Genomic DNA, 57,671 nt, shown 5'->3' on the forward strand with positions numbered 1-57,671 from the left:
CCGACCCCAGACGCCCACCAGTCCTCGGCAACACACAACACCCCAAAACCCCCACACCTCACCCACCCGGGAACACTCCCTCACAAACGAAAGCCGGTTTTCTCGTAGCCAATCCGGTGGCTACAGCGTGTTTGTGAGCGCGGGCGTCGCCAGCCTGAACACCCTAAGAATGGGTGCCCGAGTGTGGGGTGGGGGCTTTAAGGTGCGCCGAGCGGGGGTGGGGCGGGTGGGGTCGATTCGCCAGGGATGGCGAATCGAGCGCCGACGGGCCAGGATGGCCCGCCGGCGCGACCCCTCACGCCCCGCCCACGCGAGGGCAGCCAAAGGCCGCCCCGCCAGCCCCCTGCCACCAACACCCCACCCCACACCCGCGACATGCCTTCAGTCCGTGTAGTCGAACACCGTGACCACCTTGTCGACGCCGCCGATGTTGCGGACGATCTCGGTGACGGCCTTTGCCTCGTCACGGCTGATGTCGCCCATCAGGTAGACCGTGCCGGCGGAGGTAATGACCTTGACCCGGTCCATGTCGAAGCCAGGCAGGCTGTCGTCGGTCATCAGGCGGGTGCTGACCTTGGCGGTCAGCCAGCTGTTGTTGGTGCGGGTGCCGATGTCAGCGCGCTCGGCAACGACAATCTCGTTGACCACGCGTTCGACGTTGAACACGCCGGCGGCCAGCGTTTCCGCTTTCGTGCGTTTGGCAGCCGTGTCAGTTTCGCCCATCAGCAGCACGGTGCGGTTGTGCGACTCGACCTTGATATGGCTCTCCTGGCCGATATCCGGGGCGGCGTAGATGGCGTCGATGACCCGCATCTCGATGGTGTGGTCATCGACCACGGTGCCCATGCTGCGGTTGTGGGTGCACCCACCCAGCGCGATGACCAGGCCAATGGCGACCAGCGCGGCACGCAGGGTGGTGGAGTGTGGTTTCATTCGGATGGCTTGCAAGGGGATTCTCCCGAAACAGTTCAGTAGGCGTCGAAAGCGGCGCGGACCCAGTCAAAGCGCGGTGCGCGTGGCTCGCCGGTGATGGCGACCACGTCGAACCGGCAAGGCCCCGTCGCCAGTCGCGGTCGACGGCTGAGGAATATGCCCGCCGCGCGGACGATCTTCAAGCGCTTGGCGCGGGTGACGGACCCCAGTCCGCCGCCATGGCCATCACCGTGGCGGTAGCGGACCTCGACAAACACCGTGGCCTCGCCATCGCGCATCACCAGGTCGAGTTCGCCCAGCCGGCAGTGGAAGTTGCGCTCCAGGGTCTGCAGACCGCGATCGCGCAGGTATTGTTCCGCCCGCTGCTCCCACTCGGCGCCGCGGGGGTGGGGTTTCACCGCGCCTGGGTCAGCGCGGGCGTGGCCGCGGCCGGCCAGGCGGTCGGGCGACCGCGCTGGAAGTGTGCCCACACCGGCTCGCGGCCGATACGGCCATCCGGCCGCACCGTCAGCTGGCCGACGGTGCCCGGGTAACGAAACGCCGGGTCGCGCGCCATCAGGCCCAGCCAGGGCAGGACGTTCCAGGCATCGCGGCCCAGCGCGTACAGCGAGCCGTAGGTGCCGCCGCGCAGGCTTTGCAGGCTGGCCAGCTCACCGTCCTGCCATTGACCCAGCGACCACGCGGTGGTCGGGAAGGCAATACCGTCCAGGTCCTGGTCCTGGCCGGGGTCGATGCGACCGCTGAACACGCGGCTCATGGCGAACACCGGCACGCTGCCGGCATCAAAAAACTTGAGCTGCGGCTTCAGCTGCCGGCCCATGCGCGGCTCCACCGCCATGAAGAAGGCGTCGAAGTCATCACGACGGGTGGGCTCAAACTCCAGCGGCAGGTTCAGCTCGCCCTGCAGCTTCTGGCGCCGTTGTCGGCTGGCCTCGATGCGCAGCATGCGGGTCAGCTGGGCCGAGTGGTCGGCCTCGGTGCTGCTGAAGCGCTCGGTCTCGACCACCTGTCCGCCACCGGCCAGGAAGGCCTGGGTGAAGGCGGCCTCGGCGCGGTCCGACCAGCTGCCGTCCGACAGCATGACGATGACGCGGCGATACCCCAGGTCGAGCATGCGCCCGGCCACGGCGCGGGCCTCCTCGGACTGCGACAGGGTCAGGCCATAGAGGTTGTCACGGGCCACCGGCACTTCGACGCCGTCCTCGGCTTCCGGCCAGTTCAGCGCCAGGGTCGGCACGCTGCCCTGCGGCATCAGCAGGCTGACGGATTCGCGCCGCAGCGGCCCGATCACCCACTGGTACCCGCCGCTGACGGCGGCCTGGTAAGCGCCGGTTACGGATGCGGCAGTCTCGTCCACGGCCATGAAGGTCACCTCGGAGCGCCCGGGGCGTTCCATCCATGCCGACATGATGCCGTCACGAATGGCCGCGCCGGCGGCGCCCAGGCCGCCTTCTTCCGGCAGCAGCACGGCCACCCGCGAGGGCGGTGCGTAGGACTGCCCGAGCTGCCAGCAAAGATCCATGTAACCGGCCGCGTCCACGGGATGGCCGGGCTGACGTGCCTGCCAGGCCGCGGCCGCACCGGTGAGTTCCTGGCCGCTGACCAGGGTCTCGCGGATCGAAAGCGTCAATGCCGCCCAGGGTGCCAGGGCCGAACCCAGCCGGACCTCGTTCTGCAGCCGGTGCGTGGGCACCTGGTCCAGCGCGCGCAGCAGGGCCAGCTGGTCGGACGTGCGGTCCAGGCGCAGGCTGCCGATCTCCTGGCGGGCGTCGGCCAGCGCGCGGCTGGCCGGGTCGGTTTTCAGCGTGGCCAGCCGGGCGAGATCAGCCTCGTAGCGTGCGCGCAGCGAGGACGGCAACCCATCGGCGGCGGCGTCGAGGAAAAACTCGGCGGTCTGCACGTCACTGTCCAGCAGCGCCAGCTCGGCCCGGGTAAGCGCCGCGCGGGTGGCGTCGAAGCCGCTGTCCGGCAATGGCGAGGCGCGGTCGATGGCCGATCGCGCGTTGGCGCTGTCGCCATCCTTCAGCCAGGCCTCGGCGGCGTTCAGCCAGAACTCCGGCGCCTGGCCGGGGTGGGCAAGGGCAGCTTCTTCCCAGAGTCCTGCAGCCGTTCGCCAGTCACCCGCAGACTGTGCGGACCGGGCGGCCGACACGTCCGCCGCCGCCGGTGCCGTGGGCCGCTCGGGTGCGGCGCAGGCCGCCAGCAGCGCGGCCAGTACCAGGCCGGCCAGCGCCGGCGCGCGGCGTGCCGCGAAGGGTCGATGCGGGAGTTCAGTGTTCATCGGGCAGAATGATAACCTATGGCCCCCACCGGAAAAGTGTCCGTTCGGAGGCAATGTTCCGGCCCCCAGCATAGCACCGGGAGCAACCCTGTCATGGGACAAAACGGCCTTTATATCGTGGCAACACCGATCGGAAACCTGGAGGATATTTCCTACAGGGCCGCACGCCTGCTGGCCGAGGTGGACCTGGTCGCGGCCGAGGACACGCGCCGAACCGCGCAGCTGCTGCGGCACCTGGGTGTCGACACGCCAATGCGCGCCGTGCACGACCACAACGAGGCCCAGGTGGCCGATGGCCTGCTGGACCGCGTGGCCGCGGGCGACGCCATCGCCCTGGTCTCCGACGCTGGCACGCCGCTGATCAGCGACCCCGGCTTCCGCCTGGTGCGCGCGGCCCGCGAGCGCGGCCTGCCCGTGCACGTGGTTCCTGGCGCCAGCGCCGTCACCGCCGCGCTGTCAGTCTGCGGCCTGCCCACCGACCGCTTCACCTTCGAGGGCTTCCTGCCCGCAAAAGCCGGCGCCCGCGACAAGCACCTGGCCACGTTGGTGAACGAGCCGCGCACGATGGTGTTCTTCGAGTCCAGCCACCGCGTGCGGGACGGCCTGGCCGCGCTAACGGCTGCCTTCGGCCCCGACCGCCCCGCCGCGCTGTGCCGCGAACTCACCAAGACCTTCGAAACCGTCCTCGACGGCACCCTGGCCGACATCGCCGCCCAGGTTGAAGCCGACCCCGACCAGCGCAAGGGCGAATTCGTGCTGGTGGTCGCCGGTGCCCCCGAGACCCCCGACGCCGACCTGGCCCGTGGAATGGAACTCGCACGGGCCCTGGCCGAGCACCTCCCCGCCAGCCAGGCCGCCAAGGTCGCCGCCAACCTCACCGGCGCGCCTCGGAAGGCCCTCTTCAACGCCCTCGCTGATTAGCCGCCTGAAGACACGTCGCGGGCCCTTTGGGCCAACTCCAGGTCCGGGCTGATAGCGACCTGGCCTTCGGCTTCCCTCGCGTTGATGACCTTAGTGCGGTCGGGCTGGCGGGACTTCCTGTCCCGTCAGCCCTCAGTGCGCCATCCATGGCGCACTGACCGCAGTCGGCCAGCAACACTCGGCAGGTCTTAAATCATCCCGAACCCGAAGTTGGCCCAAAGGGCGTCGCAAACGTATCAATCAGGCGATTAATCAGCGAAAATAGTGGGTGGAGTCGGCCAGGCAACCGCGCCCGCGTGAGCGGGGGAGGAAAGTCCGGGCTCCACAGGGCAGGGTGCCAGGTAACGCCTGGGGGGCGCGAGCCTACGGAAAGTGCAACAGAAAGGATACCGCCCGGCGCTTCGGCGCCAGGTAAGGGTGAAATGGTGCGGTAAGAGCGCACCGCGCAGGTGGCAACACGCTGCGGCAAGGTAAACCCCACCCGGAGCAAGACCAAATAGGAAGGCAATGCCGCGGCCCGCGGTGCCTTCGGGTAGGTCGCTTCAGGCTGCCGGTGACGGCAGTCGCAGATGAATGGTTGCCCACGACAGAACCCGGCTTATCGGCCGACTCCAACTCATTCGCTCGCCGGGCGGGGTGTCTGCGCCCCGGCATTCCGGTCACTGGCCCTTCGGGCTTCCCTCGCGTTGACGGCCTTTGTGTGGTCGGGTTGACGGGGCTTCCTGCCCCGGCAACCCTCGCCGCGCCATCCCTGGCGCGGCGACCACAGTCGGCCGCCAACACTCGGCAGTGCCCAAGGAAAGCCGGGGCGCAGACACCCCGCCCGGCCCGCAAACGCGTTGCAGGCCGATCACCGGGCCCCCGAAGGAAGTTGTCAGCCTGTGGCCTGGCAGCCGGGTGGCGGGAAGGTGGCGAACCGGTGGCAACGATGCCGCAGGTGGATTTTGGGGGGAAAAGGGGCTGTTTCGGTTGTGTCAGAGCCTGCCGAGTGCTGGTGGTTTCTTCGGGGTTGGTCCGCCAGGGATGGCGGGCCAAGGGCTGACGGGGCAGGAAGCCCCGCCAGCCCGACCCCGATGAAACCACCAGCGCGAGGGAAGCCCAAAGGGCCAGGCGACCACAACCGAAACAGCCCCTTCTCCCCCCAAAACCCACCCCGCGACACGCCCCCACCCCCGGTTCGCCACCTTTCCGCCACCGAAAACACGCTTTGCCCCGTTAAGTTGCTGTCCTCCTTGACATTGATTGCTGACTTCCCTATCGTGCATTTATGTGGGAATATGTGGCAAGAAGTGACAAATAAGTGGGAATGAAGTGTACTTCGGTGAAACAGCCATCAACCTGGACGCCAAGGGTCGCATCGCGATTCCAACGCGATACCGGGACGACATTGCCGCCCAGGATGGCGGCCAGATGGTGCTCACCTATAGCGCATTCGATTCCGGCGTTTTGTGGCTTTCGCCCAGGGAACACTGGGAGTCCATGCGCGACCAGGTGATGAGCCTGAGTACTTTCGACGCCGCGCACCGCGGTCTGCAGCGTCGCCTGGTGGGTAGCGCCACACCGGTAGAGCCGGATGGCAGCTTCCGCATCCAGTTGCCGCAGACGCTGCGGCAGGTCGCGGGGCTCGAGAAAAAGGCGGTGCTGATGGGTATCGGCAAGCGCTTCGAGATCTGGAACGAGAACGTGCTCAACCAGCAACGCGCCGACGAAGAGCGCAGCCTGGCCGACACGGTCTCCGAGGAAATGAGGGGCCTGGTGCTTTAAGCGCCGGCCGGAAAGATAACGCCATAGGAGTGTCGACAACAGCCGATGAACGCTGACCAGCACAAACCCGTGCTGTTGGAGGAAGCGGTATCGGCCCTGGTAGTCCGGGACAACGGGACTTACGTCGATGGCACTTTTGGCAGAGGTGGACACAGTCGCCACGTATTAATGCGGCTGAATGAGCAGGGACGCTTACTTGCTTTGGATAAGGACCCACGGGCCATTGCCGTGGGAAACGAGTTGGCCGCCACGGATGGCCGGCTCAGCCTGATCCAGGGCAGTTTTGCGGAACTGGAACAATGGATCCAAGACTGGGGGGTCGACGACGGCCTGGACGGGATACTTCTCGACCTGGGTGTTTCTTCCCCGCAGTTGGATGACCCGGAGCGCGGTTTTTCCTTTATGGAGGACGGCCCTCTGGATATGCGGATGGACCCAACGCAGGGTGTATCGGCTGCCGAATGGCTTGCGGATGCACCGGAGCGGGACATTTCCCGCGTGATTTGGGAGTTCGGAGAGGAGCGCCATGCGCGCAGGATTGCCAGGAGTATCGTGATGGCACGGGAGCAGCAGCCGCTGACCCGAACATCACAGCTGGCACGGCTGGTCGAAGACACGATCGGTCGAAGAGAAAGAAAGCACCCGGCCACGCGATGCTTTCAGGCAATCCGGATTTATATCAATAACGAACTGGCAGACCTGGCCGAAGGCCTGGATGCCGCGATAAGGCAGTTGCGCCCGGGGGGGCGGCTGGTTGTCATCAGCTTCCACTCCCTTGAGGACCGCCTGGTCAAGCGGACAATGAAAGAAGCCGCACGACCAGGCCGAGTCCGCCGTGGGTTACCGGAACATCCGGACCTGGCGCCAACATTACGCCTTGTCGGTAAAGCTGTTCGTGCCTCCGAGAACGAAATCTCCGCTAATCCCAGGGCGCGCTCAGCGGTCATGCGGGTAGCGGAGAAGCTCGGGTGAATCGACTCGTCACGATACTGATCATTGTCCTCTTGGCTAACGTCGGCAGCGCGCTGGCGGTGGTCTACGCACGTCATGACAGCCGTGCCCTGGCCGTGCGCCTGGGCGACCTGGAAAAATCCCGCGACGAGGCGATGAAAGAGTGGAGCCGCCTGCAGCTCGAGCAGTCCTACCTGGCCGACGCCGGCAATGTTGAGGCCAAGGCCCGGCGCGAGCTGGGCATGATTGACCCCGAAGACCCGCAGATCCTGGTGATCCGCCAATGAGCCGGCCCGCCGACAAGGGCTTTGCCCCGGGTCGGGTGCTGGCGCTGCTGATTATCTTCGGTTGCATCTCAAGCGCGCTGGCCTTCCGTTCGGTCAACCTGCAGGTCATGGAATCCGACTTCCTGCAGGACCAGGGCGAGGCGCGCTACCTGCGCGATATCGAGCTGCCCACCACCCGTGGCGTGATCAGCGACCGCAACGGCGAGCCGCTGGCGGTGAGCACGCCGGTGGAATCCGTGTGGGTGAACCCGAAAGAACTGCTGCAGGCGGCCGACCGGCTGCCCGACCTGGCGCGTGTGCTGGGCGCCGACGCCGACGACCTGGAGCGCCGCCTGGGCCAGCGCGCCACCCGCGAATTCGTCTGGCTGCGCCGGCGCCTGAACCCGGAAGTGGCCAGGCAGGTGGAGGAGCTGTCCATTCCCGGCGTGGGACTGCAACGCGAATACCGGCGCTTCTACCCCACCGGCGAGGTGGCCGCGCACATGATCGGCTTCACCAATATCGACGATGTCGGCCAGGAAGGCCTGGAACTGGCGTACAACGACTGGCTGTCCGGCGAGCCGGGCTTAAAGCGGGTGATCCGCGACCGCAAGGGCCGCACCATCGAGGAAGTCGAGCTGCTGCGCGAGTCCGAGCCCGGCCAGGACCTGCGCCTGACCATCGACCGCCGGCTGCAATACCTGGCTTACCGCGAGCTCAAGCGCAGCGTGCTCGAGCATGCCGCGCGCTCGGGCAGCGTGGTCGTGCTGGACGTGCAGACCGGTGAAGTGCTGGCCATGGTCAACCTGCCGTCGTACAACCCCAACCAGCCGGGTTCCGGTGCCGAGGGGCTGCGCAACCGCGCCATCACCGACGTGTTCGAGCCGGGTTCGGTGATGAAGCCGTTCGCCATCATGTCGATGCTGGAAAATGGCCTGGTGCGCCCGGACACCCCGGTGGACACCAACCCGGGCTATGTCTACATGTCCGGCTACACCATCCGCGACCACCACAACTATGGCGTGCTGGATGTGACCGGCCTGCTGACCAAGTCCAGCAACGTGGGCGTCAGCAAGCTGGCGCTGCAGCTGGAGCCGGAGCGCATGTGGGATACCTACACCCGGGTTGGATTCGGCGAGGCCACCGGCACCGGCTTCCCCGGTGAGTCCGCCGGCGTGCTGCGCAACCACCGCCGCTGGCGGCCAGTGGAGCAGGCCACCATTTCCTACGGTTACGGCGTGTCCGTGACCTCGCTGCAGCTGGCCCAGGCTTTCGCCGTGATCGCCGACGAGGGCCGCCTGCGCCAGCCCACGCTGATTGCCGGTTCGGTGAACCCGCCGATGACGGTGACCGACCCGGAAATCGCCCGCCAGGTGGCGGCGATGCTGGAGACCGTGCCGGGCCCCGAGGGCACCGGCAAGCAGGCGCGGGTGCGCAACTACCGCGTCGCCGGCAAGACCGGCACCTCGCGCAAGGCCAGTGGCTCGGGCTACGCGGCCCGCTACGTGGCCAGCTTCGCCGGCTTCGCGCCGGCCAGTAATCCGCGCCTGGTCACCGTGGCCGTGATCAACGACCCGGGCGGCGATGCCTACTACGGCGGCGCCGTGGCCGCACCGCTGTTTTCCAATGTCATGGGCGGCGCGCTGCGCCTGCTGAACATCGCCCCCGATGACTACCAGACCACGCTGGTGAGCAATGCCGCGGGAGGTGCCCAGTGACCTACGGCATGAGCCTGCGTGTACTACTGGAAGGCTGGGTCGAGGACGTGCCCAACGTGGCCGTGGGCGGCATCTGCCTGGATTCACGCCGGGCGGAACCTGGCCAGGTGTTCGTGGCCGTCAAGGGCCTGACCGGCCATGGCCTGCAGCACGCCGGCGAGGCGGTGGCCAACGGTTGCGTGGCGGTCATCCACGACGGCCGCTACGACAACGGCGACATCGACGTGCCGATGGTCTGCTTCCCGGACATCGCCGTGAAGATGGGTGAGCTGGCCTCGCGATTCTGGGCCGCGCCGTCTGAGGAAATGACCGTGGCGGCCGTGACCGGCACCAACGGTAAGACCTCGGTCGCGCACTTCATCGCCCAGGCCTGGCAGCGCGTGCATGGCGAGGCCGGCCTGGTCGGCACGCTGGGCTACGGCCCGCTGGATAAGCTGGAGCCGGCCACGCGGACCACGCCGGACCCGTTCACCATCAACCGTGTGCTGGCGGGCTGCATCGACGCCGGCATCAACCATGTCGCCATGGAGGCGTCCTCGCATGCCCTGGAGCAGGGCCGCCTGGACACCATCCAGGTGGACGCCGCGGTGTTCACGAACCTCTCCCGTGACCACCTCGACTACCACGCCGACATGGAGGCCTACGCGGCCGCCAAGCAGCGCCTGTTCACCGATTTCGCGCCGCGCTTTTCCGTCATCAACCATGACGACATGACCGGCCGCGGCTGGATTCGAGAGCTGGCGCCCCGGCAGCAGGTGCTGTCCTACGGCCTGGCGCCCGGCGCCGAATTGCGTGGCACCATCCTGGGCCAGGACGCCGACGGCATGACCCTGGCGCTGGATGGCCCCTGGGGCCGCGGCGAGATCCGCACACCGCTGATGGGCGCCTTCAATGTCTCCAACCTGCTGGCCTCGGCCGGCGCGCTGGCGCTGCTGGACATGGGCTGGGGCGAGACCCTGCGCGAGCTCGAGCACATCCGCCCGGTACCGGGCCGGATGACCCGCTACGGCGGCCAGCCCGGCCAGCCGGTGGTGGTCATCGACTACGCGCACACGCCGGACGCCCTGGCCGCGGCGCTGGCCGCGGTGCGTGACCATCTCTCCGGTCGCCTGACCTGCGTGTTCGGCTGCGGTGGCAACCGCGACCGCGGCAAGCGCGCGCAGATGGGCCAGGTGGCCGAGGAACTGGCCGACCGGCTGGTGATCACCAGCGACAACCCGCGGTTCGAGTCGGTCAACTCCATCATCAACGACGTGCTGGGCGGCATGGAGCGGCCCGGTGACGTCACCGTCGAGCCGGACCGCATGCTGGCCATCCGCGACGCCATCGCCGCCGCCGGGCCCGGTGACATCGTGCTGGTGGCGGGCAAGGGCCACGAGAACTACCAGGAAGTGGCCGGCCAGCGCCTGCCGCACAGTGACATGGCCACCGTCAGCGCGCTGCTGGGGGTGGCGGCATGATCACGATGACCCTCCACGATGCCGCCCGCGCGCTGGGCATCGAGCCCACCGGCGCGATGGCCGAAACGACCTTTGAGGGCGTGGTCATCGACAGTCGCCAGGTGGCGCCTGGCATGCTGTTCGCGGCCATCCCGGGCGAGCGCGTGGATGGCCATGATTTCGTCGCCGCTGCGAAGGTCGCCGGCGCTTGCGCCGCCCTGGTCGAGCGTGACCCGGGCGAGCAAGCCGCCGGCTTGCCGCTGCTGCGTGTCGACAGCGTGCAGACCGCACTGGGCCAGTTGGCCTCGGCCTGGCGCGACACCGTTACCCCGAAAGTGGCCGCCATCACCGGCAGCAACGGCAAGACCACGACCAAGGAGATGCTGACCAGCATCCTGTCGCGGCAATCGCACGTGCTCGCCACCCGGGGCAATTTCAACAATGAACTGGGCCTGCCACTGACATTGTTCAGGCTGGCCCGTTCGCACCAGTTTGCCGTGCTGGAAATGGGCGCCGGCAAAGCCGGGGACATCCGCTACCTGGCCGGCATTGCGAAACCTGATGTGGGCGTTATCACCAACGTGGGCCCCGCGCATTTGCGGGGGTTTGGTGATGAAGAAGGCGTCGCCCGCGCCAAGGGCGAGATGTATGGCGCCCTGCCAGCGTCCGGTTTCGCTGTTCTAAACATCGATGAGCCTTGGGCGCCACTGTGGCGTGAGCTGAACACGGCCGGTCACACGCTCTGTTTTGGCCGCGACGCGGACGCGGCCGACATCACCGTCACCGGCGAGCCCGGTGGCCGGCGCATGGTGCGCACGCCGGCCGGCGAATTCCGGCTGAGCCTGCACCTGCCCGGCGAGCACAACGTCATGAACGCGCTGGCCGCCACCGCAATGGCGCTGGCGCTGGACATTCCGCTGGACACCATCCGCGAGGGCCTGGCGGCCACGCTGCCGGTGCCCGGGCGCCTGAACATGGTGGAGACCGAGTCCGGCTGGACCGTGCTGGACGATACCTACAACGCCAACCCGGCCTCGCTGTACGCAGCATTGCAGGTGCTGGCGGGGCAGGCCGGCGAGCCGTGGCTGGTGCTGGGCGACATGAAGGAGCTGGGCCGCAACAGCGACGCGCTGCATGCCGAAATGGGCGAAGCCGCGGCATCGCTGGGCGTGCGCCGGCTGTACGCGCTGGGCGGCCACGCGGCCCACGCCGCGCGCGGTTTTGGCGACGGCGGGCAGGCCTTCGACAGCCTGGAGGCGTTGCTGGAGGCCCTGCTGGCCGATCTGCACGCCGGCGTATCCGTACTGGTCAAGGGTTCGCGCGGCATGGCCATGGAGCGCGTGGTCGAGGCGGTGACGAGGAGAGCGGAATGCTGCTGAAATTTTTCGAATGGCTGGCGGGCTTCAACCCGGACTTCAGCGTCTTCGGCTACCTGACCCTGCGCGCCATCCTGGGGGCGCTGACGGCCCTGGCGCTGTCCCTGCTGCTGGGGCCGTCATTCATTCGCCGCCTGGTGAAAGGCCAGGTGGGCCAACCCATCCGCGAGCTGGGCCCGGAGTCACATTTCTCCAAGGCCGGCACCCCCACCATGGGCGGCGCGCTGATCCTGTTCGTGCTGGCGTTGTCCACGCTGTTGTGGTCGGACCTGTCGAACCGCTATGTCTGGCTGGTGCTGGGCGTGACCCTGGCCTTTGGCGTGATCGGCTGGATCGATGACTACCGCAAGCTGGTGCTGAAGGACTCGGCCGGCCTGGCGGCACGCTGGAAGTACCTGGGCCAGTCGATCATCGGCCTGACCGCCGCCATCTACCTGTACCAGACCGCCACCACGCCGGAAGAAACCGCGCTGATCCTGCCGTTCTTCAAGGACTTCGCGCTGCCGCTGGGCGTGGGCTACGTGGCGCTGACCTATTTCTACATCGTCGGGTTCTCCAATGCGGTGAACCTGACTGACGGCCTGGACGGGCTGGCGATCATGCCGTCGGTGCTGCTGGCGGTCGCGCTGGGCGTGCTGGCCTATGCCACCGGCAACACGGTGATCGCCGAGTACCTGGCCATTCCCTACGTGCAGGGCATGGGCGAGCTGGTGGTGTTCTGTGCCGCGCTGGCCGGTGCCGGGCTGGGTTTTCTGTGGTTCAACACCTACCCCGCGCAGGTGTTCATGGGCGATATCGGCGCACTGGCCGTGGGCGCCGCGCTGGGCCTGATCGCGGTGCTGGTGCGCCACGAGATCGTGTTCGCCTTCATGGCCGGCGTATTCGTCATCGAGACACTGTCGGTGATCATGCAGGTGGCCTCGTTCAAGCTCACCGGCAAGCGGATTTTCCGCATGGCGCCCATTCACCATCATTTTGAGCTGAAAGGCTGGCCGGAGCCGCGCGTGATTGTGCGCTTCTGGATCATCTCGGTGATCCTGGTGCTGGTCGGCCTGGCGACGCTGAAGATCCGCTGATGACGACGACCGCCTACAAGACCACCAGGAATGCGGGCCAGGCCCGTGGCCGCGGTGCGCCGGACATGCCGGTGGACCCGTGGCTGCTGGTGCCGGTGCTGCTGCTGGCGGCCATCGGCGTGGTCATGGTGGGCTCGGCCTCGGTGGCCATCGGCGAGACGCTGGGCGCGGGGCCGCATCACTACATGATGCGCCACGTCATCTACCTGCTGCTGGGGCTGGGCCTGGCGTCCAGTTTCCGCATCATTCCCATCGCCTTCCTCGAGCGCATCTGCGGACCGATGTTCCTGCTGGCCATGCTGGCACTGGCGCTGGTGTTCGTGCCCGGGCTGGGCCACAGCGTCAACGGCAGCTACCGCTGGGTGAAGCTGGGCTTCATGCAGTTCCAGGTGGTCGAGGCCGTCAAGCTGATGTTCATCATCTGGGTGGCCGGTTACCTGGTGCGCAAACAGGGCCAGGTGCGGGTGAGTTTTGTCGATACCCTGAAACCGCTGGTGCTGGCTGGTGTGCTCACCGGCATCCTGCTCTTGCAGCCCGACATGGGCAGCGCCGCGGTGATCACGGCCGTGGCGGGCGGCATGGTCTGGCTGGCGGGCGCCGCGTGGCGGTACATTGCCGCGCTGGGCGCGATGGCGCTGCCGGTGTTCGGCTTCGCCGCCATCGAGCCGTACCGCCTGCGCCGCATCGTCAGTTTCATGGACCCGTGGGCGGATCCGTACAACAGTGGCTTCCAGCTGACCCAGGCGCTGATCGCCGTGGGCCGCGGCGAGGTCTTCGGCGTTGGCCTGGGCGCCAGCGTGCAGAAGCTGTTCTACCTGCCCGAAGCGCATACCGACTTCATCTTCGCCGTGCTGGCCGAGGAATTCGGCTTCATGGGCGTGCTGCTGGTGCTGGCGTTGTTCATGCTGCTGATTACCCGCATCTTCATCATCGGCGTGATGGCACACCGTGCCGAAAAGCCGTTCGCCGGCTACCTGGCCTTCGGCATCGGCCTGTGGCTGGGCCTGCAGGCCATGGTCAGCATGGGTGTGAACCTGGGCGTGCTGCCCACCAAGGGCCTGACCCTGCCGCTGATCTCCTCGGGCGGTAGCTCGGTGCTGATGACCTGCCTGGCGCTGGGCGTGGTGTTCCGCATCCGCTACGAGCTCGACCGCGACAAGGTGGGCACCATCCCGTCACGGGTGGGGCCGAAGAGGATGGCGCTGTGAGCGGCGCCACCGTCCTGGTCATGGCCGGCGGCACCGGCGGCCACATCTTTCCCGGCCTGGCCGTGGCCGACGCGCTGACGCGCGCCGGCGCGAAAGTGCACTGGCTGGGCGCCGCCGGCGGCATGGAGTGTGAGCGCGTGCCGCAGCGCGGCTACGCCATCGATGGCATCCACGTGACCGGCCTGCGCGGCAAGGGCCTGGCCGGCTGGCTGAAACTGCCGTTCCGGCTGACCCGGGCGGTACGCGAGGCGCGCGCCGTGCTGCGCCGCGAACAGCCCGGCTGCGCGGTCAGCTTTGGCGGCTACGCGGCCGGCCCCGGCGGCCTGGCGGCAAGGCTGGGCGGTGTGCCGCTGGTGGTACACGAACAGAACCGTATTCCCGGCATGACCAACCGCACGCTGGCGAAGATGGCCAGCGTGGTGATGGAGGCCTTCCCGGGCACCTTCCCCGAATCCACCGGCGCCGTGGCCTGCGGCAACCCGGTGCGCGACGAACTGCTGGCGCTGCCGGCGCCGGCCGAACGCTGGGCCGGCCGCCAGGGCCCGGCGCGGCTGCTGGTTACCGGTGGCAGCCAGGGCGCGCGGGCACTGAACCGCGCGGTGCCCCAGGCACTGGCGTTGTGGCCGGCAGAGTCCCGCCCGCAGGTGCGCCACCAGGCCGGCCACCATGATGTCGAAGACACCCGCGCGCGCTATGCCGAGGCCGGCATCGACGCCCAGGTGACCCCGTTTATCGAGGACATGGCCGAGGCCTATGGCTGGGCCGACGCCGTGGCCTGCCGCTCCGGCGCGCTGACCGTGTCCGAACTGGCCGCCGTGGGCCTGGGCGCCGTGCTGGTGCCGTTTCCGCACGCCGTCGACGACCACCAGACCGCCAACGCCGCGGTGCTGGTGGATGCCGGCGCGGCCGTGCTCTGCCCCGAATCCTCGCTCGAGCCGCGGGTGTTGGCCGATGCGCTGCAAAACGTGCTGGCCGACCGCCAGGCCGCGCTGGCCATGGCCGAGAAGGCCCGCGCCGTGGCCGTCACCGACGCCGCCGAGCGCGTGGCCCGCGCCTGCCTGGAACAATGCCAGCCCCGGAGGGCCGCGTGAGCGTGCGCGCCGATATCACCCGCGGCACGCACCTGCAGCCGATGCGCCGCGTGCGCCGGGTGCACATGGTCGGCATCGGCGGCACCGGCATGTGCGGCATCGCCGAGGTGCTGGTGAACCTGGGCTTCGAGGTCAGCGGTTCCGACCTGGCCGACTCCGCCGCCACCCGCCACCTGCAAAAACTGGGCGTGACCCTGCACCGCGGCCATGACGCCGCCCACCTGGGCGATGCCGACGTGCTGGTGACCTCCAGTGCCGTGCCTGAAGACAACCCGGAAGTGGCGGCTGCCCGCACCGCGCGCGTGCCCGTGGTGCCGCGCGCGCAGATGCTGTCCGAGCTGATGCGCTTCCGCCGTGGCATTGCCATTGCCGGCACCCACGGCAAGACCACCACCACCAGCCTGACCGCCAGCCTGCTGGCCGAGGCCGGCGAGGACCCGACCTTCGTCATCGGTGGCGTGCTCAACGCCTGGGGCAGCAACGCGCGCCTGGGGCAGGGCGAGTACCTGGTGGCCGAGGCCGACGAGAGCGATGGCTCCTTCCTGCTGCTGCAGCCGGTGGTGGCGCTGGTGACCAACATCGACCGCGACCACCTGGAAACCTACGGCGGCCGTTTCGACCGCCTGCGCGAGGCCTTCGACGACTTCCTCCAGCGCCTGCCGTTCTACGGCGCCGCGGTGCTGTGCGCGGACGACCCCGAGGCCGCCGCGCTGGCCGCCCGCGCGCCGCGCGCCGTGGTCACCTACGGCCTGTCCGAGGGTGCCGACGTGCGCGCCGACAATGTCCGCCAGGACGGCCGGAAAATGATTTTCGACGCCTGGCTGCCGGGTGCCGGGGCGCCGTTCGAGGTGACCCTGAACCTGCCTGGCGTGCACAACGTGCGCAACGCGCTGGGTGCGCTGGCGATTGCCTGGGAGCTGGGCCTGGACGCGCGCGCCGCGGCCCGCTGTTTCGCCACTTTCGAGGGCGTCGGCCGGCGCTTCTCCGCGCTGGGCGATGTGCGCCTGGGCGGCCACCGCGTGCCGGTGGTCGAAGACTACGGCCATCACCCCACCGAGCTGGCGGCGACGCTGGCCGCGGCCCGCGGCGGCTGGCCCGACGCGCGCCTGGTGGTGGTGTTCCAGCCGCACCGTTACACCCGCACCCGCGACCTGTTCGACGACTTCAGCCGCGTGCTGGCCGAAGCCGATGTGCTGGTGCTGACCGAGATCTATGCCGCCGGCGAGCCGCCCATCGAGGGCGTCGACGCCGCCGCGCTGTGCCAGTCCATCCGCGCCCGTGGCAAGGTCGACCCGATCCTGGTGCCGGCGCTGGACCAGCTGGCCGCCACGCTGGACGACCTGGCCCGGCCGGGCGACCTGGTGCTGCTGCTGGGTGCCGGCTCCATGGACCAGGTGGCCAGCGACCTGCGCCGCCGCGCCGCCAACGACGCCAACGCCGGGGAGGACGCCGCGTGAGCGCGCTGGCCCCGCACAGAATCGACAGCGCCGCCGATTTCGGCCGCGTGGCCCTGCTGGTGGGCGGCGACAGCGCCGAGCGCGAGGTCTCGCTCAACGGCGGCAGGGCCGTGGCCGCCGGCCTGGCGCGCCAGGGCATCGACGTGACCACCTTCGACGGCGCCCCGGCGCTGTTCGCGGCCATTGCCGCGGGCACGGTCGACCGCGTCTTCAACCTGATGCACGGCCCGGGCGGCGAAGACGGCGCCATCCAGGGCGCACTGCAGCTGATGGGCGTGCCGGTCACCGGCACCGGCGTGCTGGGCTCGGCGCTGACCATGGACAAGCTGCGCTCCAAGTGGGTGTGGCAGCGCCTGGGCATCGACACCGCGCCGTTCCACGTACAGGGCCCGGGCGACATCGACGCCGACGCCATCGCCGCCTTCGACGGCGTGCTGTTCGTCAAGCCGGCCGGGCTGGGCTCCAGCATCGGCGTCTCGCGCGTGACCAACACGCAAGAACTGGCGCCGGCGGTGGAACTGGCGCGCCGCTACAGCGACACCGTCATCATCGAGCAGGGCATTACCGGTGGCGAGTACTTCGCCGGCGTGCTGGACGGCGTGGCGCTGCCGCTGATCCGCATCGAGACCCCGAACGCCTTCTACGATTACGACGCAAAGTACGAGTCCGACCAGACCCGCTACTTCTGCCCCTGTGGCCTGGCACCGGACGACGAGGCGCGGCTGCAGCAGGCCTCGCTGGCCGCCTACCGCGCCCTGGGTGGCGAGGGCTGGGGCCGCGTGGACTTCATCCTTGACGATGACGGCCGGCCCTGGTTCCTGGAGGCCAACACCGTGCCCGGCATGACCGACCACAGCCTGGTGCCGCAGGCCGCCGCGGTGCTGGGCATCGATTTCGACGACCTGGTGTGGCGGATACTGGAGACCAGCCTGTGAACGCCCAGGCCGAGCGCTACGACGACGACGGCCACGGCATCGGCATGCTGATGCTGGGCCTGCTGCTGCTGGGTGCCGCGGCAGGCATTTTCTGGGTCTATATCGGCATGACCACGCAGGACCGCTGGCCGATCCGCTGGCTGGACGTGACCGGCGGCTTCGAGCGCGTCAGTGCCGAGCAGGTGCGCACCCGCGTGGCGCCGATGATCGAAGGCAGCTACTTCACCGTCGACATGGCCCGGGCCGAGGCCTCGGTGGAGGCGCTGCCATGGGTGGCCGACGCCCTGGTCCGCAAGCGCTGGCCCGACGGCGTGGAAGTGCAGGTGACCGAGTTCGTGCCGGTGGCCCACTGGACCGGCGGCCAGCTGCTGGCCACCGATGGCCGGCCCTTCAGCGTACCCGGCGCCGACGGCATCCAGGGCCTGCCCTGGCTGGAAGGCCCGGAAGGCAGCCTGGAAGAGGTCATCGCCGCCTGGCAGGGCATGAACGAGCGGCTGCAGGCCGTGGGACTGGAGGCCACCCGGGTGAGCCTGGACCCGCGCGGGGCCTGGCGCCTGGAACTGAACAACGGCACCCACGTGGCGCTCGGGCGGGACGACCCGATGCCACGGCTGGATCGCCTGGTGGACGGCTGGGACGCGCTCGCGCGCGCCGGCCAGGGGACGCCGCGGGATATCGACCTGCGGTACGCCAACGGCTTCGCGGTCCGTTGGCCCGACATCGAGACCGGCGCCACGCAGGCGCTGGCGCATAACCGGTAGACAGGGAGACTCATGGCTAAGAAGCCGGACAAATCACTGGTGGTAGGGCTGGACATCGGTACCTCCAAGATCGTCGCCATCGTCGGCGAGATCCAGCCCGACGGCGTTGTCGAGGTGGTCGGCCTGGGCTCCTACCCCTCGCGCGGCCTGCGCCGCGGCGTGGTGGTGGACATGGCCAGCACGGAGCACGCCATCCAGCGCGCCGTGGAAGAGGCCGAGCTGATGGCGGGCTGCGAGATCCACTCGGTGTTCGGCGGCATCAGCGGCAACCACATCCGCAGCCAGAACTCCGACGGCACCGTGGCCATCAAGGACAAGGAGGTCAGCGAGAGCGACGTCGACCGCGTGCTGGAAGCCGCCCGCGCCATCCCGCTGTCCGCCGACCAGAAGATCCTGCACGTGCTGCCGCAGGAATACGTGCTCGACAACCAGGACGGCATCCGCCAGCCCATCGGCATGGCCGGCGTGCGCCTGGAAGCGCACGTGCACGTGGTCACCGCCGCGCTGGCGGCCACGCAGAACGTCGGCAAGTGCGTGTCGCGCTGCGGCCTGACCGTGGACGAGCTGATCATCACCCCGCTGGCTTCAAGCTACTCGGCGCTGTCCGAGGACGAGAAGGAACTGGGCGTGTGCATGATCGACATCGGCGCCGGCACCACTGACATGGCGGTGTTTATCGACGGCGCCATCCGCCATACGGCCTGCATCCCGATTGCCGGCGACCAGGTCACCAACGACATCGCGGTGGGCCTGCGCACGCCCACGCAGCATGCCGAAGACATCAAGATCAAGTACGCCTGCGCGCTGGAGCAGCTGGCCGGCCACGACGAGACGATCCAGGTGCCCAGCGTGGGTGACCGCTCGTCCAAGCGGCTGGCGCGGCAGACCCTGGCGCAGTGGGTGGAACCGCGCTACCGCGAGCTCTACAGCCTGGTCATGGCCGAGCTGCGGCGCAGCGGTTACGAAAACATGGTCCGTTCCGGTCTCGCCCTGACCGGCGGCGGCGCCATGATGGAAGGGGCGGTGGAACTGGCCGAAGAGGTCTTCCACATGCCCGTACGCCTGGCCACGCCGCAGTACGTGACCGGGCTTTCCAACGTGGTCAGCAACCCCGTACACGCCACCGGCGTGGGGCTGCTGATCTACGGCAGCCAGGCCGACGGCGCGCGCAGCCTGTCCGGCTCGGCACAGGGCGAATCGTGGCTGGGCCGGGTACAAAGCTGGTTCCGCGGCGAGTTCTAGGCAAGACCAAACCCAACACAACTATCAACGGCGAGCGAGAGAGGAAAAGACAATGTTTGAACTGGTGGAAAACTACATGCCAAACGCCAAGATCAAGGTGATCGGCGTAGGCGGGGGCGGCGGCAACGCCGTGCAACAGATGATCGACGCCAACATCGAGGGCGTGGACTTCATCGCGGCCAACACCGACGCCCAGGCGCTGAAGGCCTTCAAGGGCAACTCGGCGCTGCAGCTGGGCTCCACGGTCACCAAGGGCCTGGGCGCCGGCGCCAACCCGGAAGTCGGCCGCCAGGCGGCCCTGGAAGACCGTGACCGCATCATGGAGATCCTGGATGGCGCCGACATGGTGTTCATCACCGCCGGCATGGGCGGCGGCACCGGCACCGGCGCGGCCCCGGTGATTGCCGAGTGCTCCAAGGAGCTGGGCATCCTGACCGTGGCCGTGGTCACCAAGCCCTTTGGCTTTGAGCAGAAGCGCCGCATGTCGATTGCCGAGCAGGGCATCGAGGAACTGCAGCGCCAGGTGGACTCGTTGATCACCATCCCGAACTCCAAGCTGCTGCAGGTGATGGGCGACGACGCCCTGCTGCTGAACTGCTTCAAGGTGGCCAACGACGTGCTCCACGGCGCCGTGCAGGGCATCGCCGAGCTGATCACCCGCCAGGGCCTGATCAACGTCGACTTTGCCGACGTGCGCACCGTCATGTCCGAAATGGGCACCGCGGTCATGGGCGCCGGCCGCGCCAGCGGTGAAGACCGCGCCCTGCAGGCCGTGCATGAGGCCGTCGGCAACCCGCTGTTGGAAGACATCGATCTGTCCGGCGCCCGCGGCGTGCTGGTCAACATCACCGCCGGCATGAACCTGCACATGAAGGAGTTCGACGAGGTCAACACGCAGATCACGGATCTCGCCTCCGACGACGCCACCGTGGTGGTGGGCGCCGTCATCGACCCGGACATTGGCGACGAACTGCGTGTGACCGTGGTCGCCACCGGCCTGGGCGAGGAAGTACAGCGCGACCGCGGCAAGAGCCGGGGCCAGCGCCCTTTCGAGGTGGTTCGTAACGGCACCACCGGCCAGGCCGAGCCCATCGCCGACTGGAATGACAGCCCGGCCGACAACGGCCACGCCGAAACCAACCGCGCCGACAGCGGTCACAGCGACCACGGCCGCACCGACCACCGCGCCGCTCACGGCAACCGCGACCACGCGGTGCCTGAATCAGGCGCGCTGTTCGAGTCGCCGAAGGACCTGGAGTACCTGAATATCCCGGCCTTCCTCCGCAAGCAGGCGGACTAGGTGGGTGACGCGTAACGCGTCACGGTGACGGGTAACGCGTGACGCGTAACGCGACGGTCGCTGGGAGGTCGCGCGTTGCTGTGGCGTTTACGTCGCATTGGTGTGACGTTGGATGTGTTGTTGGGAGGGCTCGTGGGGCGATTCTCGCCGTGTCGCCCCACGGGCTTGGTGACGGGTAACGCGTTACCGTGACGCGTGACGCGTGACGCGTAACGCGGAGTGGACTGGGAGGAAGCACGATGATCGAAACGAAGAACGTGTTGGGAGGCCGTAATGGCCGCGATCGTCCTGGCGCCGCCACAATCCGCGATGTTTTAAGTCACGCGTCACGCGTCACGCGTAACGCGTCACCCAAGCCGCGTAACGCGTCACCGTTAACATGTTGTTAAACAACAACAAACGTGTTGTAAATGTGTCAGAAACCGCTTTGGAGGGCGCTCTCGCTGTGTTAGAATCCGCGCCATCCTCGCACTTGAGGCGTTCAAAATGATAAAACAGCGCACCCTCAAGAACGTTATCCGCGCCACCGGCGTGGGTATCCATACCGGTGAAAAAGTGTTCATGACGCTGCGTCCAGCGGCGGTGAACACCGGCATCGTGTTCCGCCGGGTCGATCTCGACCCCGTGGCGGAGCTGCATGGCAACGCCCACAACGTGGGTGATACCAGCATGTCGACGGCACTGGTGGTGGATGGCGTTCGGGTTGGTACGGTCGAGCACCTGCTGTCGGCACTGGCTGGCATGGGTATCGACAACTGCTACGTGGATGTCAGCGCGTCCGAGATTCCGATCATGGACGGCTCCGCGGGCCCGTTCGTGTTCCTGATCCAGTCCGCTGGTATCGAGGAGCAGTCCGCGCCCAAGCGTTTCATCCGCGTGCTCGAGCCCGTGGAGATCCGCAAGGACGACAAGTGGGCGCGCTTCGAGCCGTACGAGGGCTTCAAGGTCTCGTTCAAGATCGAATTCAACCACCCGGCCTTTGCGTCGCACCATTCCTTCGCCTCGATCGACTTTTCCACCCAGTCGTTCCTGAAGGAAATTGCCCGCGCGCGCACCTTCGGCTTCGTCAAGGACCTGGAAATGCTGCGCGAGCGCAACCTGGTGCTGGGCGGCAGCCTGGATAACGCCGTGGTGCTGGACGACTACCGCGTGCTGAACCAGGACGGGCTTCGTTACGAGGACGAGTTCGTCAAGCACAAGATGCTGGACGCCATTGGTGACCTGTACCTGCTGGGCCACAGCCTGATCGGCGCGTATTCCGGCTACAAGTCCGGCCACGAGCTGAACAATCTGCTGCTGCGCAAGATGCTGGAAAACCCGGAGACCTTCGAGGAAGTCACTTTCGAGGAACCCGAAGGCGCGCCCATTTCCTACGCCAACCCGGCGGCGCTGGCGATCTGAGCCCGGCGTATCCGAAACGCAAAAAGCCCGGGCCTGGCCCGGGCTTTTTTGTGTCCGCCGGCTGCTTTACAGCGGCACTACCGCGGATCAGTCGCAGTCGACCTCGATGGACGAGGCAGAATCATTGCCGATACGCGAGTTGCGCATGTTCGACTGGTCACTGCTGAGGTCCTCGGAGCGGCCCCGGAAGCGCGAGTCGGTGTACAGCGTCACCCGGCAGTTGTACGGCACACGGATGGACGACAGTTCGTCGTCGCCCAGGCGGGTGTCACCCAGGTGGGACTCGTCGCGGTAAAGGGTCAGGGATTCGCCGTGGTAGTCCTTGTCGCGGTACAGGGTCACGCCATCACCACGTCCGCCATGGCTGCTGCCGTGGCTGCCGTGAGACGAGCTGTCGCGTTCGCAGTCATAGGGCAGGGTGTCGGTCACCGAGTCGTAGCGGCCGTTGAGCGTAACGATCGTCACGCATTCGCGCTCGCGATCGTTCCACCAGTTGGACCAGATGCGGCTGCCGTCGCGGGAAGAATTGACAAACTCCCAGCCATTGTCTTCGAGTTCACGTTCGCCGCTGGAAGCACGCATGCCTTCCACCGAATCGACGTTAAAGTACCGGCTGGAGCCGTGAGAGCTGCTGGAGTGGTGGCTGGACGATGACGATGAGCCGCCACACATCGATTCGGGCTGGTCAAAGATGGATTTGACCCGGCCGTCCTCTACTGACACGACCACGCATTGCTCATCCCGGTCATTCCACCAGTAGCCCATGGCGGTGTCCTTGATCTTGATCGTCTTGTGGTGCTCAAAACCCCGGTCTTCCAGTTCCTGCTCGGCACCGCTGGCACGGTCGCCTACCAGGTCATTCAGGTAACTGTTGGCCATCGTAGTGGCGGAAAACGTGGCCGCCAGGACCACGGCAAAAGGTAAAGTGCATTTCGGAGCCATGAGTTCTCCTCGTTGTGTGGTCAGGTTGAGTGAATGGGGTGAGCTCGTATTTCTACCATATACCCGTTAAAACGGCATGACTACCAGATACTAACCCGCTCGGCCGGCGCGGGTGCCTGGCTTTCCGGGCCGCAGGCGGTGAGCAGTAGCAGGAGAGTCGGGAGCGCGTATCGTGCATTCATTTGGAATCTCCAATATTGAAAGTTGTGTGGGTGACGGGAGTATTCAGCCGCCACCGGCGGCGGCCATGCCGCCCATCACCATGGCAAAGGTGAACATGGTCCAGTCGTTCAGAATGTGGGCGATGGTCGATGCCCAGATGCTCTTGGTGACCATGTAAGCCAGGGTCAGCACCAGCCGCACCGGGCCGATCAGCAGCAGCGCCTGGACAACATTCCAGTCGTAGGTGGGCAGGTGGATAGCGCCGAACAGTACGGCCGAGCCCACCCAGGCGATGATCACCGCGGCGGTGCGCGACAGGCTAAGGTGCTGGACGCCCAGCCACAGCAGGAACAGGAACGGCAGCAGGGTGATGACTTCCTCGCCGAACAGCTGCAGGCCGGTGGTCAGGTAGAACATCGCCGGGCCGCCCGGAATCTCGCCCCCAGCGAGATCGCCGACGACGGGGTTGGCGGCCAGGTCCAGCACCCTGATGGCGACGGAGCCGATCACCGCCGTGAACGCCAGGTTGATGACGCCGAACAGCAGGCCCCACCACAGGTAGCTGGCTTTCCAGCCGTTGAACAGCGCGCGCCAGCACGTGCCGGCGCGCCAGGCGAGGGCAGCCAGGGGAATGACGCTGAAGAGAATGGCCCGCAGCAGGCCGTACAGGCTTGGCGGCACGCCGGCCAGCGTGGGCGGTGCCAGCGCCAGTACTGCGAACCCGGCGGCCAGCGCCACCAGGATGATCAGCCAGTCCAGCCCGCCCAGAGGCGAGGACTGTTTGTCGTACCAGGGGTAATCGCGTTTCGACATGACGAGCGCTACCGATTCATTGATACCTGAACGTGGCTCCCAGTCTAGTCCATTACCCGGCCGCCATAGTGGGAAAAGGCCGCGAAGACCCGGGTGATTACCTGCCGCCCGGCAGGTCCGGAGTGATCAGCACTTCAAGCGCGGCAACACCGGTAACACCGTGATCGCGCAGCTGTTCGAGCAGGCCGGGACCCTCCATGCGCAACCGCGTGGCGATGGCCGCCACCGGCGTGCACAGGATCAGCTTGCCGTCACGCACATTGGCCACGCGCACATGCGGCGCCAGGCTGGGTGGCAGTAAATCACGCACGACGGCGTCCACGCGCGCCAGCGCTTCGGCGCGCTGCAGCAGGCCGGCCAGGCCGGAGCCGGGTTTGGCCATCAGTTCGGCCACCGGGCGGGCCAGGCGTTTTTCTTTCCAGGCGGGAGGGGGCATGGTCAGCGACGTGAGTGACTACCGTGCCGGGTTCTCAAAGGCTTCATCCAGCTGGCGCAAGGCATCCAGGCCCTGCTCTACAGAGCCACGCGAGGCCAGCGCGCGGAACCGGGTTTCGACATCGAACTCGACGATGGCGCGTGTTGACAGCTCCTCCATCAATTTATTGACACTGATACGCCTGCGTTTGGCCAGTGCTTTGAGCCTGCGGTGCTGTTCGTCCGGTAACCTGACAGTCAAGGTACCCATGTCATGTTTCCTCCAGTAACTGGGCCGGTGTTACGACCCTGATCGATGGAAAGTTTAATTGCGAAGACTGAAAGTCCTTCAGGTTATGGGTGACGATGTAATCGGCATTCCCCGCGGCGGCGAGTTCCAGTACATGGTTATCGGACTCATCGCGAAGGTTCGGCCTCCATAGGAAATAAACTGACACCCACTCGCTGACAGACATCATGGTAGCGATCAGTTGTTCAATCACGGCTCGGTCAACAGGGCACTGCCTGGTGATCCCGGGGCGGGATATGACATCCTCATATTCAAGGAACAGTGTATTGCCCATGAGCAGCTTTATCGCACCCTGTATGCAGCGTCGTAACACCTCACGACTCGCGCCATCGGGACTGATGAGTGCGGCAACAAGTACATTGGTGTCGATGACGACTCGCTTCATCATGCCCTCGATGATTGCATATATGCTGTCATGTGGCAATCGTGATGGTCGTGGACACTGGGTCATGCTCCAGGCGCTATGCTAGCCTTGCATCCGCGCCGCCCAGCCCCCACTTCGTACCCGGGACTCATCTTATAAAGACGCACAGAACATGCTGAATGCCCTGACAACCAAGATTTTCGGTAGCCGCAACGACCGCGTGGTCAAGAAGCTCGGCAAGGCCGTCGATGCCATCAACGAACTCGAGCCCGCCATGCAGGCGCTCAGCGACGACGAGCTGCTGGCCAAAACCGCCGAATTCCGTGAACGCGCGGACAAGGGCGAGTCCCTGGACCAGCTGCTGCCTGAAGCCTTCGCCGCCGTTCGCGAGGCCAGCGTGCGCACGCTGGGCCTGCGTCATTACGACGTGCAGATGATCGGCGGCATGGTGCTGCACGACGGCAAGATCGCCGAGATGAAGACCGGCGAGGGTAAGACCCTGATGGCCACGCTGGCGGCCTACCTGAACACCCTGGCGGGCGGCAGCGTGCATGTCGTCACCGTGAACGACTACCTGGCGCGCCGCGATGCCGAGTGGATGCGCCCGGTGTACGGCGCCCTGGGCATTACCGTGGGCGTGGCCGTGCCCGGCATGCAGCCGGCGGAGAAGAAAGAGTCCTACGCCTGCGACATCGTCTACGCCACCAACAACGAGCTGGGCTTTGACTACCTGCGCGACAACATGGCGTTTTCGGGCGAGCAGCGCGCCCAGCGCGACCGCAGTTTCGCCATTGTCGACGAGGTCGACTCCATCCTGATCGACGAGGCCCGTACCCCGCTGATCATTTCCGGCCCCACCGAAGACGCCCCACAGCTGTACGTGCGCATCGACAAGCTGATTCCGCACCTGCAGCGCGGCGAGATGCCGGACGACCCGGAGCAGGCGCCCACCGGCGACTTCACCGTGGACGAGAAGCAGAAGCAGGTCTACCTGACGGAAGAGGGCATGGCCCACGTCGAAGACCTGATGGTGAAGGAAGGCCTGCTGGGCGAAGAGGACAGCCTGTACCAGTCCAACAACCTGTCCCTGGTGCACCACCTGAATGCCGGCCTGCGAGCGCATCACCTGTATCAGCGCGATGTCGATTACATCGTGAAAGACAACGAGGTGGTGATCGTCGACGAGTTCACCGGCCGCACCCTGGCCGGTCGTCGCTGGTCCGAGGGCCTGCACCAGGCCGTGGAAGCGAAGGAGGGCGTGCCCATCCAGCGCGAGAACCAGACGCTGGCCAGCATCACCTTCCAGAACTACTTCCGCCTGTACAACAAGCTGGCCGGCATGACCGGTACGGCCGACACCGAGGCCTACGAATTCCAGACCATCTACGGCCTGGAAGTGGTGGTGATCCCCACGCACCGCCCCATGGTGCGCGATGACCGCGACGACCTGGTGTTCCTGAAGGCGGCAAACAAGTACGACGCCATTGTCGACGACATCCGCGAGTGCATGGAACGCGGCCAGCCGGTCCTGGTGGGCACCACGTCCATCGAGACCAGCGAGCTGATCGGCAACAAGCTGCGCAAGCTGAAGATTCCGCACGAGGTGCTGAACGCCAAGCAGCACGAGCGCGAGGCGCACATCGTCGCCCAGGCCGGTGCGCCGGGCTCCGTGACCATCGCCACCAACATGGCCGGCCGCGGCACGGACATCGTGCTGGGCGGCAGCCTGGAAGCCGCGCTGGAAGCGCTGGGCGAAGACGCCAGCGAGATGGCCAGGGCCGCGGCGAAGGAAAAATGGCAGAAGCTGCACGACCAGGTGCTGGAGGCCGGCGGCCTGCACATCATCGGTACCGAGCGGCACGAGTCCCGCCGTATCGACAACCAGCTCCGCGGCCGCTCCGGCCGCCAGGGCGACCCGGGCTCGTCGCGCTTCTACCTGTCGCTGGAAGACAACCTGATGCGTATTTTCGCGTCAGACCGCATGGCCAACATGATGCAGCGCTTCGGCATGAAGGAAGACGAGGCCATCGAGGCCGGCATGCTGAACCGCGCCATCGAGAACGCCCAGCGCAAGGTCGAGGCCCACAACTTCGACATCCGCAAGCACCTGCTCGAATACGACGACGTGGCTAACGAGCAGCGCAAGGTGGTCTACGGCCAGCGCCAGGACCTGATGGAGCTGGATGACATTCACGAGACCATCGTCGAGTTCCGCAACGACGTGTTCGACGACATCATCGACCGCTTCGTGCCGCCCGGCAGCATCGACGAGCAGTGGGACCTGGCCGGCCTGGAGCAGGCCCTGGACGGCGAGTTCGGCATCCACGTGCCGCTGACGCGCTGGGAAGAGGCCGGCGAGCTCTCAAGCGAGGAATCCATCCGCAGCCGCACCCACCAGGTGGTCAACAACCACTTCGAGGCCCGCGAAGCGCAGACCGGTTCCGAGGTCATGCGTCATTTCGAGAAGGCGCTGATGCTGAACGTGCTCGACCAGCAGTGGAAGGACCACCTGGCCAGCATGGATTACCTGCGCCAGGGCATCCACCTGCGCGGCTACGCCCAGAAGCAGCCCATGCAGGAATACAAGCGCGAAGCCTTCGAGATGTTCAGCGGCCTGATGAACAGCGTGCAGCACGATGTGATGCGCCTGCTGGCCCGGGTGCAGATCCGCGCCGAGGAAGACGTGGAAGCCGTGGACGCCCAGCGCCGCGCGCCCGCCGAGGGCGTGCAGTACCGCCACGACGAGGCCGGCGGCCTGCCAACCCCGGAACCTGCAGAGCCCGCAGGCGGCCCCGGCGGCGCCCAGGGCGGCATGCCGTCCAGCGGCCAGCCGCCCCGCCAGGAGCAGCCGGTGGTGCGCGAAGGCAAGAAGGTCGGCCGCAACGAGCCGTGCCCCTGTGGCTCAGGGCGCAAGTACAAGCAGTGTCACGGGCGGTTGAGCTAAGTTAGTCCAGGCGGGGTGTTTTGGGCACACCGTGCTGAGAGTGCACGCCGATACTGATTACGGCGATTTACTCAGCATCTCATCGAACAGATCATCGTCAGGTGTGAGTGGCTTAGATACGGCGCCAACTGAATTGGGCTGAAAACTCTCGGAATGCAGTTCACCCTGATCGCGTTCAGCTTTATCCAGGAAATCGTCTGGCACCGGCGGTGCCTCTTTAGCAAAGGTGCGCCAGCACGGTCGTTGAATCTTCTGTTTTCTCATAGCACCCTAATAATAGACCCCGATCTCGGTGATGTCGTAAGAAAACGGCACTGATGTATATCAGCGGAAGGCGACTACCGCGGAATCATCACCGGCGGCGACAGGTTAAGCCGCCGAGCCCTCCTGGCGAACCGCCGGTCGTCGAAGGTCGCCATGGTCTCGCAGCCGGCGTATCCCGCGTGATGTAGAGCGTCGGCAAAATCCAGCCCGGCCTGGTAGCCGTCCAGGGCGCGCTCAACGGCGGTGCGGCCCTCGACAATGATATGCGGCAGTGACAGCAGGTGGCCGAACACACGGCTGATTTCCCCTGGTTTGAACTGGTAGTACCCGCGCAGGACCCACTCCAGCTCCAGCAAAACGGTGACGGCTACGGAAAGTTCGCGCCCGGATTCCATCAACGACCGTGCGGCGTGGCGCTGCCGGTCAGTGGCCGGGTCCGGCCGGTCCTCTACGTAGTAGCGGGCCAGAACGTTGGTATCCAGGCCGATCACGTTGCCGGGTCATCCGTCGCCAGCGCCGCCACGTCAAAGTCGACCGGCACAGCGCTAACCTGGCTGCTCTTGAGCAGGCCAAAGCCGCTATCCACCGGAACCGCTGGCGCCCGCGCGAGCGACAGTTCGACGCGGCCATCCACCAGCCTGAACGTCACCCGGCTGCCAGCGCGTATGCCCAGCGCCTGGCGAATGTGCTTCGGAATCGTCACCTGGCCTTTCTGCGTCACCGAGAATTCGTCCATCGAGATCATAAAAGTATTACCAAGTAATGATTTTATCGTCACGGCCGGGATTCTTCAATCGGTCCAATGTCTCGAGCATGCCAATCATGGACAGACAGCGCGTTAGCTTCCTTCTGAAATGGATGTAGGATTTTGGCTAAAAGAAAAGGCCGCCCGAAGGCGGCCTTTCCATCCTCACGTTAAGGAACGTGCGATTACAGCGCGTTGCCGTCCTGGTCCCAGGCGTGCAGCTGGTACTTGCTGCGCGGCCCGCCATGAACACCCCAGACGGTAAAGCCGTCGACGTAGACTTCCCAGATGCCGGGCTCCGGTGCCACCAGCGTGGCCCGCTCCGGGCTGGCGAAGGTTGCGCCGTCAAAGTTGAAGCCGTAGACCGCGTTCCACAGCACCAGGTCCAGGTCGTCGGTGGGGAATGAGCCCCAGTCGTTGTTCCAGCTGAGCTCGAACGTGGCCGAACCCAGGCCGGCCGGAATGTTCACCAGGTAACCGTCGAAGCCACCGTGCGCGACCTTGCCACCGGCCAGCTTGGGCCCGCCGGAACCGCGCACCTCGGTGATCTCCACGTCCACCGAAATGGTGCCCGCGTTGGTCCAGTCACCCATGATGCCGACACGGACAATGCCCGACTGCGGGTTGTCCACGGTCAGCACGGTGTCGGCGTTGATGAAACCGCTGGCGATCACGGCCTCGTCAGAGGTGATGGCGTCCTGCACGTGTACGAACAGGTCGTCGCCGAACAGTTGGTTCTGCTGCCCCGGCGGCAGGGCCGGCGACAGGTTGCTCAGCGAGATGCTGAACTGCTCGGTGTTCTTGTGCGAGGCCAGGAAGATATGCCCCACCTGGCCCGGCGCCAGGTCTTCCAGCGTGACGGTGTATGAACCACCATTGCCGATGGAAATGACCTCGAAGCCCAGGGCCTCGATATTGTCGGTCACCGAGGCGCCCGCCGCGCCCGTGGGCAGGCCGGCCGGCACGCTGTCAGTGGCCAGCATGGTGTAGGCCGCCGGAATGTCGATAAAGCCGTTGCCCTGGTCGATGGGACCGGAGTTGTCACCCAGCAGGTTGGGGTTGGCGCTGTAGACCAGCGCATTGCGCACTTCCTCGCCAGTGGCGTCCGGGAACGCCGCGTGCAGCAGCGCCGAAGCACCCGCGATCTGCGGCGCCGAGAACGACGTGCCGGAACCGATCAGGCAGCAACCGCCATTGGCGCCACCCATCCAGATGGAGTCGCCATTGGCCACGGCATCCGTGCTGATGCGGCCGTCAGCAGAAGGCCCGCGCGAGCTGAACGTGGCCGTCTGCGTATGCTCGGACGCGCGGTACAGCGTGCCAAAGCCATTGGCCAGGAACAGGTCCACGTAGATGCGCTCATGCGCCGCCGTGCTCGCCGCACCCGCCGTCAGGCTGCCACGGCCGGTACCGGCACTGCCGCCGGTCATGGCCGAGTGGCCCTCGTTGCCCGCGGAGTTCACCAGCGTAATGCCGGCATCCACCATGGCCTCGGTCAACAGGTCATCGAAATCCTGCGTAGCAAACAGCGTCGCACCACCCAGGCTCATGTTCACCGTGGTGATATTCAGCGAGTCGTAAACAAACGGGTCTTCCGGCGCGCCGGAACCAGACACCGGCACACTGGGCATGCCCGCATCGAAGTTGAGCTTAAGATCGATGGCCCGCTCCATGGCCGCCACCACGTCAGACGTGGGCGCACCGCCACCAAACGCGCTGAACACCTTCAGGGCGTACAGGTGAGAGCAGGGCGCCACACCAATCATCGGCATCAGCTGCGTCGCGCCGTTGGGGATAATCGACCCCGGCGCATGCGTGGAAATCACCTGGGGCACGATATGCCCCGTCGGCCAGCTGTACAGCGCATTGGCCGCGATAACGGTACCCACCTCGCTGCCATGGTTGCCATTCAAAGGGCTGGTCGCCGAAGGCTCGGTCGGATCCGCACCACCAATCCAGGTCTCACCACCCAGCAGCGTTGGCTCCGCCGACTGGCACCCGCCACGCAGGAACGACCCATGCGCCACGGTGCCCGAATCGATAATGGCCGTAATGGCCCCATCACCCATGAACCCGGCCCCAAACATCACGTCCGCGCCCATCATCGGCAAATTGAACAGCAAATCCTCCGGCAGGTTTTCACCGCCCGCACTCACCGACGCCACGGCCGCACCCGCCAACTTCCCGGCCATATCACCTTCCAGCGACGCCTCGCGAACCGCCGCCGGCGCATCCACGATCACATCCTTCATCAAAACCGAAACCCCGGAAGCCCGGCTCAACGCCCCCCGCTTCGCCCCCGGCACCGTGGCCGCAATCGCGTCCACGTACTTAAACTCACGCGTCACCGTCCCCCCGGCCTTCCGCACCGCCTTGACCGCCTTCGAACAGTTCCCATCACACTGGATCAGAACCGCCTCACCCCCACTCACCGCCGCCTGCACACTGCCAGACACCGCAAGCAACACCAACAACCCGCCAATAACCGGACTGGAACGTTTCATAAATAAAAGACTCCCCAAGATAAGGGGCCGCCGACAAGCACGACCCAAGTGAATTGCCTAAGCAACCACGGCCGCCCCGTCAAAATGCGGGAGGACCGCACTGCTGGTGCGGCACAGATTACATGTAGGGGGGATGCATTTACAAATGGTGATTAAAAAGCGAATGTTTCGGCTGTGATTCCTGATGTAGGTACCACGAAAATTGAAAACGTAAGGCTCCAGGAAATTTTTTTCGTTGGGAGTTTGATTAGGCTTCAATTGGATTTTAAATGTTCAGGCAAGTAGCCGATTTCGTTAACTCTAAGCTTGATTGGTTGGTAGAGGTCTTCACTCTTGTTCGCGATGGATTGAATAAAAATGAACAAACAATGAGGTCTACCAACTTGCGATCGATAACACCAAAAATCCTCCATCGTTGCAAACTCCAAAAAATCGCTTTTCTCTCAGAAGCCTGATGGATTTATGGGGTTGTTTCTTGAGTCGCTAATTCAATCTGTTGTGATTGATTCCCAGCGTTTATGTTTGGCAGAACGTGACATGGCTTCAAGCATAAATAACCCTTCAAGCGCAGTTTTTGGTCCGCTTACATAAGGTGATTTTTGAGTCCCATTTTTCAGAAAGCAGTCAAGCGCGTCAGCTATATCAACGTAATAGTTTGCAAATGCCTCAATAAAGCCAGCAGGATGGCCAGCTTTGAAGCGAGTGTAGCGATTCTCTGAAGACACAGCAGATTCTGGTGTTGCTCGATCGATAATTGAAATGTGTCCAAATCGATCACACACTCGCATTGTCTCAGGCTCCATTTGCAGCCACTCAGCAGATCCATGGGTGCCGAACAGCCTTATCCGCAGTCCATTTCTTTCACCTAGCGCAGCTTTCGACTGCCAGAACTGACAAACAAGTCCATTACTGTATCGTGCGATGCAGTTGACGTTATCTATCACCTCACTAAACGCTCCAAGACTTTCTTCTGCTGCAACCAACTCGATTGGTTTTGAATTGGTTAAAAACTTGACCAATTGATGCAAATGGACACCAAGGTCGAGCGAAATTGTGGGAACACTACCATCGTTCAACCGCCAATCTTGAGGGGTAATGGCCTGGCCATCCAGAGTCCGTCGAATAAACCCTTCCTGAGGCATCTCAATGTGTATTTGAATAACTTCACCAAACTCGCCGGATGAAACTTTACTCTTCAACTCCCTTATCATGGGATAACCACTGTAGTTGTAAGTCACAGCCAAATAGCTGCCAAATTTCTGGGTCGCAGCCAGAATTTCTCTGGCTTCTTTGCTGTTGGCTGCAAGTGCTTTTTCGCAGATCACGTTAAAGCCGCAGCTTAGCGCGTTCGTTACGATTTGAGCGTGTGTTGGAGTCGGTGTAAGGACGAGTAGAGCATCGACATGCCCTTGTTCTTTTTCGCAGAGGTCTATCCAGTCTTTATAACAACGGTCGGGTGAAACACCCCAGACTTCGGCAGTTCTTCGGTTTTCAGTCAAGTCAGTGCTGAAACATCCAGAAACAAACTTCCATCGATCATCCATCGTTGCAGCGATACGGTGAACATGTCCGACGGCCGAGTTCAATCCACCGCCTATTACCCCGAGCCTAAAAGGTTTTTCCATCGTCCTCACTTCTTCCCTTTTCAAAAGTTGTTTCCTGGACTACATAAGCGGGTCTGCCCCTGGCGACATCGAAAACCTTCCCCACATACAAACCTAACACCCCTACGATTGCCAACAACAACCCCCCAATGAAATATAGAGACACTATGACGCTCGCCCAGCCTGCTGGAGGTTTCTGAAGGAATAAGTACTGAGCAATTACGACTGCAGCGTAGATTGCTGATATTGCGGACATTGAAAATCCGCATGCAACAGCAAATTTAAGAGGACGGTTTGAGTATGAAATGACAGAGTCAAAGGCCAACGAGATCCGTTTTCGTAGTGAGTACGATGATTCACCAATTTCGCGATGATTATGCCCAACTTGTACATGGCTTCGCCGAAACCCTAAATCGTGTAGCCGCCGCATGAACGGCATTTGCATTCGCGCATTATTTTGGGTTTCTTTGACAACTCGCCTTGAAAAAATTCCAAAGTTTGCTGTTTCTGGTTCATGCTCTAGTCCGCAACCATGTTTGATGAACAAAAAGAACAGCCGTGACAACGTTTTCTTGGTTGCAGAATCGTTCCGTTCTTTACGTTTCCCGAAGACGATATCAAATCCGTTCAATGCTTTGTTGTAGAGCTTGGGAATGTCCTCTGGTGGGTCCTGAAGGTCGCAGTCCATAACAACAACCCATTCACCTCGGCTGAGTTCTATGCCCGCAGTAATAGCCTCATGTTGTCCGAAGTTTTTTGAGAGATTCACTCCCTTTACACGCCGATCCCTACCAGAAAGCTTCTGAATCACTTCCCAAGCATTGTCCGGGCTCGCATCGTTCACCATTACGATTTCGAAGTCTTCAGTAATGGACGATAAAGATGTTCGAATTCGTTCGTAGAGTGTTACTAAGTCTAAACTGCGCCCATAAACGGGCGTAACTACGGATATGTGTACGCGTGCAGTCATGTTTTGACAATGTTCTCGAGGGGATAATAAAACGCAAAATCAGTTGTCGGGAAAATGTTCTGTTCAGCTAGCCCATGTCGGCTTTGGTCGAACTCCCAACGAATAAACTTTTAGCACTAGTGCCTGTCATGAACAATAAATCAAGAATGCTTACATGGTGTTCGAAAACATCACTTTTTTGTGAGTATGTTGGATAGTCACCATATTCAAACCATGATAGCCGTAACCCGGAGGACTCAAAAAGCTCTTGATTAAAGTAAGCCTGAGCTGAAGGGCCGGAAATGTACTCATCTGCACCTAGCTCTTTACAGATATAAATCAAGTTTTCCATTCGGTCATTTGGTAGATCGAATTGTTCAGCTCGAACAATGCGAGTGTTTATATCCAATACGCTGAAAACCCACCGCAGTAATGTCTCGTTAATATAAGTGAGGCGCCTTTCGTTCGAGAGTTCTTTGTACAGCGACTCAAGTTGATCCGAGTAGAGTTTGAATCCAGGTGAACTACAATAGCTTTGCGCAATGGTTTTCCAATGTTTGTTCGCCCATCGAGGGTCCGCAACAGTTGTCTCATTGATTCTTTGCTCCAATGAGGAATGACGTACAGGAATGGTTAACCAACTAGGGCGACGGTTAGTTATTACCTTGTTGCGGTTTCGCCAATCGTTCTTTGTAAACTGAACAACATCATAGATAACGAATACATCGGCCGATTTAATTAGATCGAAGTAGCCTTTCCACGGAATATAGCTGGATTGAATGATGGCCGCCTTCATTTTACGGGCTTCAAAAGTGCTGAAAGCATTGAGCTAAGAGCTAACGATTCGTCCGAAAAAGTTGTGCTAATTGGTGTCACGAAACTTTGACTTTGATTAGCTCTTGCATTTTTGGGGCTTTTTCTTGCATTTCTGCGGCTGACTCAAACTCAATAAATACAATTCCAAGTCGTTGGGTCATGTGATCGGCGATTTGATCACCTTTTTTCATCACCATGTAGTTGTCTTTAACATTAGCGAGAATTGATTCTGAGTATTCGATTTCAGCTATCTGTCCGTCTTGTTCACTCATGATGCAATGCCGGAGAAAAAATCTGGTAGTTATTGTCTGTGAATTTTCAATGCTTTTTGGGTTTGTGAACGACTTCACAATTTGAAGCGGATAGTCGACAGAAGTGGCATGCTTTACAAACTCTGGGTACCAGTCCCCCGGGGGGCGCCGACAGATTTCAATGATGAAGGGCTGATCGTCCCTAACAATAAACTGTACGTGGAATAACCCATCCACTAGCGAAAGTCGCTCCGCAATTGTTTCTGACTGCTCAATCAACTCTTTTTTGGCGAATTCAGATACAGAGCTTGGGGAAGATGCGCCTGAAACGAGATAAGGGTTCTTGAAGTAATGCTCATCGTCAAAGAACGAGAACACGACTTTGCCATTCTTAAGAAGGCAGGAAAGCCCATGCCTAGTGCCTTCAAGGAATTCTTCAATGACGATTCGCTTTGCCTTGGAGCTTGTAAGTGCGGTCGCAATTTTCTCACCAGCATCCTCATTTACTTCAATCTTTGTAATTCCTGAGCCAGAGCCCAGGTCTACGGGCTTCACTATCATCGGTGTTTTTTGGAGTTTCAAATAAGCTAAAGCTTCTTGAGAATTAGTGAAACACTGTGCGACAGGCGTGGGTATATTGTTAGCTGTTGCAAACTTTCTGTAGGCATCTTTGTGATGAATGATTTGAGCAGTTTCGAATGAATCGTAGCCTGGCAGTTTCAGGTGCTCTGCAACGTATGTTGCTGCTAGGCCGCAAAAGTCATTGCAGCCAGGACATATCGCTTCGATTTTCAGTCTTTTTGCCAAATCCAATATCGCTGAGTGGTCAGCGTAGTCTACGGGGTAGTATTCATCTGCTTCGCAATGCCCTGGGCTATTTTGGTTGAGACCCGTAGTTGACACGTGAAAGCCTAGAGTTTTTGCCGCCTTTATTAGCGGAATATCTGCATAGGCACCACCAACGAAAAGTAATGGTTTGCTACGTTTGATGGACATCATTCATTCATCCTGTAAATTGACATTTGTTCCGTTATTAGCTGTAGGGGGGAGAGCTTTTGAACAGTGAAAAGACCCTTCATGTGGGGTCTCCAAATATTGGGGAACTCGAAGCATTCTGGGAGCGTGCACAATTTATTTTTCAAGAGAAGTGGTTGACCAACCGCGGAAAACTTGTTCAGCAGTTTGAACGAGAGCTAGCTAAGTTTCTAGGCGTAAAGCATTGTATTTCCATGTGCAATGGGACGGTGGCACTGGAGATCGCCATTAGGGCTCTGAGCCTAGAAGGTGAAGTAATTTTGCCGTCATTCACTTTCATTGCAACGGCGCATGCGTTGCAGTGGCAGGAGATTACCCCTGTGTTTTGTGACATCAGCCCCGATACCTTCTGCATTGATCCTTGCAAAATTGAAAGCCTGATTAATCCGAAAACTTCTGCAATTGTTGGTGTTCACGTATTCAGTCGACCGTGTGACGTAGATGCTTTGCAGAGAATTGCTGATCGCCATGGTCTCAAACTGTTATTTGATGCTGCTCATGCTTTTGGTTGTTCATATGGTGCAAAGACTATAGGAGGATTTGGAAACTGTGAGGTCTTTAGCTTCCATGCTACGAAGTTCTTTAACTCGTTTGAGGGGGGGGCAGTAACAACGAACGACGATCAGTTGGCAGAGAAAATAAGACTTATGCAAAACTTTGGATTCGCTGGGTATGACAATGTCGTACATATAGGCACAAACGGAAAGATGACTGAGATCTGTGCCGCTATGGGACTTACAAACCTTGAGAATATTGACTCATTCTTGAGAGTAAATAAGAGGAACTATGACCTTTATCGGGAAAAGCTCTCGGGTTTAAAGGGCCTGGAACTCATGTGTTTTGATGAGGCAGAGAAGTGTAACTGGCAATACATAGTAGTGGAGGTGGAAGAAACATTTCCATTAACGAGAGATAAGTTGATGGAAAAGTTACATAGAGAGAATGTAGTCGCGCGCCGTTATTTTTGGCCTGGGTGTCATCGCATGCAACCTTATCGGTCGAAAATGCAAAGTCTTGGGCAAAGATTGTCGATTACGGAGTCGCTCAGTTCTAGGTTGCTTGTTCTTCCGACAGGAACAGCTGTAGGTCCGGACGACATTTCTAGGGTTTGTAGATTAATCGCTGAATGCAATTGAGTTCACTCGACTACCTCTTAGCGTGGGGGCAATAAGAAGCGATGTCTTTACGTCAGTTAAGGACTAAAAGCCTCAAGGCATTAGGGTGGGAGTTCACAGGGAAGGCCATCGCTCAATCGATAGTGTTGTTGGTCGCGATATTTCTTGCCCGGTTTCTCAGCCCTAAAGACTTCGGTCTTGTGGCCATAGTCATGGCTTCGGTCGGAATCGGCCAAATCCTTTGCGATTGGGGCTTAGGAGCAGCGCTCATCCAAAGGAAAAACTTGGAATCCATTCATTGCTCGTCCGTGTTTTTCATAAATACTATTTCCGGCGCTCTATTGATGTTGGGTATGTACTGGTTTTCTGACGGGATCGCTGTATTGTTTGGTAGCCCAGAGTTATCCGGCTATTGCAAGTTCTTGTCGATTCTGTTTTTGGCGAACGCGCTCAACCTTGTTCAACTCGCGCGCCTCAGACGTGTTTTGAATTTTTCACTAATTGCGCGAATTGAAGTAGCTGCGGCACTTGCTGGCGGTGTAACCGGCATAGCTTTGGCTTTTTACGGAGCGGGGGCCTGGGCTTTGGTTTGGCAGATGATCACGATGGGTGTGATGGCTTTAGCCTTGACGTGGTTTTATTCATCTTGGCGGCCGAAGTGCTTGGTTTCAATTGCCGCGTTGAAAGATCTTTGGTCATTTGGCCTTCGAATGTACGTATCAAACCTTTTAGACGTGGTCTGTATGCGTATTGACATAATCATTATCGGAAAAACTCATCAGCCAACTCTTCTAGGGTTCTTTGAACGCGCGAAGGTTACGAACCAAGTTTTGGTGCAAAACTCCTCAATGACGTTGATGAGCGTGTTGTTTCCGGTATTTAGTTCAATCCAGGATGACCTTGCTTCCACAAAATCGATCACGCAAGTCGGAATAGAAGTACTTAGCTTGTGCACTTTTTTGTTTTTGGGGGTGTTGTACTTATCTGCAGAGGATATTTTTGAAATGCTGTATGGGCCCGATTGGGCCTTTGCTGGAAGATATTTCGAGCTTCTTGTTGCCAGTAGTTTTGGCTATCCAATTAGCGCTCTTCTTTTGAATGTTCTTGCTGGGCGTGGAAGGTCTTCGGTTTTTCTGCGTCTTGAGCTTATAAAAAAGTTTGTCTGGGCTCTAAGCTTGATGACTCTCGTTTTTATAGATTTAGAAGCGTATCTGATGAGCTTGATTTTGCAGTCCGCATTGGCAGTTTGGCTTTCAATACACGCTGTTTCTCGAGAGTTGAACGTGCCGACCTATCAATATTTAAGGCCTGTGGTGGTCCAAGGTCTGATTTCTTTGGTCGCGGCTTTTTTGGTGCACTATTTAATCGCTCGCGTCGACCCTGCTGTCGAGTTATTCGCTGTTATCCTTAAATCGCTAGCCTATTTATCAGTATTCCTATTGATCAATATCGTGCTTAGAACAAAATCATTTGTATCGTGTGTTAGTCAAATAAGAGTTGAAATCGATCAAATGAATTGAATTCATAGTTAGGTTAAGCGACTTTTGGAAAACTGGGGAAACGGAGCGATCGCCAGGAATGATGAATTCTCAGCCGCTTGTAAGCGTTTGCGTCATTTGTTTTAACCACGCAGAGTTTCTGGCCCGCTCTTTAGATTCCATCCTGGATCAGAGAACTGATTTTCTCTTTGAGATTGTTGTCAGAGACGATTGTTCGTCAGACGAAAGTGCGTCGATCATTCGGAAATATCATGCTGAGTTCCCCGACAAAATTACGCCCATCTACGAGAAAAGAAATCAGTACTCTCTGGGAATCCAGCCTCTTTGGCCTGTCATCAGGAAAGCTCGTGGAAAATACCTGGCAATTTGTGAAGGAGACGACTTTTGGATTGATACAAATAAGTTGCAGTCACAGATCAATTATCTGGAAAACAATCTAGGGGTTTCTGTACTTTTCGAAAATGCGGAAGTCCGAGAATTTGACAAGACGGGCAAATTAATAAGCAAAAGATTGTTCAATTCGAAATTAGCTTCAGGGCGAATCGAGCCGTGGCAGATAATTTCTGATTGGATTACTCCGACCGCGACGGTCATGTTTAGAAAAGAAATGCTACCTCAAAAGTACTGGGAGATTACGGAGTTCCCTTTTGGTGATATACCTCTAATACTGTCGTTATCTGAATCTGGGGCAATCCACTATCGAAACCGTGTTTCAGCGGTATACCGGTCTCATCCTTCGGGGATGGTTCAATCCACGCTTCACAAACTTGAAGCTGCCGAAAAGTTCATTGCCTATTTTCAACAATATGAATCGATATTCCCAGATCTTGGCTTACATGAGGCCGCCCGAAAACGAAAGTCTGAGCATTATGCATGGATCATTTGGCTTTGTTTTTCTCAGAAAGAGTTTGGGCAGGGCCTGAGGCACTTAATTGAATTCTTACGGAATGATCCTGTGTATTGTATACGCGTCGCCATCAAGTCAATGGTTAAGCTGATAGAACGGCGGTTTCGTAAGAAAGGATAATTTTAAGTCACAAAGTGGTGCGCATATATGGCAAGCGAAATTTCAGAGTTCGATCTAGACGCATATAAGAGGATTCGAGAGAACGTAATGATGTTCATTAAGAGTGCATCGCTCAAGTTTGATCGAAGTTCAATTCGATTGTTGGATATAGCACCGCAAGATCATGAAGGAGCTAAACAGTTTTTTCACAATGCGGAAGTTCTGACGGCCGACATCGACCCGAATTCGAATGCCGACTTTATCGTTGATATTTGTTCTAAAAACTGCAGTGTGATTCCGAATAATCATTTCGATGTAGTACTTTGCATGGAAGTACTGGAGCACACACTCAATCCTTTTGCGGCTGTTTCTGAAATAAGGCGAATGCTAAAGCCGGGGGGGACTGTGTTTATTTCGACACCATTTAATTTTCGAATTCACGGGCCGCTGCCAGACTGTTGGCGGTTTACAGTGCATGGATTACAGGCTCTATTGCGCGAGTTTAAGTCTGTGGAGATTGAAGAGTTAGAAGACAAGAATAGGTTTCTAATGCCATTTCACTACACCACTGTAGCCGTTAAGTAGTTTAATGAAGAACGTTCTGGTTTTTCCATGTGGGTCCGAAATCGGTTTGGAGATTCATCGGTCTCTTGCGAACTCTATTCACTTCAATTTAATTGGCGCTAGTAGCGTTGACGACCATGGAAGGTTTACGTTTGCGAATTACATAGGTGGAGTTCCGTTAGTAGATAACGATAATTTTGTCGACAGCATAAGACAGATTATTGAAAAGCATGACATCGATTTGATCATGCCTGCGCATGATTCGGTTGTGCTTAAGTTGGCGGAAAATCAGTCGTTTTTAGATGCAACAGTGGTTACATCTCCCAAGCGAACTTGTAGAACTTGCCGGTCGAAGATATTGACTTATGAAGCGCTTCGGCGTTTAGTCAAAACTCCTGTGCTTTTCGCGCCTGAAGAAGTTAAATCATTCCCCGTCTTCCTTAAGCCTGATATTGGGCAGGGGTCTAGAGGAGCTAGTATCGTAAATTCACGCGATGAGCTTGAATGTCGGTTAGAGAATTCTGATGGGGTGTTGGTGCAGGAGTACTTGCCAGGTGAAGAGTATACGGTCGACTGTTTTACCGACCGTCACCGCAAGCTGCGCTTTGTGGGGGGGAGGAAACGAGCACGAATTTCCAATGGAATCAGCGTGAACTCTTACGAGGTTTTGGATTTGCGTTTTACAGATATCGCGCAGTCAATTAATGACTGTCTACATTTACGCGGTGCATGGTTTTTCCAATTGAAAGAGAGAGCTAATGGAGATCTAGTCTTGCTAGAGGTTGCGCCGCGGATTGCTGGCACGATGGCTTTATTTCGAATGGATGGGGTTAATTTTTCTCTACTAAGTCTGTTTGATGCATTGAATTTAGATATCGAAATTATAAGGAATAACCAAACGCCTGAAATAGATAGGGCGCTTGCTGCGCGATATATCAATCGATTCGATTATTCGAACGTTTATGTCGATTTTGACGATACGCTAATAATTCGAAATTCTGTCAACGCACTCTTAATGGCATTCTTATATCAAGCCAAAAGCAAAGGCGCACGAATAGTTCTGCTTACGAGACATAAGCTAGATATTTTCGAAAGCCTTGATAAGTACTGCATTGCAAGAATGGTCTTCGATGAAATTTATGTGCTAACTGAATATGAACCGAAGAGTAAGTATGTAAACAAGGGAGGTATTTTTATTGATGATTCTTTTTCGGAAAGGTTAGAGGTTTCGTCGATTCAAGGAGTTAAGGTTTATTCGCCGGATGCGGTCGAATCTTTATTAGACTGGACGAGTTGATTCGATACGTATGAAAGAAACAGATTTTTCAGTAGTTAAAACATGATGAAACCACACATTAATAATGACTTTAAATGAGCGCATAAAAACAATCAAAGACTGTCATGGTTAAACGCTTTGTAAATTGTGTTGATCACACATTGTTGAACTTCACCAAGACCAATCCAAAGCGGAAGACGAACGAGGCGTTCACTGTAAGATGTAGTAACTGGTAACGCATTTGTTTCTGGATTTAGGTGCTTTCCGTATGGCGAGTCATGGAGAGGAACGTAGTGAAAAACACTGTGAATTCCATGCTCGCTTAAAGTTCTGATAAAACTAGTTCTCTCTTGCTTGGATTCGAGAAGTAGATAATACATATGTGCGCTATGACTACAGTATTGTGGAGTAATTGGGCGTCGAAAGAACCCACGTTGCTCCAAAATTTCCAATGAATCGTGATAATGCATCCAGAGATTCATACGTTCTTGTTTGATTTCACTAGCTTCCTCTAATTGAGCCCACAAAAAAGCGGCGACCATTTCGCTCGGTAGGAATGAGGAGCCAATGTCCACCCAAGTGTATTTGTCAACCTGGCCCCTGAAAAATTGATTGCGATTAGTGCCTTTTTCTCGAATGATCTCTGCCCTCTCAATCAAGTCTTCACGGTTTATAAGTAGTGCTCCACCTTCACCGGAAATAACATTTTTAGTTTCGTGAAAGCTAAAAGCGCCAATGTCGCCGATACTCCCAAGTGGTTGGCCTTTGTAAGTACACATAATCGCTTGAGCCGCATCTTCAATCACTAGTAATCCATGCTTCTGGGCTATGGTCATGATCGTGTCCATTTCGCATGCAACACCTGCGTAATGTACTGCGACGATCGCGCGGGTTCGCGGCGTAATTGCTTCTTCGATCAGGGATTCATCAATATTCAGGGTATCTTCCCGAATATCTACAAACACCGGAGTTGCACCGCGCATTACAAAAGCATTAGCCGTAGAGACAAACGTATAAGAAGGCATAATGACTTCGTCGCCTTCGCCGATGTTTCCAAGAATGGCTGCCATCTCAAGCGCTGCGGTGCATGAGTGTGTCAGGAGGGCCTTCTTGCTTCCCGTGTTGTCCTCAAGCCACTTGTGACACTTGGCGGTAAATTGCCCGTCACCTGCGAGCTGCCCGTGCTGGTGAGCCTGGGCAATGTAGGCCAGTTCTCGGCCTGTCATAAAAGGCTTGTTAAAAGGGATTTTCATTCAGTTCGGCCTAAAATTGCACATGCTGGCCACACTAAGGGATAGCCCCTTGGCGCTCAGGCTGTTGTCTCCAACAGTATTAGAAAGTAAGTCATAGTGTGACTTCATGTTGGGGTAGAGACCAACTTCATCGTTGATCTTTTGCAACAGCGAAAGCTGTACGACAAGGTCGTTAAACTCGATTTCACTCGACGAAGCACCAGCTAATCTCGATAGCGTTTCAAGTGCTGCTTCGGTCTGTCCGTCGACGAGGAAAGCCATGGCCAGTGCGAGGTAGTCTTTGAGATCCCACTTCTTTAGATGAGATAGCACTTTCAGTGAGACTGGCCCCAGTCCTTCCTCAAGCGCTCGGTAATTAACAAACCGGATGACAGAATCTGGTGTGTTTGGGTTGCTGCTAAACGATTCGAGAAACTCTAGTTTTGAGGTCGCGCCTAAGTAGCCGGTGATGGTCGTTTTAAGCATGCGCAATTCACTGTTCGCACTCGATTGAGAATCAAGGGTCCGAAGTTCGCTGGACAGACCCTCTTTCATTGAGCTGTTCCAGCAGTAGGGGAAAGCCCAAACGTAGCCCAATTCCGAGAGTCTGCCGCTTCCAGGTTGAAATAGAGAGTAATCAGTATCTGAAAAATCCAAATCAAATCCAATGTAGTACAGGTTGCGCAGTACGCTTTGTGTGTTCAGCATGACGGCAAAGTCGAAACCATATTCTTCATAAGTTTCAAAAAGTGCCTTTGCGGATGCTTTTGATTGCCTGTACTGGTTCATCAGGTCGAGGCCATAAAGCATGCCGGTTCTTCCATCTATAAAGACCTTGCTTTCGGGCGACAGGTTATAAAGAAGATAGCCACCGACCTGATACTCGTTAAATATCTTTCCCTGCTTACCGGTTCGCTTCATGTAGGCAATCAAATCGTTCGGATATTGTTCCGGGTTCAAATCCTGGGTAGCCATCGCGTATGACATTTTGGCGGTGTGAACGCCGGTCATTACTAGGCAGCACACAAGGACTATTCCTGCAAGAGCATTCGCAGATCGCTTCCATTGGCGAGTTGCGTCAGCCAGGCGTAAGTCTGAAAGCATGTGAGCAAGGATCGCCATGCAGAAAATCGTTGCCGGTGTAATCAGTCTCGATGTCGTCATGGCAAATTTCAGAAAGACGATGAGTGCCGCCAGATATCCGATCTTCCTTTGATGAACAGATAGCAGTAGCGAAAGGAGCGCTGAAAAAATCAGGACTGGAAAATAGCCGAACTCAAAATATTTCAGAGGGGGCTCAAATTCCTTGATTGCAGTCTTCCATTCATCAGAAAAGTTCAAGAGCGCGATAATAATGTGAGTGAGGTTGGGATTTAAAAAGCCCATTGCCAATACAATGCACCCCCAGATGAACCAGTTGGCCCAGACTGGGATCGACGCTCTGTCCATCAATTGTCGATAACCGTGGTCGACAAAGAGGCCAAAAAACACGACCCACCCAAAGATGGATGAGTGGTAATTTGTCCATACGACCATTAACAAGATGATCGGAAGCATCGTTCGCCAGTTGATGATCTGCCGAGCGTGTTCATACAAAATTACTGAAATCACGATCAATGGATAACTCAACAGTTCTGGACGAATAAGTGGCCGTTGAATTAACGCGACAGTCAACAGAGGCAACACAAGAACGAACGCAACTGCTGGAGCCTTGATCTTTCTCATCCAGAAAAGCATCAATCCGAATGTAAGGCTCCAAGAAAGCATGCGCATTGCGTAAGCGCCGCCGTCCAAACCGAAAAGGTTAACCAATTCGTAGTAAATCACGCCGAAGTGGTGCCTCGGGACTAGAATTGGCTCCTCGTAGTAGGTATAGCTGTAGTGGTCTTTCCACGGAGATAGTCCGTTTTCGATCCAGTCCTGTCCCGTTTTAAGTAACCAGAAGCTGTCGTAGTTAAGCCAGCTAAAATTCGCGGCCGCAACCAAAACGATTACACAGGTTAGTACCACACCCCAGATTACTGCAGTACGCTGGGATTCAAGTGCGGGAATCCACGCCCAACTATTGTTGTGTTTGATGGTTACTCTCCTATCCTATCGGATTGAATTTTCAGTCCGCTAAGGCCAAGGTATTTTTTGTGCAGCGATGAAACTACCTCAAACAAATCGTCGCGTGTGCCGTTGTTCTCAACAACATCGTTTGCAATAGAAAGCCTCTCGCCCCTGGTTGTTTGTGCGGCAAGCGTTTTGATAGCTTGTTTCAGGGAGATGCCATCTCTGCTAAAGAGGCGTTTTAGTTGCGTGTTTCTATCGGAATCGATGACCAACACTCGATCAACCCAGTCGGGTACACCCACTTCTGTCAATAGTGGTATGACGACCAAGCAGTAAAACGCATCAATCGATACCAAGCGCTTTTCTACTTCTGAAAAGATGGCGGGATGCAGTATCGACTCCAAGGTTCTACGCTTAGCGTCATCTGAAAATATAATCTCGCGCATTCGCTTCCTATTAAGTCGACCATTTGCGTCAACAACGCTAGGTCCGAACGCTTTGATTATCTTGAGAAGCTGTATGGTCCCCGGCTCGGTAAGCTCTCTCGCAATGACATCAGTATCAATGACAGGCACACCGAGTTCAGAGAACATGTCGGAAACGGTAGTCTTGCCGGAAGCGATTCCCCCGGTAAGCGCTACCACGTACGTCATTAGCGTTGCAGTCCGGAGTAATGGAAATAGGCGTCAATGATCTCCGGACCCCACATTAGGCTGACCCAGCCCGCAATGGCAATGAATGGCCCAAACGGAATTGGCTTGCTGCCATCATGCTTTTTGAGGCCCATCATCGTCATTCCGATGATTGCGCCTACCAGGGAAGACAGCAGGACGATGAGAGGAAGCTGTTGCCAGCCTAGCCATGCTCCAAGGGCAGCTAAGAGCTTAAAGTCTCCATAACCCATGCCCTCTTTCCCGGTCAAAAGTTTGAACAATTGGAACACTGTCCATAGTGCGCAATAGCCGAATACCGCCCCGAGAATGCTGTCAATTGATGGGGTGAATACGCCGAAACAACTTGCAAGCAGGCCAATCCATAGTAGCGGTAAGGTCATGCTGTCAGGGAGCAGCTGGTGATCGAGATCGATGCCTGCCAGTGCGATTAGCATGGCGGTCATGACTAAAGCCATTCCGGTCTGGATCGTGGGACCAAATTTCATGGCCACGAGCGCAAACATGAATGCAGTCGCCAGTTCGACCAATGGATACCGAGGCGAGATTCTGGCTTTGCAGTTAGAGCATTTCCCCCTTAACGCCAGGAAGCTAAGAACAGGAATGTTTTCCAGGGCAGTGATCGCGTGATCGCAGTTAGGGCATCGAGACCCTGGCCTTACAATGCCGGGTGGGGCTGGCTCGTCGCCGGGGCTCTGAACAGAAAGCAATTCTCGGCACTGGCAACGCCAGTCATGTTCAAGGCGAGCCGGGACACGATGAATGACTACATTAAGAAAAGAGCCGATTAGCAGCCCCAAAACAAACACCCCTGAAATAAACAGGGGTGCGGGAAAAAGCGATTCAAAGGGCATTATTCAAAGCCAGCTCTGGTTGTTGTTTTAATGAAACCTTTTTTAGATGACAGCGGCCATTTTGAAGATAGGCAGGTACATGGCGATGACCATGGCACCGACAACTACGCCAACAAATACGATGATGACAGGCTCTAGCAGGCTGCTCAGTGCATCAACGGCATTGTTTACTTCTTCTTCGTAAGCCTCTGCGACTTTGATCAACATTTCATCAAGCGAGCCAGCCTCCTCACCAATGGCTGCCATCTGGATGACCATGTTTGGGAAGACATCAGTTTGCTGCATGGCGAGTTGAAGTTGGTGACCAACGGCTACGTCCTCACGAATACGTGCTGCCGCGTCGTTATAAACCTGGTTGCCTGTTGCGCCGGAAACAATGCCCAAGGCTTCAACCAAGGGAACGCCGGCCGCAAACGTAATGGCCAGGGTTCTGCAAAACCGAGCAATCGCCGCCTGTCTAAGAATTCCACCGATAATTGGAATTTTGAGGCTGACCTTGTCAATCCAGTGTGCGAATGAAGTTGACCGCTTCTTGGCCATTACGATAGCGGTAATGGACAGAACAAGGAAGATAATTAAAAACAATCCTTTGCTTCGTAGAAACTCGCTGGCGTTGATCACCATTCGGGTGAATGCAGGCAAGTCAGCACCGAAGTTCTGGAAAATGGATTCGAACTGTGGAATGACATAAACGAGAAGAATAGCGGAAACGATAATGGCAACCGCAACAACGGCGATGGGGTAAAAAAGTGCTTTTTTAATTTTTCCCTTGATGCTTTCGATTCGCTCCTTGTATGAAGCAATTTCATCGAGAATCGTGTCAAGAACACCTGCGCTTTCACCCGCTTTGACAAGGTTGGTATAGAGTTCATCGAATTGAATCGGGTGGGCGCTTAGCGCTTCATGCAGACTGCCGCCAGATTCTACATCCGCCCGGATTTTATCGAGCATGGCGCGCATTCGAGGGTTTTTTGTACCACCTGCAATGATCTGAAATCCAGTAACAAGCGGCACGCCCGATTTGAGCATGGTCGCAAGTTGGCGGCTAAAGTTTGTAATTTCCTTGGACGAAATTCTTCGGCCCGCCGCACCAAAAAGTGGTTTCGGCTTCTTGCGTACCCTTATGGGGCTAATGCCCTGCCGGCGCAACTCTGCTCTTACGAGGTTAGGGGTGGGGGCGACTTGCTGACCTTTCAGTTTGACGCCACGTTTATCTCTTCCTTCCCAAAGAAAAATGGTGTTTTCTGCTTGAACGGTAGCCATGACCTAATCCTTGGTTACACGGTTGATTTCGATGAGGTCGGTTACACCTCGAGCAACTTTAAGCAGTGCCGCTTGTCGCAGGTCAAGCACACCTTCCTTGGCGGCTTCTTTGGCGATTTTTAGCGCACTGCCTTCTTCCAATACGATTTGTTGAATCTCTTCAGATAACGGCATCACCTGAAAAACACCGCTTCGTCCACGGTAGCCCTCGTTGCATTCTGAGCAACCAACGGGTTTATAGAGATTTACTTCGTCCAGGTTCTCGCTGTCAAAGCCGGCTCGGATCATCGCCTCTTCTGGCAGTTCGTCACGCTGCTTACATTTGTGCAGGGTCCTGATGAGTCTTTGGGCAATAACAAGATTGACTGCCGAGGTGATGTTGTAACTGGGTACACCCATGTTCATCAATCGCGTAATCGACTGCGGAGCGTCATTCGTGTGAAGTGTGGACAATACTAAGTGACCGGTTTGGGCTGCTTTGATACCGATTTCTGCCGTCTCGAGGTCACGAATCTCACCCACCATGATGACATCTGGGTCTTGGCGGAGAAATGAGCGCAGCGCCCGGGCAAATGTCATGCCCTGTTTGGCATTCTGTTGAACCTGGTTAATCCCATGCACACGAATTTCAACGGGGTCTTCAACCGTCGAAATATTCCTCCCCTCATCGTTCAGGAGGTTCAGGGCCGTATAAAGCGTTACGGTCTTACCTGAGCCCGTGGGCCCGGTCACCAAGATCATCCCGTAGGGCTTCTTGACGGACTCCAGGTAAATATCATGCTGGGTGGGCTCAAACCCGAGCCCTTCGATGCCCAAGTTTGTTGAAGCTGAGTCTAGAATTCGCAGAACGACTTTCTCGCCGAACAAGGTTGGGCAAGTGCTAACGCGAAAATCGATACTCCGTGTCCGAGTAATATTAAGCTTGATTCGGCCATCTTGGGGAACTCGCTTTTCCGCGATATCCAGGCCGGCCATGACCTTAAGTCTTGCCGTCAATCGACGGGCCATTTGGACCGGTGGGCTGGCTATGGACTTCAGAACGCCATCAAGCCTGTACCGAATACGGTACTTAGACTCGTAAGGTTCGAAATGAATATCCGATGCGCCCTTTCGAATAGCATCAAGAAGGACCTTGTTGATGAATCGAACGACAGGGGTTTCGTCAATCGCATTTTCTAGATCAATTTCATCGGTGTCCTCGTCGATCTGAAATCCGAGGTCCTCAAAACCTTCTTCGGAGTCGAAATCGTCAAATTCCTCTTCCGCGACTGCAAGAGCACGTTCGATAGCTTTGTCTAACTGGTCTGCCGCGACCAATATCGGCTCTACGTGAAAGCCGGAACTAAAAGAAATCTCATCGATGATCGTGTGATCGGTCGGGTCGGACAGAGCAACGAATATTGAATTCCCACGTAGATAAAGTGGCAATGCTTTGTGTTTGAGTATCAGGCTTTCACTGACCAGGCTGGTAGGTGTTTGACCAAGATCTAGTGAAGAGACATCAAGTAGTGGCACGCCATACTCAACTGAAGCCGCCTGGGCCAGCGTACTGGGGTCTAAACTTTGTTGTTGGCTTAGCCAAGCTAAAACGGTTGTGCCATTCTTGCTTGCGCCATCGCAAGCTGAGAGCGCCTCCTGCTCTTCCATCAGGCCTTCTGCGACCAGACGTCTGGCAAAACCACGTAACTGGCTGGACACCTTGAGTTCCGAATTCATGCGCGGCGCTCTCCACTCCCCTTTCCATCATTATATCGGAACATCATTACCTCAATGCAATGCGTAAATGAATATCAGAAACTAAAAAGCCCCTTGCGATCGCAAGGGGCTTTTAGAGTTTAGCCTGACGATGACCGTAAGTTATAGGTCACGCCAATTCGGCATAAACTTACTGGCGGCAGGTAGCCGGCAGGTGACGCAGCGCGCCCGTGCCGTTCGTCGTGCAGTCCCAGTTGATCGGGCCGGACATTGACGTCGGGTTGTAAGCGGCACCTGACGCGTCTTCGGGTGTCAGGAAGGCGCCCGGGTCAACGTCAGCACCAGTGTTAGTTGACTGAACGGTGATTCGACCAGTCCCCGGAGTAATTACCAGGTCGTTGCAGTACTGGCTTTCGCTGTTCGCGGTGTCGAAACCGTAGGCAGCTTCAGAGCCAGCGAAGTTGCCTTCTGACTGGAAGTACTCGGAAACGGCCAATTTAGCCGGTGCTGCCTGATTGATGCACTCGCCGACCTTAGCGCGGATGGTGTAGTCCTGGTAAGCCGGCACGGCCAGCGCGACCAGGATGGCGACGATCGCGATCACGATCATCAGTTCGATAAGGGTGAAACCCTTTTGAATTTGCTTAGTCACTTTCTCTACCCTCCAATGGTGATGATATTCGGTGCCTGATTACATTCAAGTCACCGGGATGCCCCTAGATGATTCATTGGGATGCGGGTTGTATAAATGCAGGGAGTGTGCCAAGTTTTTCATTGGTTGAAAAAACAGGGGGTTGGGGGCGATTTTATGCTGGATTTAGGCTTGAAATGACGGTGGAATGTCAGGATGTGACGAAAATTGTCACCTTTTTGCGCGTTATGTCGGGGTTTGGGCCAGGCGCAGGCCGGTGAACTGCCATCGGGCATCCGGGTAGAAGAAGTTTCGGTAGCTGGGGCGGCTGTGGTTGGGGGCGGTGGCGCCGCTTTTTCCTTTCAGCACCATCTGGTTGATCATGAATTTGCCGTTGTATTCGCCGACGGCGCCTTTGCTGGGCTGGTAGCCGGGGTAGGGTGCGTAGGCGCTGGCGGTCCATTCCCAGTTGGTGACGTTTTTGGGTCGGGTGGCTTCCCATTCGAATTCGGTGGGCAGGCGCTTGCCCTGCCAGCGGGCGTAGGCGTCGGCCTCGTAGTAGCTGATGTGGGTGACGGGTTCTGCCCCTGGCAGGGGCTGGTCGCCGCGCAGGGTGAAGTGGCGCCATTGGCCGTCTTCCGCCTTGCGCCAGTACAGGGGGGTGGTGATGCCGTGTTGCTGGCGCCAGGCCCAGCCGTCGGAGAGCCAGAGCAGCGCGTTGTTGTAGCCGCCGTCTTCCATGAACTGCAGCCACTCGTGGTTGGTCACGGGGTGGGTGGCCAGTTGGGCCGCCTGTAAATGCACCGTGTGCGCCGGGCCCTCGTTGTCGAAGGCGAAGCCTTCGCCCTGGTGGCCGATGGTGTACTGGCCTTCGGGCAGGGTTTGCCAGGCGTTGGTGGTGTCGTCCTTTGTCGGTGCTGCCGGGGCGGGGGCGTCGTGGTTGAACATCGCGGGCCAGGTGGGGTTTTGCCACAGCCCATGCTTGATATCCGTCAGCAGCAGTTCCTGGTGTTGCTGCTCGTGGTGGATCCCCAGGGTGACCAGGGGGGCGATGGCCTTCATCTGCTCCTGGCTGGCCTGGGTCAGCAGTTCTTCCATCGCCTGGTCGGTGGCCTGGCGCCATTCCATCACCCGCTCCAGCGGCGGCCGGGACATCATGCCGCGCTTGGGGCGGGGGTATTGCTCGCCCACGCCATTGTAATAACTGTTGAACAGGACCTTGTGGGCTTCGTCGAACGGCGTGTGGCCTTTTTTGTGTTCGCACAATACAAACGTCTCGAAGAACCATGTCGTGTGACCCAGGTGCCACTTGGTGGGGCTGGCGTCGGGCATGGACTGGATCATCTGGTCTTCGGGGCTCAGGGGGGCGGCCAGGGCTTCGGTGTGGGCGCGGGTGGTTTGGTATTGTGCGAGCAGGGTGGTGGGGTCGGCCAATGTCTGGGTCCGGGTGGGTTTGGGTTGGGGCATTGTATTACGTGGGTTGGGGTGAATTTGCCATATTCACTATTGTGGCCTGGGTGAGATGCTTGGTGGGGTTGGAGATATTTATATGTATGCCCGTAACGGGTATACTTGGGGGGGGAAGTGAGGCGCGTTCTAAAACGTAGAAGTTTTGCGAAGTGGCAGGCTGGTGAAAATATACGAAACGCTGTGTTGTGTAACGTCGTGTTGGAAATGGAGCGGGGCCTGATTGATGCGGTCCTCGGCGAAAGTTTGTACAAGATGCGTGTGTCCCGCCCAGGGGGTGGTAAGCGGAGTGGCTACCGAGTTTTCGTTGCGGCAAGGCTGGGTACTCGGTATGTATTTATGCATGGGTTCCCGAAGAATGTCAGGGCCAATATCACGCGGTCAGAAAAGAAGGCGTTGCAGTTTGCGGGGAAGGCGTTTTTGGAGTTGACGGGTAATGCGCTGGTGGAATCTCTGAAGGCTGGCGTGTTGTTGGAGGTGGATTGTGAGTGAAATCATTGAGTCGTTGCGCGACGATTTAGGCGCCCTCCATGAGGTTGGCGCAGTCGATAAGGTCACAATGCGGGAGTTTGAGCGTATTTGTCCGCCGCCAGTGCGGGAGTTCAGCGCGCTCGATATCAAACGCCTGCGGGAAAGGCTGAAGTTCAGTCAGCCGGTGTTCGCTCTTCACCTGCATACATCGGCATCGACGATTCGCAAGTGGGAACAGGGCGAGACGCGGCCGGCGGGGCCCGCGTTGAAGTTGCTCAATGTGATTGCTGATAAGGGCTTGAAGGCAATCATCTGACGGTACGGAAAGGTAAAGCGATGAACAGGCTGAAAATTATTCCTGAGTTCAAAACCGAAGAGGAAGAGCGGGCGTTTTGGAAGGTTAATGACTCCGCCGATTATGTTGAGTGGGAAAAAGCTCAGGTTGTGACCATGCCAAACCTGAAGCCCTCCACGAAGACCATCTCCCTGCGACTGCCCGAAAGCCTTTTGGACGACGAAAGACATCGATCGTAGGCATTATTGCCAACAGCGGAAAATGTTGGCATAATTGACAACATGGGGGAAGATCAACGAACGGCCAGAAGGTGGATAGATGAGGCATCGTTTGTTGAAACGAGCATCGTTCGATTGTCGAAACCGCTCGAAGGTTCAGACCACCCTTACAAGTACAGCCTGGCTCTGATCGTCGGTGGTCAATGTGTACTTCGCTACGACAATGAGCGTGGCAAAGGGGATCACAGGCATGAAGGTGACATTGAGCAGGCTTATGTCTTTACCACGCTGAGCCAACTGTTAAGCGATTTTAAGTCTGACGTCAGGAGGAAGCTTCAAAATGGATGAAACGACTTTGAAGATTGGCGTGCGGACAATGGATAAGTTTTTCGAGGGTGTTGCTGAGTCAGTTGAAAATGTCGGGTACACCACGCCTTCACTTTATTTTCCCTCTGCGGAAGACTTGTTCAAGACCCTGGGGGGTCGGCGGTGGGAAATCCTTCAGGCATTGGCGGGGCAACGTTCTGTCGGCGTTCGCGAGTTGGCACGGCTGGTCGCGCGGGAAGTCAAGTCCGTGCACCGCGATACCGAGGCATTGGTGGCGGGTGGTGTGATCAGTAAAGCTGATGATGGCAAGTTGAGTTTTCCGTACACGCGTATCGTGCTGGAGCCGTTTGAATTCGAGAGTGGGCGGGCCGCGTAGATCGCGCTGTCCGGCCGTCCCTAGTCGATCCCGTACTTCTTCAGCTTGTACCTTAGCGACCGGAAGCTGATGCCCAGCTGCTCCGCCGCGCGGGTCTTGTTGTAGCGGGCCTTTTTCAGCGCCTCTTCGAGCATCTGTTTTTCGATGTCTTCCATGTAGGTGTCGAGCGACTGGTCGGCATCCAGGCCGGGCAGGGGGGCGTCGCCGTTGGCGTGGCCGTTGGCGCCGTCGTGCAGGTCGTCGAACTGCTCGAGCATCAGGTCGTCGGGGTCGATGGCGCCGCCTTCGCTCATGGTCACGGCGCGTTGCAGGATGTTGATCAGCTCGCGCACGTTGCCGCTGAAATCATGTTGCTGCAGGGCGTCCATGGCGTCGGGGCTAATGGCCGGGGCCTGGGTGTCCCACTCGGCGGTGATGTTCTTCAGGAAATGCGTGGCCAGCGCGGGGATGTCATCGGGGCGCTCGGCCAGGCTGGGCATGTGCAGTTCGATCACGTTCAGGCGGAAATAGAGATCCGAGCGGAACTTGCCTTCTTCCACCAGCGGTTTCAGGGCCTTGTGGGTGGCGCTGAGGATTCGCACATCCACGCCGATTTCCTCGCGGGCGCCAATGGGGCGCACGGCTTTTTCCTGGATGGCGCGCAGCAGTTTCACCTGCATGTGCAGGGGCAGGTCGGCGACCTCGTCCAGCAGCAGGGTGCCGCCGTCGGCGGCCTGGAACAGGCCTTCCTTGTTGGCGTCGGCGCCGGTGAAGCTGCCTTTTTTGTGCCCGAAGAACTCGCTTTCCATCAGCTCGGTGGGGATGGCGCCGCAGTTGACCGGGATGAAGGGGCCGTCGATGCGCGGGCCCAGGTCGTGGATCAGGCGCGCGGCCAGTTCCTTGCCCGAACCGCTGGCGCCGGAGATCAGCACCGGGGCCTGGCTGCGGGCCAGCTTGCGGATCATCTGCCGGCAGCGGTTCATGGCCTGGGAGTTGCCGATCAGGCGTGACAGTTCGCCGTCGGGCTCGACAATGGGAGCCGGTGCGTTGGCGGCGTCAAAATCGTCATCCTGCTCCGGGGTGCTGTCGTCGGCGCGCAGGCGCAGGGCGGTGTTAACCAGCTTGCGCAGCATGCCCAGGTCGACGGGCTTGCTGACAAAGTCAAACGCGCCCAGTTTCAGGGCCTGCACGGCGTCCTCCACCCGCCCGTGGGCGGTGATCACGGCCACCGGCAGGTCCGGGTGGTCGCGGCCGATCTGCTGCACCAGGTCCAGGCCGTTGCCATCGGGCAGGCGCATGTCGGTCAGGCAGAAGCTGAAGTCGTTGGCGCCCAGGGCGCGGCGTGCCTGGACCAGGTCGGCGGCGGCGGTCACGCGCAGGCCCATGCGTTCCAGCGTCATCACCAGCAGGTCCCGGATGTCGGGCTCGTCGTCGATGATGAGGACATGCTGGTTGTCGATCATGGGCCCTCCCTGAAGGCGTTGAGGTCGATGATGCTGGCGCCGCCGCCGGCCAGCGTCATGCGCACGTGGAAACGGGTGCGTTCACCGGGGTCGGAGTCTACCGTGAGTTCGGCCTGGTTGGCTTCCACCAGCTGGCGGGCGATGTACAGCCCCAGGCCCGAGCCTTCCTTGCGGGTGGTGTAGAAGGGCTGGAAGATGTCCACCATCTTCTCTTCCTCGATGCCTTCGCCGTTGTCCTCCACGCTCACCTTGCAGAAGCCGGAGTCGTGCTCGTGGCCCAGGCGCAGCACCAGCTCGGGGCGATGGCGGTTGTCGCCCAGGTGCTGCAGGGCGTTCTCCATCAGCTTCCACAGCACCTGGTGCAGCTGGCTACGGTCGAACATCACCGACAGCTTCCCGGTCTCTTCCGGGTTGCCGCGTGGCAGTTCCAGGCGGAACGGGTAGTCGCGGTAGGCGGTGTTGAATTCCTCGCGCAGCTCTTCCAGCCACGGCGCGATGGCGAAGATCTCGTGCTGGCTCTTCTCTCGCCGCGACATCTGCAGGATGTTCTCGATGATGCCGTTGGTGCGCTTGACGTTGTTGCGGATGATGGTGATCAGCTTGTCCTGGTCCGCGGTCAGGCCGTCGTCTTCCTCCAGCAGCTGGGCGGCGTGGCTGATGGCGCTGAGCGGGTTGCGCACCTCGTGCGCGATGCTGGTGGACAGCCGCGCCAGGCTCACCGACGACATCTCCAGCGCGCGCTGGCTGACCACGTCGTTGTCTTCCAGGAAGACCACCACGGAAATCTCGTTGCCGGCCGGCACGCTGACGAACTTGGGCACCACCTGCGCCTGGCTGGCGTTCAGGTTAAGGGTCTCGGGCTCCAGCCGCGGGTCGCCCATCCACTCGTCCAGGGCGCGTTTCAGTTCCGGGCTGATGTCTTCGAGCGCGCGCCGGGCCGCGGGCGGGCTGCCCAGCAGGAACCAGGCGCTCTCGTTCATCATCTTGATGTGGCCGTCGGGGCCCACGGCCAGCACGCCGGAGCGCAGCCGGCGGATGACCAGCTCGTTGATCTGCTCCAGCCGGGTCAGCGTCAGCAGCTGCTGCTCGGCGATCAGGCGGAACTCGCGCGCCCAGTTGGCCAGGATATGCGTGAGTGTGGTGATGATGAAGATGATGACGCCGAAGACGCCGCCGGTGAGGAAGTCGTCGGCGCTGGTAGCGCCACCCATGTAGGCGATGGTGGGGCCGGACAGCACCGCCAGCGAGGCCAGGCCGGCAATCAGCAGCGCCAGGCGCAGCGGCAGCACGATACCGGCGGCGGCGCCGGTGAACACCAGCAGCACGGCCAGGCCGTCGAAGGTGTTCAGCAGCAGCGCCATCAGCAGCACGTCCAGCAGCAGCGACTGCAGTGCCATGTCGCGCACGCCCTGCTCGTCCTGCGGGCGCACGATGATGAACACCACGGCAAAACCGAAGTAGACCAGCAGCACGGCGGCGGCCAGCGTGGTGTTGGTGAAGTTGATGCCCTGGGTGAGCAGGCCGCCGATAAATGCCGCGCCCAAAGCCAGCGCCACGAACAGGCGGAAGCCGTTCAGGTAGCGCAGCACGCGCAGCGTCAGCGCGGGGGATAAGGGGTAGCCGGTGAAATCGGCAATCTTCTGCAACGGGGGCTCCTTTGTTCTCGCCCGGTGTTTTCGCCTGGATGGCGGCCTTCGCCGGGCCGCGGCAGTGGCAGTATAGCAATCGTTCGGGCCGTTGAGATGAACCGACGTAGAGAAAGCGCGGCCCCTTACCTATAGTTCGGATGCATCGCGCGACCGACCACTAATCACCTCCAACCCCCCGCGGCGCCGATGTCAGCGAGTCCGACTGGTATCCGTCTCGCGCCCCTTCGCATCCAGATCGACCTGGGAGGAGGGAGTCATGATCGACGAATTGAAATTGAAGGCCCACGGCCGTGTGCTGACGGCCTGCGTGGCGGCGCTCGTGTGCGCGTCCGCCGGTGCCGCCGGCAAACCCGGTGGCGCGAACACCGCCATGCACGATATCGACCTGCGTGGCGGCGGTGGCCGCCTGGTCACCGGCCAGGCGGCGCGGCAGTTACGCGCCGCGGCGCCGGCGGGGCAGGCGCAGGCGCTGGCCGATTTTGAGCGCGCCGCGCCCGGCCTGCAGCTACGCTGGAGCGCCCTGACGGGCGCGCCCAGCCGCATTGCGGCCACGAAGGGGGCATTGACAGGCCCCAGTGCCATGGCGCCCGACGCCATTGCCTACGATTTCCTGGCGCGTAACCCGGCGCTGCTGGGCCTGCAGGCGGACGATATCGCCGCCATGCGCGTGGCCCGCGAGCTGGGTTCCAGCGCCACCGGCGCCAGTTACGTGACCCTGCAGCAGCAGGTGAACGGCATTGACGTGTTTGGCGGCCGGGTCAAGTTCACCATCAGCCCGAAGGGCGAGGTGCGCAGCGTGTCTGGCGAGCCCATTGCCAACGTGGCGAAGGCGGCGAGCGGTACGACGCCGCTGGTGCCGGTGGGCGAGGCGCTGGCCCTGGCCGCGGCCGACGCCCGGCTGGACCATGTCGAGTTCAGCCGTGATCACGGCCTGGTGTGGTTCCCGCTGTCGGCCACCGAGTTGCGGCTGGCCTGGAACGTGGTCACCGGCGACGGTGACAGCCCGAACGCCTATCGCAGCCTGGTCGACGCCGTCGACGGCCGCGTGCTGTGGCGCCAGAACCTGACGTCCTACGCGCACCAGACCGCCATCGGCCTGGCCTATACCAGCGATGGCCCGGACCCGGGCACGCCGTCCGGCACCAGCTCCGGAAACACGCCGGGCAGCGACCCTGCCGGCGCCAACCCGCGCCAGGTGCTGCCGTTCGATGGTGAGGACTTCTTCTCCCACGACGACGACCACGCGGACTGGTGGAACGGCAGCGGCGAGGCCGACTACAGCCGCACGGTGAGCAACAACGTCACCGCCCGCGATGACCGCCTGGGCG

General features: G+C 59.6%; 52 protein-coding genes, 1 other RNA gene and 1 pseudogene (1 of these 54 running past the window's edge). 29 read left to right on the forward strand and 25 right to left on the reverse strand.

The window, feature by feature from the left end:
* Positions 1-381 precede the first annotated feature (381 nt).
* From F3N42_RS14330 to F3N42_RS14340, 3 genes are read right to left on the reverse strand one after another with little or no spacing between them, the layout of a single operon-like run.
* Positions 382-948, reverse strand: a complete 567-nt coding sequence (locus F3N42_RS14330; RefSeq protein WP_150865268.1) for a BON domain-containing protein — start codon at positions 946-948, stop codon at positions 382-384.
* 20 nt (positions 949-968) lie between these two features.
* Positions 969-1,331, reverse strand: coding sequence for a YraN family protein (locus F3N42_RS14335; RefSeq protein ID WP_150865270.1), 363 nt, complete (start codon positions 1,329-1,331; stop codon positions 969-971).
* Entirely contained in the window at positions 1,328-3,214 is a 1,887-nt protein-coding gene (locus F3N42_RS14340) for a penicillin-binding protein activator (protein ID WP_191621453.1), read from the reverse strand. The genes F3N42_RS14335 and F3N42_RS14340 overlap by 4 nt, the downstream gene beginning before the upstream one ends.
* A gap of 117 nt (positions 3,215-3,331) precedes the next feature.
* Between F3N42_RS14340 and rsmI the strand changes: the two genes are divergently transcribed.
* The 17 genes from rsmI (at position 3,332) to lpxC (ending at position 22,120) form a co-directional block, all read left to right on the forward strand.
* Entirely contained in the window at positions 3,332-4,135 is an 804-nt protein-coding gene (gene rsmI / locus F3N42_RS14345) for a 16S rRNA (cytidine(1402)-2'-O)-methyltransferase (RefSeq protein ID WP_455024281.1), read from the forward strand.
* 270 nt (positions 4,136-4,405) lie between these two features.
* Positions 4,406-4,752, forward strand: an RNA gene (gene rnpB, locus F3N42_RS14350) — RNase P RNA component class A.
* 694 nt (positions 4,753-5,446) lie between these two features.
* The gene (gene mraZ / locus F3N42_RS14355) at positions 5,447-5,899 is read left to right on the forward strand and encodes a division/cell wall cluster transcriptional repressor MraZ (protein ID WP_191621454.1); all 453 of its coding nucleotides are present in this window, start codon (positions 5,447-5,449) and stop codon (positions 5,897-5,899) included.
* A 45-nt stretch (positions 5,900-5,944) separates the two neighbouring features.
* Positions 5,945-6,871 carry a 16S rRNA (cytosine(1402)-N(4))-methyltransferase RsmH gene (gene rsmH / locus F3N42_RS14360; RefSeq protein WP_150865278.1) on the forward strand — a complete coding sequence of 309 codons (927 nt, stop codon included), beginning with the start codon at positions 5,945-5,947 and terminating at the stop codon, positions 6,869-6,871.
* Positions 6,868-7,137 (forward strand): cell division protein FtsL, encoded by a 270-nt coding sequence (gene ftsL, locus F3N42_RS14365; protein WP_150865280.1) that lies wholly within the window; start codon positions 6,868-6,870, stop codon positions 7,135-7,137. Before rsmH ends, ftsL begins: the two co-directional genes overlap by 4 nt.
* Positions 7,134-8,834: a peptidoglycan D,D-transpeptidase FtsI family protein gene (locus tag F3N42_RS14370; RefSeq protein ID WP_150865282.1), complete on the forward strand. Its 1,701-nt coding sequence runs from the start codon at positions 7,134-7,136 to the stop codon at positions 8,832-8,834. Before ftsL ends, F3N42_RS14370 begins: the two co-directional genes overlap by 4 nt.
* Positions 8,831-10,294, forward strand: a complete 1,464-nt coding sequence (locus F3N42_RS14375; protein WP_191621455.1) for a UDP-N-acetylmuramoyl-L-alanyl-D-glutamate--2,6-diaminopimelate ligase — start codon at positions 8,831-8,833, stop codon at positions 10,292-10,294. Before F3N42_RS14370 ends, F3N42_RS14375 begins: the two co-directional genes overlap by 4 nt.
* On the forward strand, positions 10,291-11,652 hold the full coding sequence (locus F3N42_RS14380) for a UDP-N-acetylmuramoyl-tripeptide--D-alanyl-D-alanine ligase (RefSeq protein ID WP_224784960.1): 1,362 nt from the start codon (positions 10,291-10,293) through the stop codon (positions 11,650-11,652). Before F3N42_RS14375 ends, F3N42_RS14380 begins: the two co-directional genes overlap by 4 nt.
* Positions 11,643-12,725 (forward strand): phospho-N-acetylmuramoyl-pentapeptide-transferase, encoded by a 1,083-nt coding sequence (gene mraY, locus F3N42_RS14385; RefSeq protein ID WP_150865286.1) that lies wholly within the window; start codon positions 11,643-11,645, stop codon positions 12,723-12,725. The genes F3N42_RS14380 and mraY overlap by 10 nt, the downstream gene beginning before the upstream one ends.
* On the forward strand, positions 12,725-13,933 hold the full coding sequence (gene ftsW, locus F3N42_RS14390) for a putative lipid II flippase FtsW (protein WP_150865288.1): 1,209 nt from the start codon (positions 12,725-12,727) through the stop codon (positions 13,931-13,933). Before mraY ends, ftsW begins: the two co-directional genes overlap by 1 nt.
* Complete coding sequence (gene murG, locus F3N42_RS14395) at positions 13,930-15,024, forward strand: undecaprenyldiphospho-muramoylpentapeptide beta-N-acetylglucosaminyltransferase (protein WP_150865290.1); 1,095 nt, start codon at positions 13,930-13,932, stop codon at positions 15,022-15,024. The genes ftsW and murG overlap by 4 nt, the downstream gene beginning before the upstream one ends.
* Complete coding sequence (gene murC, locus F3N42_RS14400) at positions 15,021-16,481, forward strand: UDP-N-acetylmuramate--L-alanine ligase (RefSeq protein WP_406600463.1); 1,461 nt, start codon at positions 15,021-15,023, stop codon at positions 16,479-16,481. Before murG ends, murC begins: the two co-directional genes overlap by 4 nt.
* Complete coding sequence (locus F3N42_RS14405) at positions 16,478-17,416, forward strand: D-alanine--D-alanine ligase (protein ID WP_318190959.1); 939 nt, start codon at positions 16,478-16,480, stop codon at positions 17,414-17,416. The genes murC and F3N42_RS14405 overlap by 4 nt, the downstream gene beginning before the upstream one ends.
* A complete protein-coding gene (locus tag F3N42_RS14410; RefSeq protein WP_150865292.1) occupies positions 17,413-18,177 on the forward strand; it encodes a cell division protein FtsQ/DivIB in 765 nt (254 codons plus the stop codon). The genes F3N42_RS14405 and F3N42_RS14410 overlap by 4 nt, the downstream gene beginning before the upstream one ends.
* Before the next feature lie 12 nt (positions 18,178-18,189).
* Entirely contained in the window at positions 18,190-19,419 is a 1,230-nt protein-coding gene (gene ftsA / locus F3N42_RS14415) for a cell division protein FtsA (protein WP_150865294.1), read from the forward strand.
* A 52-nt stretch (positions 19,420-19,471) separates the two neighbouring features.
* On the forward strand, positions 19,472-20,719 hold the full coding sequence (gene ftsZ / locus F3N42_RS14420) for a cell division protein FtsZ (RefSeq protein WP_150865296.1): 1,248 nt from the start codon (positions 19,472-19,474) through the stop codon (positions 20,717-20,719).
* Positions 20,720-21,205: 486 nt separating this feature from the next.
* Positions 21,206-22,120: a UDP-3-O-acyl-N-acetylglucosamine deacetylase gene (gene lpxC, locus F3N42_RS14425; protein ID WP_150865298.1), complete on the forward strand. Its 915-nt coding sequence runs from the start codon at positions 21,206-21,208 to the stop codon at positions 22,118-22,120.
* Between the two features lie 87 nt (positions 22,121-22,207).
* On the opposite strand, the gene F3N42_RS14430 is transcribed toward lpxC, so the two are convergent.
* The 5 genes from F3N42_RS14430 to F3N42_RS14450 form a co-directional block, all read right to left on the reverse strand.
* Positions 22,208-23,062, reverse strand: a complete 855-nt coding sequence (locus F3N42_RS14430) for a hypothetical protein (RefSeq protein WP_150865300.1) — start codon at positions 23,060-23,062, stop codon at positions 22,208-22,210.
* 225 nt (positions 23,063-23,287) lie between these two features.
* Positions 23,288-24,037: a CPBP family intramembrane glutamic endopeptidase gene (locus F3N42_RS14435; RefSeq protein WP_150865302.1), complete on the reverse strand. Its 750-nt coding sequence runs from the start codon at positions 24,035-24,037 to the stop codon at positions 23,288-23,290.
* A gap of 97 nt (positions 24,038-24,134) precedes the next feature.
* A complete protein-coding gene (locus F3N42_RS14440) occupies positions 24,135-24,473 on the reverse strand; it encodes a DciA family protein (protein ID WP_150865304.1) in 339 nt (112 codons plus the stop codon).
* Between the two features lie 18 nt (positions 24,474-24,491).
* On the reverse strand, positions 24,492-24,722 hold the full coding sequence (locus F3N42_RS14445; protein ID WP_150865306.1) for a toxin-antitoxin system HicB family antitoxin: 231 nt from the start codon (positions 24,720-24,722) through the stop codon (positions 24,492-24,494).
* Between the two features lies 1 nt (position 24,723).
* On the reverse strand, positions 24,724-25,146 hold the full coding sequence (locus tag F3N42_RS14450; protein WP_224784961.1) for a putative toxin-antitoxin system toxin component, PIN family: 423 nt from the start codon (positions 25,144-25,146) through the stop codon (positions 24,724-24,726).
* Between the two features lie 151 nt (positions 25,147-25,297).
* Here F3N42_RS14450 and secA point away from each other — a divergent pair, with 151 nt between their 5' ends.
* Positions 25,298-28,069 carry a preprotein translocase subunit SecA gene (gene secA / locus F3N42_RS14455; protein ID WP_150865308.1) on the forward strand — a complete coding sequence of 924 codons (2,772 nt, stop codon included), beginning with the start codon at positions 25,298-25,300 and terminating at the stop codon, positions 28,067-28,069.
* Positions 28,070-28,407: 338 nt separating this feature from the next.
* On the opposite strand, the gene F3N42_RS14460 is transcribed toward secA, so the two are convergent.
* From F3N42_RS14460 to F3N42_RS14490, 7 genes are all read right to left on the reverse strand, one after another.
* A complete protein-coding gene (locus tag F3N42_RS14460) occupies positions 28,408-28,824 on the reverse strand; it encodes a type II toxin-antitoxin system VapC family toxin (protein ID WP_150865310.1) in 417 nt (138 codons plus the stop codon).
* Complete coding sequence (locus F3N42_RS14465; protein WP_150865312.1) at positions 28,821-29,078, reverse strand: AbrB/MazE/SpoVT family DNA-binding domain-containing protein; 258 nt, start codon at positions 29,076-29,078, stop codon at positions 28,821-28,823. The genes F3N42_RS14460 and F3N42_RS14465 overlap by 4 nt, the downstream gene beginning before the upstream one ends.
* Positions 29,079-29,263: 185 nt before the next feature.
* Positions 29,264-31,330, reverse strand: a complete 2,067-nt coding sequence (locus F3N42_RS14470) for a S8 family serine peptidase (RefSeq protein ID WP_191621456.1) — start codon at positions 31,328-31,330, stop codon at positions 29,264-29,266.
* 740 nt (positions 31,331-32,070) lie between these two features.
* Positions 32,071-33,207, reverse strand: a complete 1,137-nt coding sequence (locus F3N42_RS14475) for a Gfo/Idh/MocA family protein (RefSeq protein ID WP_150865316.1) — start codon at positions 33,205-33,207, stop codon at positions 32,071-32,073.
* Positions 33,191-34,156, reverse strand: coding sequence for a glycosyltransferase family 2 protein (locus F3N42_RS14480; protein ID WP_150865318.1), 966 nt, complete (start codon positions 34,154-34,156; stop codon positions 33,191-33,193). The genes F3N42_RS14475 and F3N42_RS14480 overlap by 17 nt, the downstream gene beginning before the upstream one ends.
* 67 nt (positions 34,157-34,223) lie before the next feature.
* Positions 34,224-34,931 (reverse strand): WbqC family protein, encoded by a 708-nt coding sequence (locus F3N42_RS14485; protein ID WP_150865320.1) that lies wholly within the window; start codon positions 34,929-34,931, stop codon positions 34,224-34,226.
* Positions 34,932-35,007: 76 nt separating this feature from the next.
* Complete coding sequence (locus tag F3N42_RS14490) at positions 35,008-36,201, reverse strand: ATP-grasp domain-containing protein (protein WP_150865322.1); 1,194 nt, start codon at positions 36,199-36,201, stop codon at positions 35,008-35,010.
* A 56-nt stretch (positions 36,202-36,257) separates the two neighbouring features.
* Between F3N42_RS14490 and F3N42_RS14495 the strand changes: the two genes are divergently transcribed.
* The 5 genes from F3N42_RS14495 (at position 36,258) to F3N42_RS14515 (ending at position 41,718) form a co-directional block, all read left to right on the forward strand.
* Positions 36,258-37,373 (forward strand): DegT/DnrJ/EryC1/StrS family aminotransferase, encoded by a 1,116-nt coding sequence (locus tag F3N42_RS14495; RefSeq protein ID WP_150865324.1) that lies wholly within the window; start codon positions 36,258-36,260, stop codon positions 37,371-37,373.
* Between the two features lie 41 nt (positions 37,374-37,414).
* Entirely contained in the window at positions 37,415-38,872 is a 1,458-nt protein-coding gene (locus F3N42_RS14500; protein WP_150865326.1) for a lipopolysaccharide biosynthesis protein, read from the forward strand.
* Between the two features lie 58 nt (positions 38,873-38,930).
* Positions 38,931-39,878 carry a glycosyltransferase family 2 protein gene (locus tag F3N42_RS14505; protein WP_150865328.1) on the forward strand — a complete coding sequence of 316 codons (948 nt, stop codon included), beginning with the start codon at positions 38,931-38,933 and terminating at the stop codon, positions 39,876-39,878.
* A 90-nt stretch (positions 39,879-39,968) separates the two neighbouring features.
* Entirely contained in the window at positions 39,969-40,442 is a 474-nt protein-coding gene (locus F3N42_RS14510) for a class I SAM-dependent methyltransferase (protein ID WP_224784963.1), read from the forward strand.
* A 4-nt stretch (positions 40,443-40,446) separates the two neighbouring features.
* Positions 40,447-41,718, forward strand: coding sequence for an ATP-grasp domain-containing protein (locus F3N42_RS14515; RefSeq protein WP_150865332.1), 1,272 nt, complete (start codon positions 40,447-40,449; stop codon positions 41,716-41,718).
* A gap of 92 nt (positions 41,719-41,810) precedes the next feature.
* Here the strand turns inward: F3N42_RS14515 and rffA are convergent, their stop codons facing one another.
* The 8 genes from rffA to egtB all read right to left on the reverse strand — a co-directional run bounded on the left by rffA (position 41,811) and on the right by egtB (position 51,565).
* Entirely contained in the window at positions 41,811-42,950 is a 1,140-nt protein-coding gene (gene rffA, locus F3N42_RS14520) for a dTDP-4-amino-4,6-dideoxygalactose transaminase (RefSeq protein ID WP_150865334.1), read from the reverse strand.
* The gene (locus F3N42_RS14525; RefSeq protein ID WP_150865336.1) at positions 42,951-44,756 is read right to left on the reverse strand and encodes a hypothetical protein; all 1,806 of its coding nucleotides are present in this window, start codon (positions 44,754-44,756) and stop codon (positions 42,951-42,953) included.
* 254 nt (positions 44,757-45,010) lie between these two features.
* Positions 45,011-45,637 carry a dephospho-CoA kinase gene (gene coaE / locus F3N42_RS14530; protein WP_150865338.1) on the reverse strand — a complete coding sequence of 209 codons (627 nt, stop codon included), beginning with the start codon at positions 45,635-45,637 and terminating at the stop codon, positions 45,011-45,013.
* Positions 45,637-46,509, reverse strand: a complete 873-nt coding sequence (locus F3N42_RS14535; protein ID WP_150865340.1) for a prepilin peptidase — start codon at positions 46,507-46,509, stop codon at positions 45,637-45,639. The genes coaE and F3N42_RS14535 overlap by 1 nt, the downstream gene beginning before the upstream one ends.
* Positions 46,510-46,551: 42 nt before the next feature.
* Positions 46,552-47,772 carry a type II secretion system F family protein gene (locus F3N42_RS14540; RefSeq protein WP_150865342.1) on the reverse strand — a complete coding sequence of 407 codons (1,221 nt, stop codon included), beginning with the start codon at positions 47,770-47,772 and terminating at the stop codon, positions 46,552-46,554.
* Positions 47,773-47,775: 3 nt separating this feature from the next.
* Positions 47,776-49,488, reverse strand: a complete 1,713-nt coding sequence (pilB, locus tag F3N42_RS14545; RefSeq protein ID WP_150865344.1) for a type IV-A pilus assembly ATPase PilB — start codon at positions 49,486-49,488, stop codon at positions 47,776-47,778.
* Positions 49,489-49,657: 169 nt separating this feature from the next.
* Positions 49,658-50,119, reverse strand: coding sequence for a pilin (locus F3N42_RS14550; RefSeq protein ID WP_150865346.1), 462 nt, complete (start codon positions 50,117-50,119; stop codon positions 49,658-49,660).
* A gap of 225 nt (positions 50,120-50,344) precedes the next feature.
* The gene (gene egtB / locus F3N42_RS14555) at positions 50,345-51,565 is read right to left on the reverse strand and encodes an ergothioneine biosynthesis protein EgtB (protein WP_150865348.1); all 1,221 of its coding nucleotides are present in this window, start codon (positions 51,563-51,565) and stop codon (positions 50,345-50,347) included.
* A gap of 117 nt (positions 51,566-51,682) precedes the next feature.
* Between egtB and F3N42_RS14560 the strand changes: the two genes are divergently transcribed.
* From F3N42_RS14560 to F3N42_RS14580, 5 genes and pseudogenes are all read left to right on the forward strand, one after another.
* Positions 51,683-52,057 carry a type II toxin-antitoxin system RelE/ParE family toxin gene (locus tag F3N42_RS14560; RefSeq protein ID WP_150865350.1) on the forward strand — a complete coding sequence of 125 codons (375 nt, stop codon included), beginning with the start codon at positions 51,683-51,685 and terminating at the stop codon, positions 52,055-52,057.
* Positions 52,050-52,352 (forward strand): helix-turn-helix domain-containing protein, encoded by a 303-nt coding sequence (locus F3N42_RS14565; protein WP_150865352.1) that lies wholly within the window; start codon positions 52,050-52,052, stop codon positions 52,350-52,352. Before F3N42_RS14560 ends, F3N42_RS14565 begins: the two co-directional genes overlap by 8 nt.
* Positions 52,353-52,372: 20 nt before the next feature.
* Positions 52,373-52,549: pseudogene (locus F3N42_RS14570) on the forward strand (CopG family antitoxin); the annotation flags it as partial.
* 63 nt (positions 52,550-52,612) lie between these two features.
* Positions 52,613-52,897 carry a toxin-antitoxin system TumE family protein gene (locus F3N42_RS14575; protein ID WP_150865356.1) on the forward strand — a complete coding sequence of 95 codons (285 nt, stop codon included), beginning with the start codon at positions 52,613-52,615 and terminating at the stop codon, positions 52,895-52,897.
* The gene (locus tag F3N42_RS14580) at positions 52,890-53,252 is read left to right on the forward strand and encodes an HVO_A0114 family putative DNA-binding protein (protein ID WP_150865358.1); all 363 of its coding nucleotides are present in this window, start codon (positions 52,890-52,892) and stop codon (positions 53,250-53,252) included. The genes F3N42_RS14575 and F3N42_RS14580 overlap by 8 nt, the downstream gene beginning before the upstream one ends.
* 20 nt (positions 53,253-53,272) lie before the next feature.
* Here the strand turns inward: F3N42_RS14580 and F3N42_RS14585 are convergent, their stop codons facing one another.
* Positions 53,273-54,691 carry a sigma-54-dependent transcriptional regulator gene (locus F3N42_RS14585; RefSeq protein ID WP_150865376.1) on the reverse strand — a complete coding sequence of 473 codons (1,419 nt, stop codon included), beginning with the start codon at positions 54,689-54,691 and terminating at the stop codon, positions 53,273-53,275.
* Entirely contained in the window at positions 54,691-56,340 is a 1,650-nt protein-coding gene (locus tag F3N42_RS14590; RefSeq protein WP_150865360.1) for a two-component system sensor histidine kinase NtrB, read from the reverse strand. The genes F3N42_RS14585 and F3N42_RS14590 overlap by 1 nt, the downstream gene beginning before the upstream one ends.
* A 259-nt stretch (positions 56,341-56,599) precedes the next feature.
* On the opposite strand from F3N42_RS14590, the gene F3N42_RS14595 reads away from it, so the two are divergent.
* On the forward strand, positions 56,600-57,671 hold the 5' end (the start) of the coding sequence (locus F3N42_RS14595) for a M36 family metallopeptidase (protein WP_150865362.1). It continues 2,600 nt past the right edge of the window; 1,072 of the gene's 3,672 nt are visible here — the first part of the coding sequence; the start codon lies at positions 56,600-56,602; its stop codon lies off the right edge, out of view.

Source organism: Marinihelvus fidelis, assembly GCF_008725655.1.
Taxonomy (GTDB): domain Bacteria; phylum Pseudomonadota; class Gammaproteobacteria; order Xanthomonadales; family SZUA-36; genus Marinihelvus; species Marinihelvus fidelis.

Excerpts from the sequence above, each read along its gene's own strand:
- rsmH (WP_150865278.1), top strand. The coding sequence starts at position 5,945 with ATGAACGCTGACCAGCACAAACCCGTGCTGTTGGAGGAAGCGGTATCG.
- F3N42_RS14575 (WP_150865356.1), top strand. The coding sequence starts at position 52,613 with ATGGGGGAAGATCAACGAACGGCCAGAAGGTGGATAGATGAGGCATCG.
- F3N42_RS14340 (WP_191621453.1), bottom strand. The coding sequence starts at position 3,214 with ATGAACACTGAACTCCCGCATCGACCCTTCGCGGCACGCCGCGCGCCG.
- F3N42_RS14475 (WP_150865316.1), bottom strand. The coding sequence starts at position 33,207 with ATGGAAAAACCTTTTAGGCTCGGGGTAATAGGCGGTGGATTGAACTCG.
- ftsA (WP_150865294.1), top strand. The coding sequence starts at position 18,190 with ATGGCTAAGAAGCCGGACAAATCACTGGTGGTAGGGCTGGACATCGGT.
- F3N42_RS14515 (WP_150865332.1), top strand. The coding sequence starts at position 40,447 with ATGAAGAACGTTCTGGTTTTTCCATGTGGGTCCGAAATCGGTTTGGAG.
- F3N42_RS14500 (WP_150865326.1), top strand. The coding sequence starts at position 37,415 with ATGTCTTTACGTCAGTTAAGGACTAAAAGCCTCAAGGCATTAGGGTGG.
- mraY (WP_150865286.1), top strand. The coding sequence starts at position 11,643 with ATGCTGCTGAAATTTTTCGAATGGCTGGCGGGCTTCAACCCGGACTTC.
- F3N42_RS14465 (WP_150865312.1), bottom strand. The coding sequence starts at position 29,078 with ATGATCTCGATGGACGAATTCTCGGTGACGCAGAAAGGCCAGGTGACG.
- pilB (WP_150865344.1), bottom strand. The coding sequence starts at position 49,488 with ATGAATTCGGAACTCAAGGTGTCCAGCCAGTTACGTGGTTTTGCCAGA.
- F3N42_RS14435 (WP_150865302.1), bottom strand. The coding sequence starts at position 24,037 with ATGTCGAAACGCGATTACCCCTGGTACGACAAACAGTCCTCGCCTCTG.
- ftsW (WP_150865288.1), top strand. The coding sequence starts at position 12,725 with ATGACGACGACCGCCTACAAGACCACCAGGAATGCGGGCCAGGCCCGT.
- secA (WP_150865308.1), top strand. The coding sequence starts at position 25,298 with ATGCTGAATGCCCTGACAACCAAGATTTTCGGTAGCCGCAACGACCGC.
- F3N42_RS14430 (WP_150865300.1), bottom strand. The coding sequence starts at position 23,062 with ATGGCTCCGAAATGCACTTTACCTTTTGCCGTGGTCCTGGCGGCCACG.
- F3N42_RS14535 (WP_150865340.1), bottom strand. The coding sequence starts at position 46,509 with ATGCCCTTTGAATCGCTTTTTCCCGCACCCCTGTTTATTTCAGGGGTG.
- F3N42_RS14450 (WP_224784961.1), bottom strand. The coding sequence starts at position 25,146 with ATGAAGCGAGTCGTCATCGACACCAATGTACTTGTTGCCGCACTCATC.
- lpxC (WP_150865298.1), top strand. The coding sequence starts at position 21,206 with ATGATAAAACAGCGCACCCTCAAGAACGTTATCCGCGCCACCGGCGTG.
- rffA (WP_150865334.1), bottom strand. The coding sequence starts at position 42,950 with ATGAAAATCCCTTTTAACAAGCCTTTTATGACAGGCCGAGAACTGGCC.
- F3N42_RS14580 (WP_150865358.1), top strand. The coding sequence starts at position 52,890 with ATGGATGAAACGACTTTGAAGATTGGCGTGCGGACAATGGATAAGTTT.
- F3N42_RS14480 (WP_150865318.1), bottom strand. The coding sequence starts at position 34,156 with ATGACTGCACGCGTACACATATCCGTAGTTACGCCCGTTTATGGGCGC.
- F3N42_RS14470 (WP_191621456.1), bottom strand. The coding sequence starts at position 31,330 with ATGAAGGATGTGATCGTGGATGCGCCGGCGGCGGTTCGCGAGGCGTCG.
- F3N42_RS14485 (WP_150865320.1), bottom strand. The coding sequence starts at position 34,931 with ATGAAGGCGGCCATCATTCAATCCAGCTATATTCCGTGGAAAGGCTAC.
- coaE (WP_150865338.1), bottom strand. The coding sequence starts at position 45,637 with ATGACGTACGTGGTAGCGCTTACCGGGGGAATCGCTTCCGGCAAGACT.
- ftsZ (WP_150865296.1), top strand. The coding sequence starts at position 19,472 with ATGTTTGAACTGGTGGAAAACTACATGCCAAACGCCAAGATCAAGGTG.
- F3N42_RS14510 (WP_224784963.1), top strand. The coding sequence starts at position 39,969 with ATGTTCATTAAGAGTGCATCGCTCAAGTTTGATCGAAGTTCAATTCGA.
- F3N42_RS14540 (WP_150865342.1), bottom strand. The coding sequence starts at position 47,772 with ATGGCTACCGTTCAAGCAGAAAACACCATTTTTCTTTGGGAAGGAAGA.
- F3N42_RS14490 (WP_150865322.1), bottom strand. The coding sequence starts at position 36,201 with ATGATGTCCATCAAACGTAGCAAACCATTACTTTTCGTTGGTGGTGCC.
- F3N42_RS14505 (WP_150865328.1), top strand. The coding sequence starts at position 38,931 with ATGATGAATTCTCAGCCGCTTGTAAGCGTTTGCGTCATTTGTTTTAAC.
- F3N42_RS14380 (WP_224784960.1), top strand. The coding sequence starts at position 10,291 with ATGATCACGATGACCCTCCACGATGCCGCCCGCGCGCTGGGCATCGAG.
- F3N42_RS14440 (WP_150865304.1), bottom strand. The coding sequence starts at position 24,473 with ATGCCCCCTCCCGCCTGGAAAGAAAAACGCCTGGCCCGCCCGGTGGCC.
- F3N42_RS14370 (WP_150865282.1), top strand. The coding sequence starts at position 7,134 with ATGAGCCGGCCCGCCGACAAGGGCTTTGCCCCGGGTCGGGTGCTGGCG.
- F3N42_RS14445 (WP_150865306.1), bottom strand. The coding sequence starts at position 24,722 with ATGGGTACCTTGACTGTCAGGTTACCGGACGAACAGCACCGCAGGCTC.
- egtB (WP_150865348.1), bottom strand. The coding sequence starts at position 51,565 with ATGCCCCAACCCAAACCCACCCGGACCCAGACATTGGCCGACCCCACC.